At 37.6% G+C, this 57,671-nt stretch carries 55 protein-coding genes (2 of these 55 running past the window's edge); 48 read left to right on the top strand and 7 right to left on the bottom strand.

Features of this window, described 5'->3' with window-relative positions:
• The 14 genes from ileS2 to pyrE form a co-directional block, all read left to right on the top strand.
• Positions 1-1,940, top strand: partial view of an isoleucine--tRNA ligase gene (ileS2, locus tag COE49_RS22015; RefSeq protein ID WP_088230164.1) — the 3' portion only. It extends 826 nt beyond the left edge of the window; 1,940 of the gene's 2,766 nt are visible here — the last part of the coding sequence; its start codon lies off the left edge, out of view; the stop codon is at positions 1,938-1,940.
• 155 nt (positions 1,941-2,095) lie between these two features.
• Positions 2,096-2,425, top strand: a complete 330-nt coding sequence (locus COE49_RS22010) for a TraR/DksA C4-type zinc finger protein (protein WP_088230163.1) — start codon at positions 2,096-2,098, stop codon at positions 2,423-2,425.
• Positions 2,426-2,549: 124 nt separating this feature from the next.
• Positions 2,550-3,008, top strand: a complete 459-nt coding sequence (lspA, locus tag COE49_RS22005) for a lipoprotein signal peptidase LspA (RefSeq protein WP_088230162.1) — start codon at positions 2,550-2,552, stop codon at positions 3,006-3,008.
• A gap of 4 nt (positions 3,009-3,012) precedes the next feature.
• Entirely contained in the window at positions 3,013-3,921 is a 909-nt protein-coding gene (locus COE49_RS22000) for an RluA family pseudouridine synthase (protein WP_088230161.1), read from the top strand.
• A 203-nt stretch (positions 3,922-4,124) separates the two neighbouring features.
• Positions 4,125-4,667, top strand: a complete 543-nt coding sequence (gene pyrR, locus COE49_RS21995; RefSeq protein ID WP_001156491.1) for a bifunctional pyrimidine operon transcriptional regulator/uracil phosphoribosyltransferase — start codon at positions 4,125-4,127, stop codon at positions 4,665-4,667.
• A 146-nt stretch (positions 4,668-4,813) separates the two neighbouring features.
• Positions 4,814-6,106 carry a uracil permease gene (gene uraA, locus COE49_RS21990; RefSeq protein ID WP_140417317.1) on the top strand — a complete coding sequence of 431 codons (1,293 nt, stop codon included), beginning with the start codon at positions 4,814-4,816 and terminating at the stop codon, positions 6,104-6,106.
• A 148-nt stretch (positions 6,107-6,254) separates the two neighbouring features.
• Positions 6,255-7,169, top strand: a complete 915-nt coding sequence (gene pyrB / locus COE49_RS21985) for an aspartate carbamoyltransferase (RefSeq protein ID WP_000018850.1) — start codon at positions 6,255-6,257, stop codon at positions 7,167-7,169.
• Positions 7,153-8,439 carry a dihydroorotase gene (pyrC, locus tag COE49_RS21980; RefSeq protein ID WP_088230159.1) on the top strand — a complete coding sequence of 429 codons (1,287 nt, stop codon included), beginning with the start codon at positions 7,153-7,155 and terminating at the stop codon, positions 8,437-8,439. The genes pyrB and pyrC overlap by 17 nt, the downstream gene beginning before the upstream one ends.
• Positions 8,436-9,533, top strand: a complete 1,098-nt coding sequence (locus tag COE49_RS21975; protein ID WP_088230158.1) for a carbamoyl phosphate synthase small subunit — start codon at positions 8,436-8,438, stop codon at positions 9,531-9,533. Before pyrC ends, COE49_RS21975 begins: the two co-directional genes overlap by 4 nt.
• Positions 9,518-12,736, top strand: a complete 3,219-nt coding sequence (carB, locus tag COE49_RS21970; protein ID WP_088230157.1) for a carbamoyl-phosphate synthase large subunit — start codon at positions 9,518-9,520, stop codon at positions 12,734-12,736. The genes COE49_RS21975 and carB overlap by 16 nt, the downstream gene beginning before the upstream one ends.
• The gene (pyrK, locus tag COE49_RS21965) at positions 12,733-13,512 is read left to right on the top strand and encodes a dihydroorotate oxidase B electron transfer subunit (RefSeq protein ID WP_000983359.1); all 780 of its coding nucleotides are present in this window, start codon (positions 12,733-12,735) and stop codon (positions 13,510-13,512) included. The genes carB and pyrK overlap by 4 nt, the downstream gene beginning before the upstream one ends.
• Entirely contained in the window at positions 13,509-14,438 is a 930-nt protein-coding gene (gene pyrD, locus COE49_RS21960) for a dihydroorotate oxidase B catalytic subunit (protein WP_001081057.1), read from the top strand. Before pyrK ends, pyrD begins: the two co-directional genes overlap by 4 nt.
• Complete coding sequence (pyrF, locus tag COE49_RS21955; protein WP_088230156.1) at positions 14,423-15,139, top strand: orotidine-5'-phosphate decarboxylase; 717 nt, start codon at positions 14,423-14,425, stop codon at positions 15,137-15,139. The genes pyrD and pyrF overlap by 16 nt, the downstream gene beginning before the upstream one ends.
• Positions 15,136-15,768 (top strand): orotate phosphoribosyltransferase, encoded by a 633-nt coding sequence (gene pyrE, locus COE49_RS21950; protein WP_000711449.1) that lies wholly within the window; start codon positions 15,136-15,138, stop codon positions 15,766-15,768. The genes pyrF and pyrE overlap by 4 nt, the downstream gene beginning before the upstream one ends.
• 39 nt (positions 15,769-15,807) lie before the next feature.
• Here pyrE and COE49_RS21945 read toward each other — a convergent pair whose 3' ends face one another.
• The 3 genes from COE49_RS21945 to COE49_RS21935 form a co-directional block, all read right to left on the bottom strand.
• On the bottom strand, positions 15,808-16,485 hold the full coding sequence (locus tag COE49_RS21945; RefSeq protein ID WP_088230155.1) for an HAD family hydrolase: 678 nt from the start codon (positions 16,483-16,485) through the stop codon (positions 15,808-15,810).
• 22 nt (positions 16,486-16,507) lie between these two features.
• The gene (locus COE49_RS21940; protein ID WP_098946102.1) at positions 16,508-16,762 is read right to left on the bottom strand and encodes a YbeF family protein; all 255 of its coding nucleotides are present in this window, start codon (positions 16,760-16,762) and stop codon (positions 16,508-16,510) included.
• Positions 16,763-16,929: 167 nt separating this feature from the next.
• The gene (locus COE49_RS21935) at positions 16,930-18,315 is read right to left on the bottom strand and encodes a hypothetical protein (protein WP_088230153.1); all 1,386 of its coding nucleotides are present in this window, start codon (positions 18,313-18,315) and stop codon (positions 16,930-16,932) included.
• Positions 18,316-18,498: 183 nt separating this feature from the next.
• Between COE49_RS21935 and COE49_RS21930 the strand changes: the two genes are divergently transcribed.
• The gene (locus tag COE49_RS21930) at positions 18,499-18,867 is read left to right on the top strand and encodes a YoqO family protein (protein ID WP_098946105.1); all 369 of its coding nucleotides are present in this window, start codon (positions 18,499-18,501) and stop codon (positions 18,865-18,867) included.
• A gap of 32 nt (positions 18,868-18,899) precedes the next feature.
• Here COE49_RS21930 and COE49_RS21925 read toward each other — a convergent pair whose 3' ends face one another.
• The 3 genes from COE49_RS21925 to COE49_RS21915 all read right to left on the bottom strand — a co-directional run bounded on the left by COE49_RS21925 (position 18,900) and on the right by COE49_RS21915 (position 22,613).
• Positions 18,900-19,424, bottom strand: coding sequence for a DinB family protein (locus tag COE49_RS21925; protein ID WP_088230152.1), 525 nt, complete (start codon positions 19,422-19,424; stop codon positions 18,900-18,902).
• An 84-nt stretch (positions 19,425-19,508) separates the two neighbouring features.
• Complete coding sequence (locus COE49_RS21920; RefSeq protein WP_098946101.1) at positions 19,509-20,579, bottom strand: M24 family metallopeptidase; 1,071 nt, start codon at positions 20,577-20,579, stop codon at positions 19,509-19,511.
• A 324-nt stretch (positions 20,580-20,903) separates the two neighbouring features.
• The gene (locus COE49_RS21915; protein WP_088230150.1) at positions 20,904-22,613 is read right to left on the bottom strand and encodes an Rqc2 family fibronectin-binding protein; all 1,710 of its coding nucleotides are present in this window, start codon (positions 22,611-22,613) and stop codon (positions 20,904-20,906) included.
• 104 nt (positions 22,614-22,717) lie between these two features.
• Between COE49_RS21915 and COE49_RS21910 the strand changes: the two genes are divergently transcribed.
• The 17 genes from COE49_RS21910 to spoVM all read left to right on the top strand — a co-directional run bounded on the left by COE49_RS21910 (position 22,718) and on the right by spoVM (position 40,707).
• Positions 22,718-25,441 (top strand): calcium-translocating P-type ATPase, SERCA-type, encoded by a 2,724-nt coding sequence (locus COE49_RS21910; protein WP_088230149.1) that lies wholly within the window; start codon positions 22,718-22,720, stop codon positions 25,439-25,441.
• A gap of 99 nt (positions 25,442-25,540) precedes the next feature.
• The gene (locus tag COE49_RS21905) at positions 25,541-26,416 is read left to right on the top strand and encodes a YicC/YloC family endoribonuclease (RefSeq protein ID WP_088230148.1); all 876 of its coding nucleotides are present in this window, start codon (positions 25,541-25,543) and stop codon (positions 26,414-26,416) included.
• Positions 26,417-26,484: 68 nt separating this feature from the next.
• Positions 26,485-26,748, top strand: coding sequence for an extracellular matrix/biofilm regulator RemA (gene remA, locus COE49_RS21900; RefSeq protein ID WP_001251456.1), 264 nt, complete (start codon positions 26,485-26,487; stop codon positions 26,746-26,748).
• Between the two features lie 13 nt (positions 26,749-26,761).
• A complete protein-coding gene (gene gmk / locus COE49_RS21895; RefSeq protein WP_001257740.1) occupies positions 26,762-27,379 on the top strand; it encodes a guanylate kinase in 618 nt (205 codons plus the stop codon).
• A 2-nt stretch (positions 27,380-27,381) separates the two neighbouring features.
• Positions 27,382-27,594 carry a DNA-directed RNA polymerase subunit omega gene (gene rpoZ / locus COE49_RS21890; protein WP_088230147.1) on the top strand — a complete coding sequence of 71 codons (213 nt, stop codon included), beginning with the start codon at positions 27,382-27,384 and terminating at the stop codon, positions 27,592-27,594.
• A 171-nt stretch (positions 27,595-27,765) separates the two neighbouring features.
• Positions 27,766-28,971: a bifunctional phosphopantothenoylcysteine decarboxylase/phosphopantothenate--cysteine ligase CoaBC gene (gene coaBC / locus COE49_RS21885; protein ID WP_098253121.1), complete on the top strand. Its 1,206-nt coding sequence runs from the start codon at positions 27,766-27,768 to the stop codon at positions 28,969-28,971.
• Positions 28,968-31,373 (top strand): primosomal protein N', encoded by a 2,406-nt coding sequence (gene priA, locus COE49_RS21880; RefSeq protein ID WP_088230145.1) that lies wholly within the window; start codon positions 28,968-28,970, stop codon positions 31,371-31,373. Before coaBC ends, priA begins: the two co-directional genes overlap by 4 nt.
• Before the next feature lie 11 nt (positions 31,374-31,384).
• Positions 31,385-31,855 (top strand): peptide deformylase, encoded by a 471-nt coding sequence (gene def, locus COE49_RS21875; RefSeq protein ID WP_000279467.1) that lies wholly within the window; start codon positions 31,385-31,387, stop codon positions 31,853-31,855.
• A 22-nt stretch (positions 31,856-31,877) separates the two neighbouring features.
• Positions 31,878-32,822 (top strand): methionyl-tRNA formyltransferase, encoded by a 945-nt coding sequence (fmt, locus tag COE49_RS21870; RefSeq protein WP_098356862.1) that lies wholly within the window; start codon positions 31,878-31,880, stop codon positions 32,820-32,822.
• Positions 32,819-34,153: a 16S rRNA (cytosine(967)-C(5))-methyltransferase RsmB gene (rsmB, locus tag COE49_RS21865; RefSeq protein WP_088230143.1), complete on the top strand. Its 1,335-nt coding sequence runs from the start codon at positions 32,819-32,821 to the stop codon at positions 34,151-34,153. The genes fmt and rsmB overlap by 4 nt, the downstream gene beginning before the upstream one ends.
• A 4-nt stretch (positions 34,154-34,157) precedes the next feature.
• Positions 34,158-35,246, top strand: coding sequence for a dual-specificity RNA methyltransferase RlmN (gene rlmN / locus COE49_RS21860; protein ID WP_088230142.1), 1,089 nt, complete (start codon positions 34,158-34,160; stop codon positions 35,244-35,246).
• A gap of 4 nt (positions 35,247-35,250) precedes the next feature.
• A complete protein-coding gene (locus COE49_RS21855; protein ID WP_088230141.1) occupies positions 35,251-36,003 on the top strand; it encodes a Stp1/IreP family PP2C-type Ser/Thr phosphatase in 753 nt (250 codons plus the stop codon).
• Between the two features lie 8 nt (positions 36,004-36,011).
• Complete coding sequence (gene prkC / locus COE49_RS21850; protein ID WP_088230140.1) at positions 36,012-37,982, top strand: serine/threonine protein kinase PrkC; 1,971 nt, start codon at positions 36,012-36,014, stop codon at positions 37,980-37,982.
• A 270-nt stretch (positions 37,983-38,252) separates the two neighbouring features.
• Positions 38,253-39,134 carry a ribosome small subunit-dependent GTPase A gene (gene rsgA, locus COE49_RS21845; protein ID WP_088230139.1) on the top strand — a complete coding sequence of 294 codons (882 nt, stop codon included), beginning with the start codon at positions 38,253-38,255 and terminating at the stop codon, positions 39,132-39,134.
• Positions 39,135-39,136: 2 nt separating this feature from the next.
• Positions 39,137-39,781 carry a ribulose-phosphate 3-epimerase gene (gene rpe / locus COE49_RS21840; RefSeq protein ID WP_088230138.1) on the top strand — a complete coding sequence of 215 codons (645 nt, stop codon included), beginning with the start codon at positions 39,137-39,139 and terminating at the stop codon, positions 39,779-39,781.
• Between the two features lie 98 nt (positions 39,782-39,879).
• Positions 39,880-40,560 (top strand): thiamine diphosphokinase, encoded by a 681-nt coding sequence (locus COE49_RS21835; RefSeq protein ID WP_140417316.1) that lies wholly within the window; start codon positions 39,880-39,882, stop codon positions 40,558-40,560.
• A gap of 66 nt (positions 40,561-40,626) precedes the next feature.
• On the top strand, positions 40,627-40,707 hold the full coding sequence (gene spoVM / locus COE49_RS21830) for a stage V sporulation protein SpoVM (protein WP_001213599.1): 81 nt from the start codon (positions 40,627-40,629) through the stop codon (positions 40,705-40,707).
• A 73-nt stretch (positions 40,708-40,780) separates the two neighbouring features.
• On the opposite strand, the gene rpmB is transcribed toward spoVM, so the two are convergent.
• A complete protein-coding gene (rpmB, locus tag COE49_RS21825) occupies positions 40,781-40,969 on the bottom strand; it encodes a 50S ribosomal protein L28 (RefSeq protein ID WP_000124776.1) in 189 nt (62 codons plus the stop codon).
• Positions 40,970-41,345: 376 nt separating this feature from the next.
• Between rpmB and COE49_RS21820 the strand changes: the two genes are divergently transcribed.
• The 16 genes from COE49_RS21820 to rimM form a co-directional block, all read left to right on the top strand.
• Complete coding sequence (locus COE49_RS21820) at positions 41,346-41,708, top strand: Asp23/Gls24 family envelope stress response protein (protein WP_000021109.1); 363 nt, start codon at positions 41,346-41,348, stop codon at positions 41,706-41,708.
• 22 nt (positions 41,709-41,730) lie between these two features.
• Positions 41,731-43,407, top strand: a complete 1,677-nt coding sequence (locus COE49_RS21815) for a DAK2 domain-containing protein (protein ID WP_098253118.1) — start codon at positions 41,731-41,733, stop codon at positions 43,405-43,407.
• A gap of 292 nt (positions 43,408-43,699) precedes the next feature.
• Entirely contained in the window at positions 43,700-45,748 is a 2,049-nt protein-coding gene (recG, locus tag COE49_RS21810; RefSeq protein WP_088230136.1) for an ATP-dependent DNA helicase RecG, read from the top strand.
• 88 nt (positions 45,749-45,836) lie between these two features.
• On the top strand, positions 45,837-46,430 hold the full coding sequence (fapR, locus tag COE49_RS21805; protein WP_000747352.1) for a transcription factor FapR: 594 nt from the start codon (positions 45,837-45,839) through the stop codon (positions 46,428-46,430).
• A complete protein-coding gene (plsX, locus tag COE49_RS21800; RefSeq protein ID WP_046956482.1) occupies positions 46,427-47,419 on the top strand; it encodes a phosphate acyltransferase PlsX in 993 nt (330 codons plus the stop codon). Before fapR ends, plsX begins: the two co-directional genes overlap by 4 nt.
• A 14-nt stretch (positions 47,420-47,433) precedes the next feature.
• Complete coding sequence (gene fabD / locus COE49_RS21795; protein ID WP_088230135.1) at positions 47,434-48,378, top strand: ACP S-malonyltransferase; 945 nt, start codon at positions 47,434-47,436, stop codon at positions 48,376-48,378.
• Positions 48,378-49,118: a 3-oxoacyl-[acyl-carrier-protein] reductase gene (fabG, locus tag COE49_RS21790; RefSeq protein ID WP_088230134.1), complete on the top strand. Its 741-nt coding sequence runs from the start codon at positions 48,378-48,380 to the stop codon at positions 49,116-49,118. The genes fabD and fabG overlap by 1 nt, the downstream gene beginning before the upstream one ends.
• 69 nt (positions 49,119-49,187) lie before the next feature.
• Positions 49,188-49,421, top strand: coding sequence for an acyl carrier protein (acpP, locus tag COE49_RS21785; protein ID WP_000786062.1), 234 nt, complete (start codon positions 49,188-49,190; stop codon positions 49,419-49,421).
• A gap of 58 nt (positions 49,422-49,479) precedes the next feature.
• Positions 49,480-50,217 (top strand): ribonuclease III, encoded by a 738-nt coding sequence (rncS, locus tag COE49_RS21780; protein WP_001146870.1) that lies wholly within the window; start codon positions 49,480-49,482, stop codon positions 50,215-50,217.
• A 147-nt stretch (positions 50,218-50,364) separates the two neighbouring features.
• On the top strand, positions 50,365-53,934 hold the full coding sequence (gene smc, locus COE49_RS21775; protein WP_098946100.1) for a chromosome segregation protein SMC: 3,570 nt from the start codon (positions 50,365-50,367) through the stop codon (positions 53,932-53,934).
• A gap of 15 nt (positions 53,935-53,949) precedes the next feature.
• A complete protein-coding gene (gene ftsY, locus COE49_RS21770) occupies positions 53,950-54,939 on the top strand; it encodes a signal recognition particle-docking protein FtsY (RefSeq protein WP_000007653.1) in 990 nt (329 codons plus the stop codon).
• 133 nt (positions 54,940-55,072) lie between these two features.
• On the top strand, positions 55,073-55,405 hold the full coding sequence (locus COE49_RS21765; RefSeq protein ID WP_000891062.1) for a putative DNA-binding protein: 333 nt from the start codon (positions 55,073-55,075) through the stop codon (positions 55,403-55,405).
• 12 nt (positions 55,406-55,417) lie between these two features.
• The gene (gene ffh / locus COE49_RS21760) at positions 55,418-56,767 is read left to right on the top strand and encodes a signal recognition particle protein (RefSeq protein ID WP_000863460.1); all 1,350 of its coding nucleotides are present in this window, start codon (positions 55,418-55,420) and stop codon (positions 56,765-56,767) included.
• A gap of 100 nt (positions 56,768-56,867) precedes the next feature.
• Complete coding sequence (rpsP, locus tag COE49_RS21755; RefSeq protein ID WP_000268750.1) at positions 56,868-57,140, top strand: 30S ribosomal protein S16; 273 nt, start codon at positions 56,868-56,870, stop codon at positions 57,138-57,140.
• A gap of 14 nt (positions 57,141-57,154) precedes the next feature.
• On the top strand, positions 57,155-57,382 hold the full coding sequence (locus COE49_RS21750) for a KH domain-containing protein (RefSeq protein ID WP_000737397.1): 228 nt from the start codon (positions 57,155-57,157) through the stop codon (positions 57,380-57,382).
• A gap of 121 nt (positions 57,383-57,503) precedes the next feature.
• A protein-coding gene (rimM, locus tag COE49_RS21745) for a ribosome maturation factor RimM (protein ID WP_088230132.1) crosses the window boundary here: on the top strand, positions 57,504-57,671 show its beginning. 348 nt of this gene lie beyond the right edge of the window; 168 of the gene's 516 nt are visible here — the first part of the coding sequence; its start codon is at positions 57,504-57,506; its stop codon lies beyond the right edge, outside the window.

The raw sequence follows: 57,671 nt of genomic DNA, 5'->3' as shown, positions 1-57,671 counted from the left end.
AGTGGGAAAATGCTGAAGTTGTGAAAACGGTAAAAGGTAGCGAGCTTGAGTATACAGTTGCAAAACATCCATTCTACGATCGTGATTCATTAGTTATGCTAGGGGAACACGTAACAACAGATGCAGGTACTGGTTGTGTTCATACAGCACCTGGACACGGGGAAGATGACTTTATTGTTGGTAAAAAGTATGGCTTAGAAGTACTTTGCCCAGTTGATGATAAAGGTGTATTAACGAATGAAGCACCTGGATTTGAAGGCTTATTCTATGATAAAGCTAACAAGCCAATTACAGAAAAATTAGAAGAAGTAGGCGCGTTATTGAAACTAACATTCATTACGCATTCATACCCACATGATTGGAGAACGAAAAAACCAATTATTTTCCGTGCGACAGCACAATGGTTTGCATCTATTGAAGCATTCCGTAAAGAGTTATTAGAAGCTGTTGCGGAAACAAAATGGGTACCAGCATGGGGAGAAACTCGTCTTCATAACATGGTTCGTGACCGTGGTGACTGGTGTATTTCTCGTCAGCGTGCATGGGGTGTGCCAATTCCTGTATTCTATGCTGAGAATGGTGATCCAATTATTACGGATGAAACAATTAATCATGTAGCAGATTTATTCCGTGAACACGGTTCTAACGTATGGTTCGAGCGTGAAGCGAAAGATCTATTACCAGAAGGATTTACACATCCAGGTAGCCCAAATGGTGAATTCCGTAAAGAAACAGACATCATGGATGTATGGTTCGATTCAGGTTCTTCTCACCAAGCGGTATTAGAAGAGCGCGAAGACTTACAACGTCCAGCTGATTTATATTTAGAAGGATCTGACCAATATCGTGGTTGGTTCAACTCTTCATTATCAACAGCAGTTGCTGTAACAGGTAAAGCTCCATATAAAGGCGTACTAAGCCATGGATTCGTATTAGATGGTGAAGGACGTAAAATGAGTAAGTCGATTGGAAACATCGTCGTACCGAAGAAAATTATGGATCAATTAGGTGGAGACATTTTACGCTTATGGGTATCTTCTGTTGACTATCAATCTGACGTACGTATTTCAGATGATATTTTAAAACAAGTAGCAGAAGTGTATCGTAAAATCCGTAATACATTCCGTTTCTTATTAGGAAACTTAGATGACTTTAAGCCAAGTGAAAATACAGTAGCGGTAGCTGAACTTCGTGAAGTAGATCGTTACATGTTAGTGAAATTAAATGACTTAATTACAAAAGTAAAAGAAGCATATGAAACATACGACTTCGCTGCTGTATATCATGCAATTCATAACTTCTGTACAATTGATTTAAGTTCATTCTACTTAGACTTTGCAAAAGACATTCTATACATTGAAGGTGCAAATCATGAAGATCGTCGTGCAATTCAAACTGTATTATATGATGTTCTTGTTGCATTGACAAAACTTGTAACACCAATCTTACCGCATACAGCTGATGAAGTATGGCCATACATTCCAGGTGTAACAGAAGAAAGTGTACAATTAACTGATATGCCAGAAACTGCAGAAATAGATGGTGCGGAAGCATTAAAAACAAAATGGGATGCATTTATGACGCTGCGTGATGACGTATTAAAAGCGTTAGAAGTAGCGCGTAATGAAAAAGTAATCGGTAAGTCATTAAATGCAAGCATTACACTATATCCAACTGCAGAAATGAAAGCTATGCTAGAGTCTATTAGTGAAGACTTAAAGCAATTATTCATCGTTTCTGAGTATAAACTTGGTGGTATGATGGAAGAAGCGCCAGTAGATGCACCGAAGTATGAACATACAGCGGTTGTTGTTGCTCAAGCAACTGGTGAAACATGTGAACGTTGTTGGGTAGTTTCAGAAACAATTGGTAAAGATGCTGAACATGAAACATTATGTGAGCGTTGTGCAACAGTTGTTAAAGAAAACTATGTAAAATGATAAGGAATGACTGCACGTAAAGTGCAGTCATTTTTTTGTTTACAGTATATTGAAATAACTTTCACTCTCTTTCCTATGAAGGAAAAATGTGTGTGAGGTAAGCAAATAGATTTCGGACACACTAACTGTACATTACAGCTAGGAGGAATGTACACGTGAATGAAATTTACATGGAAATAAAAGAAGAATTGCAATTGATGAGAAAAGAGTTGCAAGAGAGACTAGCTAAAGAAGTAATGCACAAATACGATATGGAGTTTAGCGGGGAGCTCGGATATGAAATTCAGGAAGAGATAAAGAAAAAAATGCTATTACATGATATAAAAGAGGATTTAAAAGATGTAGAACGTGCATTGTTTAAAATGGAAATAGATATGTATGGTATTTGTGAAGAAACGGGAAGAGCGATTCCTACAAAACAAATGAAAACAATGCCGACTGCTCGTACGATTCATGAATTTTTCTATGAAAAGGTAAATGTATGAATACGCACAACGATATTATATTACCTTTTTTTAATTTATTTTATTCTTCTATAAAGGTTCATTGTGAAAAGATAGCAGCTATGCTAAAATTTTGAGGTACACTGTCTTTATGGGGGAAATGAAAATGATATATTATGTAATAGCGTTATTTGTCATTGCCATCGATCAAATATCGAAGTGGCTAATTGTAAAGAAAATGGAATTGGGTACGAGCATTCCGATTATCGATAATGTATTATACATAACATCACATCGAAATAGAGGAGCTGCCTGGGGTATTTTAGAAAATAAAATGTGGTTTTTCTACATTATTACAGTCGTTTTCGTAGTGTTTATCGTATTTTATATGAAAAAGTACGCGAAGACAGACAAGCTTCTAGGTATTTCATTAGGTCTCATTTTAGGCGGAGCAATTGGTAATTTTATTGATCGTGTATTTAGACAAGAAGTAGTGGATTTCATTCACGTGTATATTTTCTCGTACAACTATCCAGTATTCAATATAGCTGATTCAGCATTATGTATTGGTGTTGTATTAATTATTATTCAAACATTATTAGAAGGCAAGAAAGCGAAGGAGTAATTGAATGAGTGAAGTAGTACAAGTAACAGTTGCAGAAGAGCAAAAAAGTGAGCGAATTGATAAATTCGTTGCAGGGATAAATAATGAGTGGTCACGTTCACAAGTACAGCAATGGATTAAAGATGATGTTGTGACAGTAAACGGAAAAGCAGTAAAAGGGAATTATAAGGTTCGAGAAAATGATGAAATTACAGTAACGATTCCTGAACCAGAAGCATTAGATATTCAACCAGAAGATATGAACTTAGAAATTTATTATGAAGATGCAGATGTACTTGTTGTTAATAAGCCACGTGGCATGGTTGTACATCCAGCACCAGGTCATACAAGTGGTACGCTTGTAAACGGCCTTATGCACCACTGTACAGATTTATCAGGCATTAACGGTGTAATGCGTCCAGGTATCGTGCATCGTATTGATAAAGATACATCTGGCCTATTAATGGTTGCTAAAAATGATATGGCGCACGAATCACTTGTAAATCAACTTGTAGCAAAAACAGTTACAAGACGTTACAAAGCGATTGTGCACGGTGTGATTCCACATGATAAGGGAACTATCGATGCACCAATTGGCCGTGATAAGAAAGAGCGTCAAAGTATGACAGTTGATGAAAATGGTAAGCATGCTGTGACGCACTTCCAAGTGTTAGAACGCTTTAAAGACTTTACACTTGTGGAATGTCGCTTAGAAACGGGACGTACGCACCAAATTCGTGTTCATATGAAATATATTGGCTATCCACTTGCAGGAGATCCAAAGTATGGCCCAAAGAAAACATTAGATATGAATGGACAAGCACTTCATGCAGGTATTTTAGGATTTGACCATCCTCGTACTGGTGAATATATTCAGTTTGAAGCACCAATTCCAGAAGTGTTTGAAGACGCATTAAATATTTTGCGAAAATAGTATTGACAAATCATAAGAAAACTGAGATACTGACAACAGTTAAATAATGATCCTTTAACACAGCCCCGTGAGGTTGAGAAGGTAACGGTTTGAAATACTTAGGGTATGCTGTACCCTTTTTTCAAAAGTCCTCTCGCACACGCTGAGAGGACTTTTTTTATACCATTCCTCTCATGCAAGAAAAAAGCTTGGAGGTGTAGAACATGCAGGAAAAAGCTGTCGTTTTAGATGACCAAATGATTCGCCGCGCTTTAACACGAATTAGTCATGAAATCGTGGAACGAAATAAAGGTGTCGATAATTGTGTTCTTGTCGGAATTAAAACACGTGGAATTTTTATTGCACAACGTTTGGCAGAACGAATTGGTCAAATTGAAGGGAAAGAAATGGAAGTAGGCGAGTTAGATATTACGTTATATCGTGATGATTTAACACTACAATCCAAAAACAAAGAACCACTTGTAAAAGGTTCTGATATTCCTGTAGATATTACGAAGAAAAAAGTTATCCTTGTGGATGATGTATTATATACAGGAAGAACAGTTCGAGCAGCGATGGATGCCCTAATGGATTTAGGTAGACCGTCACAAATTCAATTGGCTGTTCTTGTTGATAGAGGTCATCGTGAACTACCAATTCGCGCTGATTATGTAGGAAAGAACATTCCAACATCAAGTGAAGAGCGTATCGAAGTTGATTTGCAAGAGACAGATCAACAAGATCGAGTAAGCATATACGATAAGTAAAGCCCTTTTAAATGTAGTCCTGTGAGGCTGACAAAGGGTCTTGGCTTTCATATGTCAAATTTGGCATACGAAAGTGTAGGACTCTTTGTGCACAGGCACAAAGAGTTTTTTTATTGCAAAGATTTAAACTGAAGGAGGATGTAACAATGGAACAAAAGCCAGTGTTAGACGTTAATGAAATACCGAAACCGGGAAAATGGTTATTTTTAAGTATACAACATTTGTTCGCGATGTTTGGATCAACAGTGCTTGTTCCGTTTTTAACAGGATTGAATCCGTCAGTAGCATTAATATCAAGTGGATTAGGAACGTTAGCGTTTCTTCTTATAACGAAAGGTCAAGTACCTGCCTATCTAGGATCATCATTCGCCTTTATCGCACCGATTATAACAGCGAAAACGGCAGGTGGACCGGGAGCAGCGATGCTTGGCGGTTTGCTAGCAGGACTTGTGTACATCTTAATCTCACTCGGAATTAAGAAATCAGGATCAGCGTGGATTATGAAATTACTTCCACCAATCGTAGTTGGTCCAGTCGTAATGGTAATCGGTTTAGCTTTAGCACATACAGCAGTGAATATGGCAATGAACGGTGCGGATGGTAAGTACAGCTTTACACACTTTTCAGTAGCGTTAGTAACATTAGCAATTACAATCATTTGCTCCATATTCGGGAGAGGATTCTTCAGTATCATACCAGTTTTACTTGGAATCATCGGAGGTTACATCTTTGCTTACTTCCAAGGGCTAGTCGATTTAAAGCCGGTAGCTGAGGCAAAATGGTTTGTCATACCAGATTTCACAGTACCATTTGTAACATACACACCAGAGTTCTCATGGAAGATTGTGCTCTTAATGGTACCAGTTGCACTCGTAACAATATCAGAGCATATCGGACATCAAATTGTACTTGGAAATGTAATTAAAAGAGATTTAATTGAAAAACCAGGTTTACATCGTTCAATCTTCGGTGATGGAGTAGCAACATTGATCGCATCACTAATCGGTGGACCACCGAATACAACATACGGTGAAAACATCGGTGTGCTAGCAATTACGAGAGCGTACAGTGTATACTTATTCATCGGTTCAGCAGTGTTCGCAATCATGTTCGGATTTATCGGTAAAATTTCTGCACTGATTCATTCGATCCCAACACCAGTTATGGGCGGGGTATCAATCTTACTATTCGGTGTAATCGCATCAAGCGGATTACGCATGATGGTAGATGATAAAACAGATTTAAGTGACAAACGAAACTTAATGATTGCATCAGTAATACTAGTAATCGGCATTGGTGGAGCGGTACTTCACGTAGGAGATTCATTCCAAGTAGAAGGAATGGCGCTTGCAGCGATTGTAGGTGTACTGTTAAATCTACTACTACCAGAAACAAAACAAGAAAAACATACAAAACAATCTAAGCAGATTGCTTCATAAAAATAACCTTTTAATTCAGTCCTGTGAGACAGAAAAGGGTGGCTTCTTCCTTGCACCCTAGTCTTACACGATTAGGGTATTTTTATGCGAAGGTTGTTATAAATATACAAAAGTGGTAACATAAAAATCAGAAAGATGAGGGATGACGATGAGCCATTTGTTAACGATGAGTGAACTATCGGAAGTAGAAATTTCAGAAATCCTAAAAGACGCAGAAGATTTTGCGAATGGAAAAGAGAGCAAAACGACAGAGCAAACTTTTGTTGCAAACTTGTTCTTTGAGAATAGTACGAGAACGAGATTTAGCTTTGAAGTTGCTGAGAAGAGATTAGGACTGGATGTTTTAAACTTTTCAGCTGATGCATCTAGCGTACAAAAAGGAGAAACGTTATACGATACGATAAGAACACTAGAATCAATCGGAACAAAAGCAGTGGTCATCCGCCATGAGCAAGATCGCTACTTCGATGAACTAAAAGATCAGGTGAATATCCCGATTTTAAACGCTGGAGATGGATGTGGAAACCATCCAACGCAGTGCCTACTCGACCTTCTTACAATTAAACAAGAGTTTGGAAGATTTGAAGGTTTGAAGATTGCAATAGTAGGAGATGTTCGACATAGCCGAGTAGCACGTTCTAATGCAGAAGCATTAACGAAGCTCGGTGCAACGATTTACTTTGCAAGTCCAGAAGAGTGGAAAGATGAAGACAACACATTTGGAACATACAAACCATTAGATGAGCTTGTTCCAGAAGTGGATGTAATGATGTTACTTCGTGTGCAACATGAGCGTCATGATCATTATGAAACAGACATTATGAAAGAGTATCATGAGAAACATGGATTAACAGTAGAAAGAGAAAAGCGTATGAAAGAAGGAAGCATTATTATGCATCCAGCTCCTGTAAACCGAGATGTTGAAATTGCAAGTGAACTCGTTGAGTGTGAGCGTTCACGCATATTTAAACAAATGGAAAATGGAGTTTACGTAAGAATGGCTGTACTAAAACGCGCCTTACCAAATGTATTAGGAGGAATGAAACATGAATTACTTGTTTAAAAATGGTCGTTATATGAATGAAGAAGGAAAAATCGTAGCAACAGATCTTCTTGTACAAGACGGTAAAATCGCTAAGGTAGCAGAAAATATTACGGCAGATAATGCTGAAGTAATCGATGTGAACGGAAAGTTAATCGCACCTGGATTAGTAGATGTACACGTACATCTTCGTGAACCAGGTGGTGAACATAAAGAAACAATTGAAACAGGTACACTAGCAGCGGCAAAAGGTGGATTCACTACAATTTGCGCAATGCCAAATACACGCCCAGTACCAGATTGCAGAGAACATATGGAAGACTTGCAAAAACGTATTCAAGAAAAAGCGCATGTCAATGTACTACCATATGGAGCAATTACAGTACGCCAAGCGGGTTCTGAAATGACAGATTTTGAAACATTAAAAGAGCTGGGAGCATTTGCTTTCACTGATGACGGTGTAGGCGTACAAGATGCTAGCATGATGTTAGCTGCTATGAAGCGTGCAGCGAAATTAAATATGGCAGTAGTTGCGCACTGTGAAGAGAACACTCTTATTAATAAAGGGTGTGTACATGAAGGGAAGTTTTCTGAGAAACACGGATTAAACGGTATCCCATCAGTATGTGAATCTGTACATATTGCAAGGGATATACTGCTTGCTGAAGCGGCAGATTGTCACTATCACGTATGTCACGTAAGTACGAAAGGCTCTGTACGCGTAATTCGTGATGCGAAACGCGCTGGAATTAAAGTAACAGCAGAAGTAACACCGCATCACTTAGTGTTATGTGAAGATGATATCCCATCAGCTGATCCTAACTTTAAAATGAACCCACCGCTTCGTGGAAAAGAAGATCATGCAGCGTTAATTGAAGGGTTATTAGATGGAACAATTGATATGATCGCAACAGATCATGCACCGCATACAGCGGAAGAGAAAGCACAAGGAATTGAAAGAGCACCATTCGGAATTACTGGTTTTGAAACAGCATTCCCACTTCTATACACAAACCTTGTGAAAAAAGGAATTATTACATTAGAGCAGTTAATTCAATTCTTAACAGAAAAGCCAGCTGATACATTCGGCTTAGAAGCAGGTCGCCTGAAAGAAGGTAGAACAGCTGATATTACAATCATTGATTTAGAACAAGAAGAAGAGATTGATCCAACAACATTCTTATCAAAAGGAAAAAATACACCATTTGCAGGTTGGAAATGCCAAGGATGGCCGGTAATGACAATCGTTGGTGGTAAGATCGCATGGCAAAAGGAGAGTGCATTAGTATGAAAAGACAACTTATCTTAGAAGATGGAACAGTATTAATTGGAAAAGGTTTCGGAGGAGAAATCGAAAAGTCAGGTGAGGTTGTATTTACAACAGGAATGACTGGATATCAAGAAACATTATCTGATCCATCATATTGCGGTCAAATTGTAACATTCACGTACCCATTAATCGGAAACTACGGCATTAACCGTGACGATTTTGAATCGATTCATCCATCTGTAAATGGTTTAATCGTAAACGAAATTTGTGATCATCCATCAAACTTCCGTAATGAAATTTCGTTAAATGATTACTTAAAAGAAAGAAATATCCCAGGATTAGCAGGAATTGATACGAGAAAATTAACGAGAAAAATTCGTCAATACGGTACATTACGCGGACGTCTATGTAACATGGATGCAGATGTAGAGTACATCGTGAGCCAATTAAAAGCGACAGTATTTACAGATCACGTAAAACGCGTATCAACGAAAGATCCATACCCAAGCCCAGGCCGCGGACATCGCGTTGTACTAGTAGACTTCGGAATGAAACATGGTATCTTACGAGAATTAAATAAACGTGACTGTGATGTAATTGTAGTACCTTACAATACAACAGCAGAAGAAATTTTACGCCTTAGCCCAGATGGAATTATGTTAAGTAACGGACCTGGAGATCCAAAAGATGTACCAGAAGCAATTGAAATGTTAAAAGACATTATCGGTAAAGTTCCTTTATTCGGAATTTGCCTAGGACATCAATTGTTCGCTCTAGCATCTGGTGCGAATACAAGTAAATTAAAATTCGGTCACCGTGGTTTAAACCATCCAGTAAAACATCTTGCAACTGGAAAAGTAGCAATTACATCTCAAAATCATGGTTACGCAGTAGAAGAAGAATCAGTTAAAAATACAGATCTTGAAATTACGCACGTAGCTTTAAATGATGGAACAGTAGAAGGTCTTCGTCATACGAAGTTCCCAGCATTTACAGTACAATACCACCCAGAAGCTTCAGCAGGACCAGAAGATGCAAATGATTTATTCGAAGATTTCTTAGCAATGATTGAAAACTTCAAGAAAGAAGGGGAAGAGTTATGCCAAAACGCCTAGACATTAACACAATTTTAGTAATCGGATCAGGACCAATTGTAATTGGGCAAGCAGCGGAGTTTGACTACTCTGGTACACAAGCTTGTCAATCTCTTAGAGAAGAAGGTTACAAAGTAATCCTTGTTAACTCTAACCCAGCAACAATTATGACAGATACTGCGACAGCAGATAAAGTATATATCGAGCCATTAACATTAGAATTCGTAAGCCGTATTATTCGTAAAGAACGTCCAGATGCAATCTTACCAACATTGGGTGGTCAAACAGGCTTAAATATGGCTGTTGAACTTGCGAAATCAGGCATCCTTGAAGAGTGCGGAGTTGAAATTTTAGGAACAAAGCTATCAGCAATCGAACAAGCGGAGGATCGCGATTTATTCCGTACATTAATGCAGGATTTAAATGAACCAATTCCATCTAGCACGATCATTCATACGTTGGAAGAAGCACATGAATTTGTAAAAGAAATTGGTTATCCAGTTATTGTTCGCCCAGCATTTACAATGGGAGGAACAGGTGGCGGAATCTGTAGTAATGAAGAAGAACTAATTGAAATCGTATCAGGTGGATTAAAACATAGTCCAGTAACACAATGTTTATTAGAAAAGAGCATTGCGGGTTGTAAGGAAATTGAATATGAAGTAATGCGTGATTCGAATGATAACGCGATTGTAGTATGTAACATGGAAAACATCGATCCAGTTGGGGTTCACACAGGTGATTCTATCGTAGTAGCACCGAGCCAAACATTAAGCGACCGTGAATATCAAATGTTACGAAACACTTCATTACGAATTATTCGTGCATTAGGAATTGAAGGTGGATGTAACGTTCAGCTTGCACTTGATCCACATAGCTTCCAATACTATGTAATTGAAGTAAACCCACGTGTAAGTCGTTCATCTGCACTAGCATCTAAAGCAACTGGATATCCAATTGCGAAGCTAGCCGCAAAAATTGCAGTCGGTTTAACATTAGATGAAATTATAAACCCAGTAACACAAAAAACTTACGCGTGCTTTGAGCCAGCATTAGACTATGTTGTTTCAAAAATTCCACGCTGGCCATTTGATAAGTTTGAATCAGCAAACAGAACACTTGGTACACAAATGAAGGCAACTGGTGAAGTTATGTCAATCGGACGTAACTTAGAGCAATCATTATTAAAAGCGGTTCGTTCTTTAGAGCTTGGTATTTATCACTTAGAATTAGACCACTTAAAAGAGCTTGATAAAGAAACAATGAAAAAACGCATTATTAAAGCAGATGATGAGCGACTGTTTATCGTAGCAGAAGCGATTCGTCAAGGTGTAACGAAAGAAGAAATCAACGAATGGTGTGAAATGGACTTCTTCTTCTTACAAAAAATTGAAAACATCGTAAACATGGAACGCGAAGTAAAAGCGAATGTAGGAAATATGGAAGTACTACAAACTGCGAAAGAAATGGGCTTCAGCGATCACTACATTGCAGCTGCTTGGAACAAAACGGAGCGCGAAATCTACGATATGCGTAAAGAAAACAATATAACTCCTGTCTATAAAATGGTAGACACTTGTGCGGCAGAGTTCGAATCTGCAACACCATATTACTACAGCACATACGGTGACGAGAATGAATCGGTTATAACAGATCGTAAGAGTGTGGTTGTACTAGGGTCTGGTCCAATCCGTATCGGTCAAGGTGTTGAGTTTGACTATGCAACAGTTCACTCTGTATGGGCAATAAAAGAAGCTGGATATGAGGCAATCATTGTTAATAACAACCCAGAAACAGTTTCAACAGACTTCAGTATTTCTGACAAATTATACTTTGAACCATTAACGATTGAAGATGTAATGCACATTATCGATTTAGAAAAGCCAGAAGGTGTTATCGTTCAGTTCGGTGGACAAACGGCAATTAACTTAGCGGCGAAATTAGAAGCACACGGTGTGAAAATCTTAGGAACATCACTTGAAGACTTAGACCGTGCAGAAGATCGTGATAAATTCGAAGCCGCTTTAACAAAGCTTGGTATCCCGCAACCAGTTGGTAAAACTGCAACGACTGTAGAACAAGCGGTAGCAATCGCTGAAGAAATTGGTTACCCAGTACTAGTAAGACCGTCTTACGTACTAGGTGGACGTGCGATGGAAATCGTATATCGTCAAGAAGAACTGCTGCACTACATGAAGAATGCAGTTAAAGTTCATGCAGATCATCCAGTATTAATCGACCGTTACATGGTTGGTAAAGAAATTGAAGTAGATGCAATTTCAGACGGTGAGAATGTATTCATTCCAGGTATTATGGAACATATTGAACGCGCTGGAGTTCACTCTGGTGATTCAATCGGAGTATATCCACCACAAAGCTTATCTGAAAACCTGAAAGAACAAATCATTGAACATACAATTGCACTTGGAAAAGGATTAAACATTATTGGATTACTAAATATCCAGTTTGTAGTGTTCAAAGATCAAGTGTATGTAATTGAAGTAAACCCACGTGCGAGCCGTACAGTACCGTTCTTAAGTAAAATTACAGGCGTACCGATGGCGAACGTTGCAACGAAAGTTATTTTAGGTCAAAACCTAGTAGAACAAGGATACGGAACGGGCTATCACCCAGAAGAGAAAGAAGTATATGTAAAAGCTCCGGTATTCTCATTTGCGAAACTACGTTCAGTTGATACAACATTAGGACCTGAAATGAAATCAACAGGGGAAGTAATGGGTAAAGACTTAACGCTTGAAAAAGCATTATACAAAGGTCTAGTGGCTTCTGGAATTAACATTCCAACGCACGGATCAGTAATCATCACAGTAGCGGATAAAGATAAAGAAGAGGCAATGGAAATTGCAAAACGTTTCCATGAAATCGGTTATAACTTATTAGCAACAGCTGGAACAGCACAATCGTTAGCAGAGCAAAATATTCCAGTGCAAGTTGTAAACAAAATTGATTCTGAAGACTACAACTTACTTGATATTATCCGTCAAGGAAAAGCGCAGTTTGTAATCAATACGTTAACAAAAGGTAAACAACCAGCGCGTGATGGTTTCCGCATTCGCCGTGAATCAGTAGAAAATGGTGTGGCTTGCTTAACATCACTTGATACAACGAGAGCAATTTTACGAGTATTAGAATCTATGACATTCTCAGCTCATTCAATGAAAGAAATTACGCAAACAAAGCGTCACGAGGTGGTACATGCATGATGCAAAAGCAAAATATGATCGTCGTTAATCAAAAAGAAATCGCAAAAAACATTTACGAATTAGTGCTTCAAGGAACTTTAGTACAGCAAATGAACGAACCAGGGCAGTTTGTACACATTAAGGTAGCAGAGGGCATTGCGCCCCTTCTGCGCCGCCCAATTAGTATTTGTAATGTAGATCAAGAGAAGAACGAATTTACAATGCTATATCGTGCGGAAGGACAAGGGACAAAAACATTAGCAACTAGAAAACAAGGTGAAATGGTAGATGTACTAGGACCACTAGGACACGGTTTTCCTGTAGAAGAAGCGGAAGCTGGTCAAACAGCTTTACTAGTAGGCGGGGGAATTGGTGTACCACCACTTTATGAACTATCACAGCGCCTCGTTGCAAAAGGTGTACGTGTGATTCACATCTTAGGTTTTCAAACGAAAGATGTAGTTTTCTACGAAGAAAAATTTGCAGAACTTGGTGATACGTACGTTGCGACAGTAGACGGTACACATGGTACAAAAGGATTTGTCACAGATGTAATTGATAATTACGGAATTGATTTTGATATTCTTTATTCATGTGGTCCGTTAGCGATGCTTCGTGCATTAGAAGGACGTTACAAAGAGAAAAAAGCCTATATTTCATTAGAAGAACGTATGGGCTGTGGTATTGGAGCTTGTTTCGCATGTGTATGCCACTTACAAGAAGATCCAAGTGGACATTCTTACAAGAAGGTGTGTAGCGACGGACCAGTATTTCCAATCGGGGAGGTTGTACTATGAACAGATTGCAAGTTGAATTACCAGGATTATCATTAAAAAATCCAATTATACCGGCATCTGGATGCTTTGGATTTGGTCGTGAATATGCACAGTTTTACGATTTAAGTGTACTAGGATCAATCATGATTAAAGCGACGACAGAACAACCACGCTATGGAAATCCAACGCCGCGTGTTGCTGAAACACCGGGCGGCATGTTAAATGCAATCGGACTTCAAAACCCAGGTTTAGAAAAAGTAATGAATTCTGAATTACCATGGTTAGAACAATTTGACCTTCCAATCATTGCGAACGTTGCAGGCTCACAAGCTGAGGATTACGTAGCGGTTGCAAAGGAAATTTCTAAAGCACCTAATGTCCATGCACTAGAATTAAATATTTCTTGTCCGAACGTAAAAACAGGTGGTATCGCCTTTGGTACAAATCCTGAAATTGCTGCTGATTTAACGAAGCGAGTAAAAGAGGTTTCTGAAGTACCTGTATACGTGAAGTTGTCACCGAACGTGGCAAACATTGTGGAAATTGCAAAAGCGATTGAAAATGCAGGTGCAGACGGATTAACGATGATTAATACATTGCTTGGTATGCGTCTAGATTTAAAAACAGCTAAACCAATTTTAGCAAACCGTACAGGCGGATTATCAGGTCCTGCGATTAAGCCGGTAGCAATTCGTATGGTACATGAAGTAAGCCAAGCGGTTAACATTCCAATTATCGGAATGGGTGGTATTGAAACAGCGGAAGATGTAATTGAATTCTTCTACGCTGGCGCAAGCGCAGTTGCAGTAGGTACAGCGAACTTTATCGATCCGTTCGTATGTCCGACAATTATTGAAGAGTTACCAGCATTACTAGATGAATTAGGATTTGATCACATTTCGGAATGTCAAGGAAGGAGCTGGAAGCAAACATGTCACAGTCGTTAATCGTTGCACTAGATTTTCCAGGGAAACAAGATGTAGAACAATTCTTGCGCCACTTTGAAGGGGAAGAGTTATTTGTCAAAGTAGGTATGGAGTTATTTTACAAAGAAGGCCCTGCAATTATTACGTACTTAAAAGAAAAAGGACATAAAATCTTTCTAGATTTAAAACTTCATGATATTCCGAATACAGTAAAAAGCGCTATGCGTAGCTTAGCTAGTCTAGATGTTGATATGGTAAATGTTCATGCTGCTGGGGGAAGCAGCATGATGAAAGCTGCGATTGAGGGATTAGAGGAAGGTAAGCAAGAAGGAAAAGAGAGACCGATTTGTATTGCAGTTACACAACTAACAAGCACTTCGGAAGCTATGATGAAAAAAGAGATCGGCATTGAGAAAACGTTAGAAGAAGCGGTTGCTCATTATGCAAAACTAACGAAAGAAAGCGGACTTGATGGCGTTGTTTGTTCAACGCTTGAAGTTCCAAAATTACGTGAAGTATGCGGAAATGAATTTGTAACAGTAACACCGGGGATTCGTCTTGCAAGTGATGATGTAAATGACCAGGTGCGCGTAGCAACACCGAAACGTGCGAGGGAACTTGGTTCAAGCTATATCGTAGTTGGACGTAGTATTACAAAAGCAGAAAATCCGTTTGAAGCGTATAAAACAGTAAAACAACAGTGGGAAGGTGTAACAGTATGAAAAAAGAAATCGCATCGCATTTATTAGAAATTGGAGCAGTATTTTTACAACCGAATGATCCATTTACTTGGTCTTCAGGTATGAAATCACCAATTTATTGTGATAACCGTTTAACTTTATCTTATCCAAAAGTACGTCAAGCGATTGCAGCTGGATTAGAAGAGTTAATTAAAGAGCACTTCCCAACTGTAGAAGTTATTGCAGGAACAGCAACTGCTGGTATTGCGCACGCTGCATGGGTAAGCGATCGTATGGATTTACCAATGTGCTACGTACGTAGTAAAGCAAAGGGTCACGGTAAAGGGAACCAAATCGAAGGAAAAGCTGAAAAAGGTCAAAAAGTAGTAGTAGTAGAAGACTTAATTTCAACTGGCGGTAGTGCAATTACATGTGTAGAAGCACTTCGCGAAGCTGGCTGTGAAGTATTAGGAATCGTATCAATCTTCACATATGAGCTAGAAGCAGGAAAAGAAAAGCTAGAAGCAGCTAACGTAGCATCATATTCTTTAAGTGATTACAGTGCATTAACTGAAGTTGCAGCAGAAAAAGGTATGATTGGACAAGCTGAAACGAAAAAATTACAAGAGTGGCGCAAAAATCCAGCTAACGAAGCTTGGATCACGGCGTAACACGAAAAAAGACGACTGCGGGGGAACGCGGTCGTCTTTTTATATAATTGCTAAAATTTCATGTAAAGAACGTATAGTGGGTATATCGTATTTTTGCAACGAGTTGTTCCTATTTAACCATATTCCGTGCATTCCAGCTGTTGTACTACTAATTGCATCCGTTTCTAATCGATCGCCAACATAATAGCAATCTTTTATTGCAAGATTCGATTGCAATACGGCCCTTTGAAAGATTACTGGGTCTGGCTTCGATATACCAATTTCACTTGAAGTGAAAATATATTTGAAATATTGTAGGATGTTTAGCGCAGTTAATTTTTCGACTTGCTGTTCATAGTCACCATTACTAATGATACCTAATAAGTGTCCTCCTTGTTGCAAAGTTTGTAATGTATAGTGTACATCTTCAAATGGAGTCCAGTTGTTCTTATATAGTTCTATATATTGCTTGAATCTGTGCTGAGATTCCCAAGGTGATAAGTTTACTCCAAATGCTTTAAATAAATGATACATTCGCACCCATTGTTGTTCTTGAAAAGATAATTCCTTGGATAAAAATTTGTTGAAATATTCTTCGGATAATTCATGCCATAGCTTCATAGCCTCTAATTCGTTTCCTGAAAAAATATCTTTATACTTTTGGAAGAAATGTGAGATACCATTTTTCTCAGCAGTGTCGTAATCAAGTAAAGTTCCATCAATATCAAAGAAAACCATATGACAATCTCCTTGCTAACAACTATTTAGCGTTTTCCACAACCTCATATCCTCTCACAAACAAGAGAGTCATGTAAGAAACAATAAATGAGAAGATGCTGTACATGCCAACCCAAAAGAAAAATTTTGGAGTAAAGGCGATAACACCTATTATTAAAAAACTAGCAAACGTTACAATAGGCATTACGTAATACATTTTCGTCTTGCGTGTTCCAATAACAGAAACGATAAAGATAAGTGATGGACAAATTAATAAGACGAAAATCAATTCATTCATAGTTATGTCCCCTTTTCTAATTGCAGTAATCTGTTTCTCGTAAACGTTTTGGAATAAATACTCTCCTAATATAATTTCGCTAAGTGATAACGAATCCCTTTTGAAAACCAGTAATTCATGATGAATTTTACAATGAAAAAACGTAAGCAAGAGAACACTTGCTTACGTTACAGAATAAACATCGCAACGATAGTGGTGACGATTAAACCGATAACAACCGGTAAAAAGTTTCGGCGTGCAAGTTCAAATGGATCCACTTTGCAAATGGCAGCGGCAGGAATAAGTGCCCAAGGAATTAACGTTCCGCCCCCAGTCCATATGGCAGCGATTTGTCCGAGTGCTGTTAAGGTAGCTGTTCCATGCCCAAGTGCTGTTCCGAAAAGGTTGGCAATCGATCCAGCAAGTGATATACCGGAAAAGCCAGATCCATCTAAACCGGTAATGACACCAACGATAGTTAATGTTCCTGCCGATACATATTGGTTTAAAGGAACGGTTTGAGATAAAGCGATTCCTAAGTCGTTAATAATTCCGTGTGAACCTTTTGGTAAATAGTCTCCAATAATTTTTACAAATCCACTATCTCCTAAATAAAAAAGTGCAGCAATTGGAATAACTGGGCCGAAAATTTTAAATCCAAATTGGAGCCCTTCTATAAAATAATCGGTCGTTTTATTCAGTCCCTTTCCTTTGTAGGCGATGAGAGAAATGATGATAATCATAATAACAGTCGTCCCGCCGATAAGTGCTGTAGCATCGCTTCCTTGTAGTTTAAATTGAATCATGCAAAGGATATCAAGGATATAGATGATAGGGATACATATAGCGAGCCATTTCTTTATGCGAGGAGATAATAAAATAGTAGTTTTAGATGATTCAGTTGATGAAACAGAGTCTTGCAACGATAGTCCAGTATGAAATTCTTTTCGCAAGAAGAAAAAAGCGAAGGAAGTTGTAACAACGCCCATAACGATAACGAGGGGAACACTTGCAGATACGACGCTGGAAACAGGGAGACCAGCAGCATCTGCTGTTAATTTCGGAGCGCCTTGAATAACGAAGTCACCTGATAAGGCGATGCCGTGTCCGAATAAATTCATAGCAATCGCAACCCCAATTGGCGGCAGACCGACGCGTACAGCGACTGGTAATAAAATAGCTCCCATTAAGGCGACAGCTGGAGAAGGCCAAAAGAAGAAAGAAATTGTCATCATTAAAAGACCGATAATCCAGTAGGCGAGTGTAGGTGTTCGAATCATTTTTGTAAATGGTGAAATCATCGTATCATTTATGCCGGTATGAACGAGTAGATTACTCATGGATACGATAATGGAGATGATTAATATAGTTGGTAATAGTTCGGTAATGGCGTAAATGAAACTTTGGAAAATCCCGCTAATGGCAAGAGGGATAGAACTTGTTGCGGTTAATGCTAATAAAAAGATAAAAACGATACAAATAATCGTCGTATCTTTCCTGAGAATAAAGAAGGTAATAATAGTGAGTAAACAAAGAACATAGAGAGCGTGTAATAGCGTTAATTCAACTCCCATAACAGTCACATCCTTTAGGCATTCGTGTAGTGTATTGTATGAAAGCAGTGAAAGTATGTGAGTATAGGGAAAAGAAAAAAAGTGAAATTTCATGTACTGTAATGGTAAGGTGTAAAAATGGATGATACAATACAATTAATCCTAAAAATGGAATTTAAAGAGAGGTATAATGGGGGAGTACGAATGAGAGAGAAAATAGGATATTATGGTGTGCTCGTTTGTTTACTATTATCAGTTATTTCAGGGCAATTTTTTAAAAGTGAATGGGTACCAGTTATATTATGTATAGGAGTATTGATTTTTGCACCTATGTATCGCTGGAATGAATGGAAATCATATAGCCCCAAAAAGAAAATTGTTTTCAGCATCGAGTTTGTTATAATAATTAGCACGATACCGTTTTTGATATTGAGAGGAAATGAGATAATAGATGAAATTGTAATGTTTCAAGGGTGGTTGTTTATTGCGAAATTGCTATATTTAATATGCATTTTAATGTTGGTAGTGGTAGTCACTAAAACAGTAAACGAAAAGCTTTTCGTTAATGAATAAAAGAAAATGCCACCTTATTCGGTGGCATTTTCTCATTTTACTGCATGAGCTTTTTGCATCTTTTTAATTAAACGAATTTGTCCGCGATGATTGATTTCATCTTCAAAAACGTGAAACCATTTAAAGTAGTTGTTAGCTGGTTTGTCATACCAAAAGTCTGTCGTTTTAAATAGCCATTCATCAGGTAAAGATTGAAATGTTTCAATTGTTTTAGAGCGTACTTCTTGTAATGTATGAATGTAAAATTCTATGGAGTTTCCTTTTATTTTTTCTCGTCCAAGATCCCCTAACTCAATAGCAGGCAACCAACGCTCTAATTCAGCATCTGTCGGTTCACGATCTTCAAAGGTATGAATTTGGTAGTAAAATTCAATAGCGGCCATATGGTACAAAAGCATACCAATTGAGTTTGCGTCATCGTCATACAAATAATCAAGTTCTTCAATTGTTAAGCCTTGGGCAGCCTGCATTGTTGTATAGCGAGCGTAATTCATCATGGAAACAAGTTTTGAAAATTCAGGCTGTAAACCATCTATTTTATCAATTACAAAATTCAATTAAAATTCCCCCTCTTTTAAACAAATACTCCAGATAAGGGATTCTATATGTAAAGAAAAAATCCTGTAAAAAATTTGATAATATTAACAAGGAATAACAATTAGCTCTCTATTTGATGTTGTAATAACCTCATATCCGTCTTTTGTAATGACGATATCGTCTTCAATTCTACAACCGCCCCAGTTCGGTATGTAAATACCTGGTTCAACTGTAACAACCATACCTTCTTCTAATGTAGCTTTACTTTCTTGGGATAGGCGAAGAGGTTCATGTATTTCTAAGCCGAGACCGTGCCCTGTAGAGTGACCAAAATATTGACCATATCCACAATCTGTAATGTAGTTTCTTGTTACATCATCGATACTTTTCGCAGTTTCTCCAGGTTTAATTGCTTCAGTCCCGCGTTTTAATGCTTCGCGTACAACATTGTATATTTTTTTGAACTCTTCTGATGGTTCACCGATTGCTACAGTACGTGTTATATCGGAACAATATCCGTCGTAAAGTGCACCGAAATCTAATGTGACAATGTCACCTTGCTCGATTATTTTATTTGATGCAACGCCATGAGGAAGAGAAGAACGAACACCAGAAGCTACAATAATTTGAAATGATGAGGACGTAGCACCTTTTTTTCGCATGAAAAATTCTAATTCATCTCGGACATCATTTTCACTTATTCCTGGTTTTAGAAACGTAAGGATGTGGTGAAATGCTTCATCCGCGATATGAGCTGCGACTTTCATTGTTTCTATTTCAGGCGTGTCTTTAATAAGACGAATATTTTCAATGATTTCGCACACTTGAATCATTTCCGCATGTACGTATTTTTGTAAGTTTTTATATTGTTGCAATGTCATGTTATTTTCTTCAATTCCAAGTTTTTGAATATTTAATTTCGATACTTGATTTGCAATTTCTTTTTCTAAATTTCCTTTATGCATTATAATTTCAGCATCTTTTATTTGTGATTTCGCTTGATCTACATAGCGAAAATCAGTTATAAAAACAGCTTTATTCTTAGAGATTAAGACGACGCCAGCACTACCTGTAAAGCCTGTTGCATATTGGCGATTTTCTTTTTTTGTAATAAGTAATCCGTCAATTTCATAGTTTTGTAGCTGATTTTGGATTTTATTAATTTTTAAAGTCATGTTAATTCCCCCTATTCACAGTATTGAATAAAGCAAATAGCGTGCCAAAATATATATTGTAGAGAAAATAAAAAGTAGCCAGCTATTTGTGAGAGGCGGGATACTTATAACATCCAGGTTGCTTTAATAATTAGTAGGGGATAAAAAAACATTGATTTTTGGGGCACTGTATTTATATACTGTAAAAAAATTTATACAGATGTAGATTGACACTGTCAATTTTTTTGAAAATATATAAAATGACAAGAAAGATGCTATGAATTAGTGAATGGGTATAGGAACGAATAAAAAATGCGTTGCATATAAGCAACGCATTTTTTGCATTTACGCTTTTAATTTCATTACAGTGTCAGCGTCAGGTGTTACATATACGGTTTGCTGATTGTCGTACGTAACAAAACCAAGTTTTGCACCACTCGGTTTTTTCACATGGCGTATTTTTGTGAAATCAACAGGTACAGAGCTAGACTCTTTTGCTTTACTGTAATAAGCGGCAATTTTTGCAGCTTCTAGTAAAGTTTCTTCAGCAGGTTCTAAAGAACGAATGACAACGTGAGAGCCAGGTATGTCTTTCGTATGTAACCAAATTTCATCGCGACGGGCGAATTTCGTTGTTAAATAATCATTTTGTTTATTGTTTTTACCAACGAAAATCTCTGTACCATCACTTGCTAAATATTTATCTAATACTGGTTTTGTAGGCTTTTTCTTTGCGTTTTTCGTTTTACGATTACGCATATACCCTTCTTCAGCTAATTCTTCGCGAATTTCTTCAATATCTTTTGAAGAAGCAGCTTCCATTTGTTGCAGTAAACTATCAAAATAAAGAATTTCTTCATTTGTTTTTTCGATTTGTTCTTCTACAACAACAACTGAATTTTTCGCTTTTTGGTACTTTTGGAAATAGCGTTGTGCATTTTCAGATGGCGTTTTTAAAGGGTCTAATGTGATCTTTACAGTTCCGCCATTTTCATCGTAATAGTTAACGACTTCAATATCTTTATCACCTTTTTTTAAAGCGTACATATTGGCTGTAAGTAGCTCTCCAAATAGTTGATATTTATCTGCTTTTCCGGCATCTTGTAATGTTTTTTCTAGTTTTATAAGCTTTTTCTCATTTTTATTTTTTTCGTTTTGCATAAAGCGTTCTAAATCATGCGCCTGTTGTTTTACACGATCGCGCTCTGCTTTACCGAAGAAGAAGCGATCTAACAATTCACTTACAGATGAGAATGTTTTCTCTTCTCCTGCTAAGTGCGCAAGAGGGAAAAGATAAAAGAATTCTTTCCCGTTTGCAGTAATCATTGCTGGTGTATATGTATGAGTTAGTAATGGTTTTTGTATGGAGAAAAATGCTTCAGATAAAGCTTTTTCATTTACCATACCTGCTTTGTTTACTACTTCTTTTGCGAATAACGGTGAGATTCCCGTAAAAGTGCCGACGAGCTGTTTATCCATGTTTCCAGATAGAAAGTCTAGAGGTCTAATAAATTCATCATCCGTTTCAATCTGAAGTGGGTTAATTTTGTGTTGTGCGGGCGGTGCAATATATTCAGCTCCGGCATATACAGTTCGATGTCGGTTTACTGCTAAAGAAACGTGTTTTAAGCTATCTAAAATATTATTTGTTTTTGTGTCTACTAAAATGATGTTACTATGTCGACCCATGATTTCAATTACTAATGTTTTTAGCGATTCATCACCAATTTCATTTCTGCTGCGTACTGTGATTTGAATAATACGTTCTAAATCAATTTGTTCAATTTTTTCAATGAAACCACCTTCTAGATGCTTGCGGAGAAGCATACAAAACATTGGCGGAAGTGCAGGTGAATCGTAATTTTGATTTGTTAAGTGTAAACGTGCATATGTCGGATGAGCGGAAAGAATCAGTTTTTGATTTTTTCCGTTTGCTCGAATATGTAATAAAATTTCGTATTTTGAAGGTTGATATATTTTTGAAATTCTTCCCGTGTAAAGAGAATTTGCAATTTCATGTGTAATCGCTCTTGTAAATAATCCATCGAATGCCATAAAAAACACTCCTTTCTAACTAAAAGTTAATTATAGCATTTTTTTGGACGAGGCTGAATAAGCTTTCAATAGAGTATGTCTGGAATCAGGAGGTCGATAGCAGGATGAACTGGTATGGAATGCGGGCACATGAAGTAGAAGAAAGAACGAATACCAATGTAAAGGTTGGACTTACGGAGAAAGAAGCAGAGGGCCGAATCAAAAAATTTGGTACAAATGAATTAGATGAAGCGAAAAGGCCTTCGGCACTCATGGTATTTTTAGCGCAATTTAAAGATTTTATGGTACTTGTTTTGTTTGGTGCAACAATAGTTTCTGCTTACTTAGGTGAATATATTGATTCTATTGCCATTGTTGCCATTGTTATTATCAATGGAATTCTAGGTTTTTTTCAAGAGAGAAAGGCCGAAAAATCATTGGAAGCTCTAAAGGAGCTAGCCGCCCCGCAAGTTACTGTGATGCGGAATGGAAAGTGGGTAAAGGCGCCATCTAAAGCGCTTGTTTTAGGTGATGTTATTAAATTTTCCAGTGGAGATCGTATTGGGGCTGATGTACGTCTCGTTGAGGCATCGAGTTTATATATTGAAGAATCTGCTTTGACAGGAGAGTCAGTACCAGTGCAAAAAAAGGTAGAAGCATTGCAAGGGCAAGATGTTGCAATTGGAGATCAAAAAAATATGGCTTTTATGGGTACGATGATTACGAGAGGATCTGGAACAGGGGTCGTTGTAGCAACTGGTATGAATACAGCGATGGGCCAAATTGCAAATATGTTGCAAAATGCAGAGCAAATGGAAACACCATTGCAAAGAAGATTAGAGCAACTCGGAAAAATATTAATTATTGTGGCTCTTATTTTGACAGCGCTCGTTGTATTAGCTGGTGTGTATCAAGGGAATGAAGTATATCATATGTTTTTAGCTGGCGTGTCGTTAGCTGTTGCTGCTATTCCAGAAGGATTACCGGCAATCGTTACGGTTGCTTTATCGCTTGGTGTACAGCGCATGATAAAAAAGAGAGCAATAGTAAGGAAGTTACCAGCTGTAGAAACGTTAGGTTGCGCTTCTGTCATATGCTCTGATAAAACAGGAACAATGACGCAAAACAAAATGATGGTAACACATATGTGGTCAGGTGGAGAGTTATGGAAAGTGACGGGGCAAGGATACGAACCTAATGGATCTTTTATGAAAGGTGAAAAAGAAGTTAATCCAGCTAAGACAAAATCACTTTATCAATTACTTACATTTGGTTCACTATGTAACAATGCAAATATTATTCAAAAGAAAAAGGCGTATGTATTAGATGGAGATCCAACAGAAGGAGCGCTTGTAGCTGCAGCGATGAAAGCGGGGATAACGCGTGAAGCATTGAAAGGGAAATTTGAAATTATTCGTGAATTTCCCTTTGATTCGACCCGAAAAATGATGAGTGTAATTGTGCGAGATCGAGAGGGGAAAAAATTTGTTGTGACAAAAGGAGCGCCAGACGTCCTTTTGCAAATGAGTCAAACGATCTTATGGGCGGATAGGCAGCAACCATTAAGTGAGTTGTATAGAAAAGAAGTACAGGCGGCTATTCATAGTTTAGGCAGTCAAGCACTTCGAACAATTGCAGTTGCATTTAAGCCATTAAAAGCAACTGACTCTATTGAACACGAAAGAGACGTTGAAAAAGATTTTATGTTAGTCGGGATACAAGGAATGATTGATCCGCCAAGACCAGAGGTAGAACAGGCGGTAAAAGAGTGTAAAGAAGCTGGTATTCGAACAGTGATGATTACAGGAGATCATAAAGTGACAGCAATGGCAATTGCAGAACAGTTAGGAGTTTTACCAACTGGTGGACGCGTTGTTGAAGGGGTAGAACTTGCGAATATGGATGTAGAGGAATTAGAAAATGTTGTAGAAGATACGTATGTATTTGCTCGTGTATCACCTGAACATAAATTAAAAATTGTTAAGGCGCTGCAAAATAAAGGACATATAGTAGCAATGACAGGTGATGGGGTGAACGATGCCCCAGCCATAAAAACAGCAGATATCGGGATAGCGATGGGAATTACAGGGACAGATGTTGCGAAAGAAGCATCTTCACTCGTTCTGCTAGACGATAATTTTGCTACGATAAAATCAGCAATTAAAGAAGGTCGAAATATATACGAGAACATACGTAAGTTTATTCGATACTTACTAGCATCAAATGTTGGAGAAATCTTAGTTATGTTATTTGCAATGTTACTTGCGTTACCATTGCCGATGGTTCCAATTCAAATTTTATGGGTGAATTTAGTTACTGATGGTTTACCAGCGATGGCATTAGGTCTGGATAAAGCTGAAGGAGATGTGATGAAGAGGGCGCCGCGCCATCCGAAAGAAGGCGTATTCGCTAGAGGGCTAGCGTGGAAAATTATAAGCCGTGGATTTCTCATCGGAGCAGTAACGTTAGTGGCGTTTATTATTGCGTATAATCAACATCCAAATGAACTAAAGTATGCACAAACCGTGGCATTTGCGACGTTGGTACTTGCGCAGCTTATTCATGTATTTGATTGCCGAAGTGAACATTCTGTTTTCCACCGCAATCCGTTTGGAAATGTGTATTTAGTAGGGGCGGTTATCATTTCATTACTGTTAATGCTCGTTGTTATATATTATCCACCATTACAACCGATTTTTAGCACGATGCCAATACAAGCAAGAGATTGGTTGTTAATTGGAGGTTTGTCATCCATTCCAACTTTCTTACTAGTAGGCTCTTTATTAACAGGGAGAAAAGGGAAAAAGGAAAAGCCAATATTATATAAGAAGGGATTAAACTTGAAATAGTCAATGTTATGAAAATGTGATATAATTTACAGAAGGTAGTAGAGCCTTGTCTCTATTACCTTTTTCATTGAGTTATTTCATGGCTTGGATGTGATAAAAATGATTTCTAGTATGACAGGGTTTGGAAGATCGAAAGTAGAAAGTGATGCTTTTCAAATTACAGTAGAAATGAAATCGGTGAACCACCGTTTTCTAGAGATGAGTATTCGACTTCCGAAGCAAATGATGGTATTTGAAGACAAAATTCGTAAAATAATTGCAGAACAAGTTCGCCGCGGACGTATTGAAGTGTCTATTAGTATAACGGGTGAAGGGCTTGTTGAAAGAAAATTAAGTGTGAATTGGTCGCTTCTTGAGCAGTACCAATCGATTATGGAAGATATAAAAGGAAAATTTCAATTACAAGATTCTATTACACTTGAGCGATTGATGGCAATGCCAGAAGTGACTGAAATTGAGGAAATAGAAAATGTAAATGAACAATTTGAGAACAGTTTATATGAGGCTGTTCGCCAAGCTGCTCATATGTTGAAAACGATGAGGGATGGCGAAGGAGAACGATTACATAAAGATATAGCGTATCGTTTGCAAGAGATTCACAATTGTGTAAATGCAATTATTCCACATGCACCCATTGTTACACAAAAATATCGTGAACGATTAGAGAATCGCTTAAAAGAATTACATAATCAGGATCTGGATGAACAAAGATTGCTAACAGAAGTCGCAATCTTTGCAGAGCGTTGTGATATTCATGAGGAATTAGTTCGCTTGCAAAGTCATTTAGATCAATTTCGTGAAACACTGCAGATTGAAGAGCCTGTTGGAAGGAAAATGGACTTCATCGTGCAAGAGATGCATAGAGAAATTAATACGATTGGTTCTAAGGCAAATGACTTAACAATTTCAAAATATGTGGTAGAAATGAAAAATAACCTTGAAAAAATTCGTGAACAAGTACAAAATATTGAGTAGCTTTCAAAAAAATATATAAAGTTATACGTGGTGGAGAAATCGGATAGACTTACTAGGAGGCGCAAACTATGGCCATGCGGTTTTTAAATATTGGATACGGAAATATTGTATCTGCTCATCGAATTATTGCTATTGTAAGTCCGGAGTCAGCTCCTATTAAACGAACAGTACAGGAAGCACGTGAACATAATGCTTTACTTGATGCTACGTATGGGAGAAAAACAAGGGCGGTTATTGTTATGGATGATGGGCATGTTGTATTAAGTCCAATTCAGCCAGAGACGATTGCACATCGTTTGAATAATAAAGAAGATTTAAGTGAGGAAGGGTAGGTTTTACATATTTATGAGAAGTAGAAGAGGATTGCTCATCGTTCTTTCAGGACCTTCTGGGGTTGGAAAAGGAACGGTTCGAAAAGAGCTGTTTAGCCATGAGGATACACGTTTTCAATACTCTATTTCAGTAACGACACGTAAACCACGTGAAGGTGAAGTAGACGGTGTGGATTATTTCTTTAAAGAAAGAGAAGAATTCGAGGAAATGATTCGTAATGAAAAATTACTTGAATGGGCTGAGTTCGTAGGTAATTATTACGGAACACCGATTGACTATGTTGAAAAAACATTACAAGAAGGAAAAGATGTATTCTTAGAAATTGAAGTGCAAGGAGCAATTCAAGTTAAGAAAGCTTTCCCAGAAGGTGTATTTATTTTCTTAGCACCTCCAAGTTTATCTGAGCTAAAGAACCGAATTGTCGGTCGTGGTACAGAAACTGAAGATGTTATTGAAAATCGTTTAACTGTAGCGAAAGAGGAAATCGAAATGATGGATGCTTACGACTATGTAGTAGAAAACGACCAAGTTGAATTAGCTTGTGAAAGAATTAAAGCAATTGTGGTTGGCGAACATTGCCGCCGCGAAAGAGTAGCAAAATATTATAAAGAAATGACGGAGGGTCTATAATTATGTTAAATCCATCAATTGATTCATTATTAACAAAAATCGATTCTAAATATACACTTGTAACAGTAGCTGCAAAGCGTGCGCGTGAAATGCAACTTGCTAATAATTGTGTTATTGAACAACCTGTTTCTCATAAATGTGTAGGTAAAGCATTAGAAGAAATCGATGCAGAAGTGTTAAAATACGTACCAAGTGAAGATAAAGTAGCTGAATAAGACTTTGCCTTCGACAATTAAAAACATAGACTATATAATTTTCTATGTAACGGTAACAACCTATTTACAAGTAGGTTGTTATTTTTTTACGATAGGATGAAATATTGGTACTGACGAGCTGAAAATTCTATTTCGGTATTATAAGTTTGAAAAAGAAAGAGGACGAGTCATATGCTAAAAGGGAAAAAGATACTTCTATGTGTAACAGGAGGCATCGCGGTTTTTAAAGCGGCTGCGTTAACGAGTAAATTGACACAAGCTGGTGCTATTGTAAAAGTAATGATGAGTGAGTCGGCAATGAAGTTTGTTACGCCTCTTACATTTCAAGCCCTTTCTCGCCATGATGTATATACAGATACATTTGATGAGAAAGACTCAGCTGTTATTGCGCATATCGATTTAGCAGATTGGGCAGATGTAGTGCTTGTTGCACCTGCTACAGCCAATTGTATTGGAAAGTTAGCTAGCGGTATTGCGGATGACATGATTACAACTACTTTGTTAGCTACTATAGCTCCAGTGTGGATTGCACCTGCTATGAATGTGCATATGTATGAAAATAAAATTGTTCAAAAAAATATGATGACGTTAAAAACGTTAGGATATACATTTATTGAGCCTGGGGAAGGCTTTTTAGCGTGTGGTTATGTAGCGAAAGGAAGATTAGAAGAACCTGAAGCAATTATTGCACGGTTAGAGGAGGCTTTCTCGGAACAAAAGCCATTGCAAGGAAAAAGAATATTAATAACTGCTGGCCCGACACGCGAAAAGATTGATCCCGTTCGCTTTATGACGAATTTTTCTTCTGGGAAAATGGGATATGCAATCGCAGAGGAGGCAGCAAAATTAGGGGCGGATGTCATCCTGGTTTCAGGACCGACAGCACTAAATCCTCCATTACATGTAACAACGATACAAGTGGAATCTGCACAAGATATGTTAGAAGCGGTTCTTCAACTTTATCAAAATGTAGATGTTGTTATCAAAACAGCAGCAGTTGCAGATTATCGTCCGAAATATGTTCATGATAATAAAATGAAAAAGAAAAATGGTGATGCTGTAATTGAATTAGAGAGAACAGTAGATATTTTAAAAACGTTAGGTGAGATGAAGGACAAACAGTTACTTATCGGTTTTGCGGCTGAAACAACAAACGTAGAGGAATACGCAACGAAAAAATTACGTGAGAAAAATGCAACTATGATTGTTGCGAATGATGTAAAGGCGCAAGGAGCTGGATTTGGTACAGATACGAATATTGTAACAATGTATAGAAAAGATGGAGAAGTTATTGAGTTGCCACTTTTAACAAAGAAAGAGGTTGCTCGTGAAATATTAAAGCAAATCGAAATGATGTTGGAAGATGATCGTTTATGAAATTTGCAAGTGTAATTGTTGATGTACCGGCTCGTCAGACAGATCGCCCATTTGATTATATTATCCCTAAAAAATGGGAAGATATTGTCCAGACAGGAATGCGTGTAGTTGTTCCGTTCGGCCCAAGGAAATTGCAAGGATTTATTATTGAGATTAAAGATTCGGTTGATGTAGAAAGTACAAAATTAAAGACAATCCATGAAATATTAGATGTAACACCGGTTTTAAATGAGGAATTATTAAAGCTTGGATATTGGCTTACAAGTGAAACGTTATGTTATATGATTTCAGCTTTTCAAGTTATGCTTCCAACGGCGATAAAAGCAACGTATAAAAAGCGTCTACAACTTCGCAAACAAGAAGAAGTAGCACCTGAACTACTGTTTTTATTTCAGGACAAAGAAGCGATAGACTGGGAAGCTATCGAGGCGCAGCCACATCTATACCGCACGATTCAACAAGAAATTAAAAATGGCACGATTGAAGTCGTTTATCAAGTGAAGGATAAAGTACAGAAGAAGAAACAAAGAGTAGTTCAGCCGGAGTTGCCAGAAGATAAATTGGAATTGGCAGCATTTGAACTGAAAAGTAAAAAACAACAAGATGTACTCTATTATTTTGTGGAAAATTATAAAAGTGTACCATTGAAAGTGATAACAGAAGAATTACAAATAACAGATGCTCCAATAAAAGCACTTGTTAAAAAGGGGCTAATCTCAGAAAAGTATGTGGAAGTATACCGAAATCCGTATGACGATGATGATTTTGAACAAACGAACCCATTTCCACTTACTGAGGAACAAAAACAAGTCATTACACCGATTTTATCATCAATTACAAATGAAACTTACAATCCATTTTTACTATATGGTGTTACAGGAAGTGGAAAGACAGAGGTATACTTACAATCTATAGCGGCAGTGCTCAAAAAAGGAAAAGAAGCTATTGTACTTGTTCCTGAAATTGCGCTAACGCCTCAAATGGTAGATCGTTTTAAAGGTAGATTTGGCTCGCAAGTTGCGGTTCTTCATAGTGCGCTGTCTGTTGGAGAAAAGTATGATGAATGGCGTAAGATTTTAAGAAAAGAAGTAAAAGTCGTAGTTGGTGCGCGTTCAGCTGTCTTTGCTCCTTTTGAAAATTTAGGAATTATTATTATCGATGAAGAGCATGAATCGAGTTATAAGCAAGAAGATAATCCGCGATATCATGCAAGAGATGTAGCTGTGTGGAGAGGACAATATCATAAATGTCCTATCGTTCTTGGTAGTGCAACACCTACGCTTGAATCGTTTGCAAGAGCCAAAAAGGGTGTTTATGAACTGCTAACGATGGAAAAACGTATGAATGAACAAGCTTTACCAACTGTAGAGATTGTTGATATGCGTGAGGAACTTCGTGATGGGAACCGATCAATGTTTTCCAAGGCATTGCATGAAAAAATAGCAGATCGATTAGAGAAGAAAGAACAAATGGTACTCTTTTTAAATAGAAGAGGTCATTCTACATTTGTTATGTGTCGTGATTGCGGTTATGTTGTACAATGTCCGCATTGTGATATTTCGCTGACATATCATAAAATGAACCATCGTTTAAAATGTCATTATTGCAGTTACGAAGAGAATATGCCATCTGCGTGCCCGGCTTGTCAAAGTACATATATTCGTTTCTTTGGTACAGGTACACAAAAGGTAGAAGAAGAAATTACAAAACTATTTCCAGAGGCACGAGTCATTCGAATGGATGTAGATACGACAAGCCGTAAAGGAATGCATGAAAAATTATTAAAGGCGTTTGGGGAAGAAAAAGCAGATATATTACTCGGAACACAAATGATTGCGAAAGGATTAGACTTTCCGAAAGTGACGCTCGTTGGAGTTTTAACTGCAGATACGATGCTTCACTTACCCGATTTTCGGGCAAGTGAAAAGACATATCAGTTATTGACGCAAGTGAGTGGGCGAGCAGGTAGACATGAATTGCCAGGGGAAGTTGTAATTCAAACGTATACGCCAGAACATTACAGTATAGAGTTAGCGAAGAACCAACAATATGATGTGTTCTTTGACCAAGAAATGCAAATGAGACGAACGAGACAATATCCACCTTATTACTACGTTGTACTTGTAACTGTATCTCATCCGGAATTATTAAAGGCAGTGCAAGTGACGGAAAAAATTGTCGGTCAATTGCGCATGCATTGCACACAGCAGACAATGGTATTAGGACCAGTTGCTTCAGCAATTCCAAGGATAAAAGATAGATATCGTTATCAATGCATGATAAAATACAAACGGGAACCAAACTTAAAGAACGTGCTCAAAATGGTAAATGAACATTATCAAGCAGAAATGCAAAAAGAGCTACAAATCTCAATTGATTTTAATCCAACAATGTTAATGTAGCGGAGGGAAATATGGCAGTTTTAGAAATAGTAAAGCATCCAAATGAAGTGTTAGAAACACCATGTGAACGAGTAATTAACTTTGATAAAAAGTTGGTGAAATTGTTAAAAGATATGCATGAAACAATGTTAATTGCGGATGGAGTTGGTTTAGCTGCGCCTCAAGTAGGTGTAAGCTTACAAGTAGCCGTAGTTGATATTGGCGATGATACGGGAAAAATCGAGTTAATCAATCCAGCCATCCTAGAAAAACGTGGTGAACAAGTAGGTCCCGAAGGCTGTTTAAGCTTCCCGGGACTTTATGGTGAAGTGGAGCGTGCCGATTATATTAAAGTAAGAGCGCAAAATCGTCGTGGTAAAGTATTTTTATTAGAGGCGGAAGGTTTTTTAGCGCGTGCCATTCAGCATGAAATCGATCATTTACACGGTGTATTATTTACATCTAAAGTGACGAGATATTACGAAGAAAACGAATTAGAATAGGCATTAAAGGAGCGGTTTTTGAATGATAAAAGTTGTATTTATGGGAACACCGGACTTTTCAGTGCCGGTGCTTCGTCGTCTTATCGAAGATGGTTATGATGTAGTAGGTGTTGTGACACAACCCGATCGTCCGGTAGGCAGAAAAAAGGTATTAACACCTACACCTGTTAAAGTTGAAGCAGAAAAACATGGTATCCCGGTGTTACAACCGTTAAGAATTCGTGAAAAAGACGAATATGAAAAAGTATTGGCGCTAGAGCCCGATTTAATTGTAACAGCTGCGTTCGGTCAAATTGTACCAAATGAAATTTTAGAGTCACCAAAGTATGGATGTATTAACGTCCATGCCTCTTTACTTCCAGAACTTCGTGGTGGTGCACCAATTCATTATGCAATTATGGAAGGTAAGGAAAAAACAGGTATTACAATTATGTACATGGTAGAAAAATTGGATGCTGGTGATATCTTAACGCAAGTGGAAGTGGAAATTGACGAGCGTGAAACGACAGGCTCATTATTTGATAAGTTAAGTGAAGCTGGGGCACACCTTCTATCTAAAACAGTACCGTTATTAATTCAAGGTAAGTTAGAGCCAATTAAACAAAACGAAGAAGAAGTAACATTTGCATATAATATAAAACGTGAGCAAGAAAAAATCGATTGGACAAAAACAGGTGAGGAAGTATACAATCACATTCGCGGATTGAATCCGTGGCCAGTTGCTTATACGACTTTAGCGGGACAAGTTGTTAAAGTATGGTGGGGAGAAAAAGTACCCGTAGTCGAAGCTGCTGAAGCAGGTACGATTGTTGCGATCGAAGAAGACGGTTTTGTTGTAGCAACTAGTAATGAAACGGGTGTTAAAATTACTGAGTTGCAACCTTCTGGTAAAAAGCGTATGAGTTGTTCGCAATTTTTACGTGGTACAAAACCTGAAATTGGAACGAAGTTAGGAGAAAATGAATGAGACAAAATGTTCGTGAGTTAGCTCTTGATGGTTTAATTCAAGTAGAAAAAAGTGGTGCATACAGTAACTTACTTTTAAATAATATAATTGAAAAAAGTACAATTGATAGAAAAGATATTGGTTTGTTAACTGAAATTGTATATGGAACGATTCAACGTCGTGACACATTAGATTATTATTTACAACCTTTTTTAAAAAAGAAGGTTGAGGCTTGGGTAAGAGTATTGCTTCGCTTATCTTTATATCAAATGATTTATTTAGACCGAGTGCCAGAAAGAGCGGCTATTCATGAAGCGGTTGAGATTGCAAAGCGCCGTGGGCATAAAGGAATTGCTGGTATGGTGAACGGTGTATTACGTTCGATTCAAAGGGAAGGTGTACCTTCTGTAGATGAAATCAAGGATCCAGTAGAACGTCTTGCAATTGCAACAAGTCATCCAGTTTGGCTTGTACAAGAGTGGACTTCAGAATATGGTTTAGAAACTGCAGAGAAAATGTGTGAAGTAAACATGTTACCACCTGTACCAACAGCGCGTGTAAATGTTGATAAAATAACAGTAGCAGAAGCAATTGAGTTATTGGCAAGTGAAGGTATAGAAGCAAAACGTGGTGATTTGTCAGATGATGCAATTCAAATTGAAAGAGGGAATGTAGCGCACACAGATGCGTTCAAAAAAGGTTTTCTTTCTATTCAAGATGAAAGCTCTATGCTTGTAGCACGTGCTTTAGAACCGAATGAGGGAGATGTAGTTCTAGATAGTTGTGCTGCTCCGGGCGGAAAAACAACGCATATCGCAGAGCGACTAAAAGGAACTGGTAAGGTCATGTCTCTTGATTTACATGCACACAAAGTGCGTTTAATTAAACAACAAGCAGATCGCCTTGGTTTAGAGAATGTAGAAACAAAGGCATTAGATGCTAGAAAAGTGCAAGAGCATTTTGCAAATGAAACGTTTGATAAAATATTAGTAGATGCACCATGTTCTGGATTTGGTGTAATTAGACGTAAACCTGATATTAAGTTAGGTAAAGATAAAGGCGATAGTGAAAGATTATCGACGATTCAACTTGCCATACTAGAAAAAATAGCACCGTTATTAAAACAAGGTGGTCGCCTTGTTTATAGTACGTGTACAATTGAAAAAATAGAAAATGAACAAGTAATAGCGCGATTTTTACAAGAGAATCCTGAATTTGAGTGGGATACTACGATAAAAGAGCGTATGCCAGAAAAGTTAAGTCCGTATATTGATGAAGGTCAAGTACAAATTTTACCGCATTATTTTGCAACAGATGGCTTTTATATTGCTTGTTTAAGGAAGAAGGTGTAGCATCATGGAAACGACTGTAAGAAAACAAAAGAAAAATGTAGAAACGAAAAAACCATCAATTTACTCATTACAAATTCATGAAATGCAAGATTGGTTAAAGGAACAAGGTGAACCAAAGTTCCGTGCTGGACAAATTTTTGACTGGTTATATAAAAAACGTGTAAAAAATTATGAGGATATGTCAAACCTTTCTAAAGGATTGCGTGATAAATTGTCGAATTCCTTTGATATTACTACATTAAACACGTTAGTAAAACAAACGTCTTCGGATGGGACAATTAAATTCTTATTCCAGTTATATGATGGATATTCTATTGAAACGGTACTAATGCGACATGAATATGGAAATTCCATTTGCGTAACAACGCAAGTTGGTTGTCGTATTGGATGTACGTTCTGTGCTTCTACACTTGGTGGGTTAAAACGAAACTTAGAAGCTGGAGAAATCGTAGCGCAAGTAGTAGAGGTGCAACGTGCGCTTGATGAAACATCAGAACGTGTAAGTTCTCTTGTTGTTATGGGAATTGGAGAACCATTTGATAACTACGATAATTTAATGAGCTTTTTACGCATCACTAACCATGAAAAAGGTCTTCATATCGGTGCGAGACATATGACAGTTTCGACGAGTGGAATTATCCCGAAAATTTATAAGTTTGCTGAAGAAGATTTACAAATTAATTTTGCGATTTCATTGCATGCTCCAAATTCAGAATTACGTTCAAAATTAATGCCGATTAACCGTGCTTATAAGCTACCTGATTTAATGGAAGCTATTAAATACTATGTAAATAGAACAGGGCGTCGTATTACATTTGAATATGGATTATTTGGAGGAGAAAACGACCAAGTTGAGCACGCTGAAGAACTTGCTGCGCTCTTAAAAGGTGTAAAATGTCATGTGAACTTAATTCCGGTAAACTACGTACCTGAACGCGATTATGTACGAACACCACGTGAGCAAATTTTCTTATTTGAAAAGACGCTAAAAGATCGTGGAGTGAATGTAACGATTCGCCGTGAACAAGGTCATGATATTGATGCTGCCTGCGGTCAGTTGCGTGCGAAGGAGCGTAAAGAAGAGACGAGGTGACGAGATGAAAGCCGTGTTTCTATCAGATAAAGGAAAAGTTCGTCAACATAATGAAGATAGTGCAGGAGTTTTTCACAATTTAGATGGAAATATTTTAGCGGTAGTAGCAGATGGAATGGGGGGGCATCGAGCTGGTGATGTAGCTAGCTCGATGGCTATTCAATTATTCCATGATTATTGGAAGCAAACGCATAATATGAATAAGCCGAAAAAAGTAGAAGAGTGGTTACATACAAGTGTTGGAATTATTAATGAACGTATACATGAATACTCTAAGCAACATGTAGAATGTAATGGCATGGGAACAACACTTATAATAGCAATTTGTACACCAACCTTTGTGACAATAGGTCATATAGGAGATAGTCGCTGCTATATGGTATCAGAGGGTGAAATGGCGCTTGTAACGGAAGATCATTCCCTTGTAAACGAACTTGTGAAACATGGTGAAATTTCAAAGGAAGATGCAGAATATCACCCGAAAAAGAATGTTTTGTTACGGGCATTAGGGACAGAAGAGAAAGTCGGATTAGATGTTAAAACATTGGTGCTAGAAGAAGATGATCAGTTACTTCTTTGCTCTGATGGATTATCTAATAAAGTTTCTATTGCTGATATGAAACAAATTTTACAGTTAAATGAACAGATTGAAAGTAAGGGACAACGTCTCATTCAATTGGCAAATGATCGTGGCGGGGAAGATAACATCACCCTTGTTCTTATTGATTATGTGGATTCGACAAACGAAAGTAGGTGAAGTGCAACGTGCTGATTGGAAAACGCTTAAATGACCGTTATAAGCTGCTAAAAATGATTGGTGGCGGAGGAATGGCCAATGTATATTTAGCTCATGATGACATACTCGGCCGAGATGTAGCGGTAAAAATATTAAGACTCGATTATTCAAATAATGAAGAGTTTATTAAACGTTTCCATCGAGAAGCGCAATCTGTTACAACGTTGTCGCATCCAAATATTGTGAATATGTATGATGTTGGAGAAGAGGATGGTATATATTATCTTGTAATGGAATATGTACCCGGACGAACATTGAAGCAATACATAATTGATCGAGGGATGTTACCGATAGGAGAAGCTCTTGATATAATGGAGCAGTTAACGTCCGCCATGGCACACGCCCATCATTTTGAGATTGTGCATCGAGATATAAAGCCGCACAATATTTTAATTCGAGCTGATGGAGTAGTGAAAGTAACAGATTTTGGAATTGCGACAGCTACAAGTGCAACAACAATTACACATACAAATTCGGTACTCGGTTCGGTGCATTACTTATCACCAGAACAGGCACGCGGTGGGATAGCGAATAAACAATCAGATATTTATTCTCTTGGTATTGTTATGTTTGAATTGCTAACAGGAAGACAACCGTTTTCTGGTGAATCTGCTGTGGCTATAGCTTTAAAACATTTACAAAATGAAATTCCGTCTCCCAAAAGATGGAATGAAAATATTCCGCAAAGTGTTGAGAATATTATATTAAAGGCGACTGCGAAAGATCCGTTCCATCGATATCAATCTGCCAATGCGATGAAACGGGATATTGAAACGGCGCTATATCCAGAGAGGATAAATGAGCAACCATTTTACATACCAGAAGATATGGAAGCGACAAAAGCGATTCCAATTATTCAACAAGAACAGTTATTTGAAAATGTAACTGATGAAACAATTGTTTTAAAAGGGAGTAAAGTGGACGAACAAGTAAGAGAAGAAGCTGAATTAAGCAAGAAGAAAAGACGAAGTAGCAAATGGCTCAAAGGTTTAATTACAACATTTTTACTTTTAGCAATTGGAATAACATTGGCGCTTACTGTTATTCCGGGATTCTTTATTCCGAAAGATGTAAAAGTCCCTGATGTGGCTGGTATGAAGTATACGACAGCTGTAAATACATTAGTTGAAAAAGGTTTTGAAGTGACGGAACCCAATATTGTATATACAGATGATGTTGAAGCAGGTGATGTGATAAAAACAGACCCTGTAGCAGGCAGAGTTGTGAAAGAAAGCTCTAAAATTACTATCTATCAATCAGGTGGAAAAAAGAAAAGTAAGATGAGTGATTTCACAGGAAAAGATTTTGAGAGTATAAGGGCTGAGTTAGAAGAAAAATATAAAAAAGTTACAATAAATTATATTGAAAATGATCGACCAAAAGGTGAAATCGTAGAGCAAATCCCGACGCCTGACCAAATGGTAGTAGAGGCAGAGCAAGAACTGAAAATTTGGGTGAGTAAAGGTCCTTATCAAATTAGACCAGGTGATTTTTCAGGATGGACTGAAAATAGCGTAAATGGTTATTTGAATGAGCGAAAACTAACCCCAGATATAAAACGAGAGTATTCAGATACTGTCGATAAAGGGCTTGTAATTTCACAATTTCCAAAACCGGGAACACCGTTAAAAGAAGGAGATAAAGTGACGATTATCATTTCAGAGGGGCCTAAGCCGAAAGTAACGAAAACAGTGAAAGTCGATAATATTTCTATCCCTTATGAGTCTCCTATACTAGGTGAAAAGAAACCGCAAACAATAGAAATTTATAAAGAAGATATGCAACAAAAAATGGATCGACCAATTGAAACTAGAACGATTACAGAGTCGGCAACAATTTCTTTAGAATTTATCATCCAAGAAGGTACAAAGGGACACTATAAAATCGTAAGAGATGGAGTTACGATTATTGACAATGACGTACCATATCCAACTCAATAATAGTGAACGCTATCGCTTTCTATAAAGAAATATGAGGTACTACTCTTGCCTGTTATGCTATCTACAAAGTGGATGGTATAGCAGGCAAAAATATATGATTCAAAAAGTTATAAAGGTGATACTGTTATAAATAATATCTCGAATTTGATGGTAGATTAAATATAGTAACCTTGGTGTAGATTTGATGGGTTTTGAAATGATTATTTAAAGAACTCTAGTCCATTCAATATTAATGACAGCTTCACTTTATACAAAATAAAGGAGAATTATATGCCAGAAGGAAAAATTATAAAAGCTCTAAGTGGGTTTTATTATGTGCAGCATGAAGAAGGGATTACACAATGTCGCGGGCGTGGTGTATTTAGAAAAAATAAAATTACGCCACTTGTAGGAGACCAAGTCGTCTTTCAAGCAGATAACCCAACAGAAGGCTATGTGCTTGAAGTATTTGATCGGAAAAATGAACTTGTTAGGCCCCCTATTGCTAATGTTGATCAAGCAATTCTCGTTTTTTCTGCAGTAGAACCAGATTTTAATCCGGGACTGTTAGATCGATTTTTAGTGCTGATTGAATATCATAACATTAAGCCGATTATTTGCATTAGTAAGATGGATTTAGTGGATGAAAAAATGAGAGAGACTGTTGAATCTTATGCAAATGACTATCGTGAGATGGGATATGATGTATTATTTACTTCTATAAATACATCGGAAAGTATTGATATTTTAAAACCATTCTTAGAAGGTTGTGTTTCCGTCGTTGCGGGACAATCTGGTGTTGGAAAATCTTCTATGCTTAACGTTTTACGTCCAGAATTAGAACTGAAAACGAATGATATTTCCTCACATTTAGGACGCGGGAAACATACGACAAGACATGTAGAATTAATTGCGATTGGAAGCGGACTAGTTGCAGATACACCTGGTTTTAGTTCACTCGATTTCATAGATATAGAGGTAGAAGATCTTACATATTGTTTTCCGGAGTTGAAAGAAGCGAGTCAATACTGTAAATTTAGAGGGTGTACACATCTTTCTGAACCGAAATGTGCTGTGAAGGCTGCGGTTGAAGAGGGGAAGATTACAGAATATCGTTATAAGAATTACAAACAATTCGTAGAAGAAATTAGAGAGAGAAAGCCGAGGTATTAGTCATGATTAAAATTGCGCCATCGATTTTATCAGCAGATTTTTCCAAATTAGGGGAAGAGATTAAAGATGTAGAGAAGGGTGGAGCTGATTATATTCACGTCGATGTAATGGATGGACATTTCGTACCAAATATTACAATTGGACCGTTAATTGTAGAAGCGATCCGACCAATTACATCATTACCGTTAGATGTACATTTAATGATTGAAAATCCAGATAACTATATCCCTACTTTCGCAAAAGCGGGAGCGGATATTATTACTGTTCATGTAGAGGCGTGCCCTCATTTACATCGTACAATTCAGTTAATTAAATCTCATGGCATTAAAGCGGGAGTTGTATTAAATCCGCATACGCCAGTTTCAACGATTGAGCATGTGTTAGAAGATATAGATATGGTATTACTTATGACAGTAAACCCTGGGTTTGGTGGACAAAAGTTTATCCATTCTGTATTACCGAAGATTAAACAAGTTGCAGAAATGGTTAATGAGCGAAATCTAGAAGTGGAAATTGAAGTTGATGGTGGTGTCAACGCTGAAACAGCAAGACTTTGTGTTGAAGCAGGAGCGAATGTTCTTGTAGCAGGATCAGCAGTATACAATCAAAAAGACCGCGGTGAAGCAATTCGTGTCATTCGTGGATAATGAATGAACGAATCTTTATCCTAGTGAAACGTTTAGTTCAGTAAGTGTTCACTATTTACACAGGATAGAGAAAAATACGTAAAAAGGCAATCTACCGAATGGCAGATTGCCTTTTTACAATAGAAGGGAAAGGAAACATGATTATTCATATTTTAGCGGGAGGTCCTGCAGAATATTGCGCAGATTTTTCTCGATATGAAAGTGAGCAAGTAGTGTGGGCAGCGGTTGATAGAGGAGTGTACCGTTTATTAAAAAGAGGAATTACTCCAGCCGTTGCGTTTGGAGATTATGATTCAGTTACGGAAGAGGAATTAGTATGGATGGGGCAGCAAACGAATGAATTACATATTGTGCCGCGAGAAAAAGATCAAACGGATTTAGAAATAGCGATTAACTGGGCGTTAGAGCAGAATCCGGCACTCATTCGTATTTTTGGTGCTACTGGTGGAAGACTTGATCACGGTTTAGCCAATATACAAATGCTCTTAAAAGGTTTAGAAGTAGAAATAGAAATGTGTATTGTAGACAATAAAAATGAAATAACTGTTAAAAGAGTGGGTACACATATAATTGAAGAAAATAAAAATTTCCCTTATATATCTTTTGTGCCTGTTACTGAAATAGTGGAAGGGATTACATTGCATGGTTTTAAGTACCCTCTTACAGATAAAACAATAGAGTGGGGATCAACGCTTTGTATTAGTAATGAACTCGTTGAGGAAAAAGGTACTTTTTCATTCACTTCTGGCATATTAATGGTGATAAGAAGCACTGATTGAAGAAACAATTTTGCTCCTTACATCATATAGTGAACAAGTGGAGTAATGGGGATTAGGAGGGAAACCATGAGATTTTATACAATTAAGTTACCTAAATTTCTTGGTGGAATTGTTCGTGCAATGTTAAATACCTTCAAAAAAGATTAAAAAAAGCACCTATTACCGGTGCTTTTTCCATTGGTATAGTAAAAAAAGAGCCTAGCGGCTCTTTTTTTTATTATTAAACACGTTCGATTTTGCCAGATTTTAATGCTCTAGCAGAAACGTAAACACGTTGAACTTTTCCGTCGATGCGTACGCGAACTTTTTGAAGGTTAGCGCCCCATTTACGTTTTGTAGCGTTCATTGCGTGAGAACGAGAGTTACCAGAACGAGCTTTTCTTCCAGTGATAGCACAAACACGAGCCATTTATATTTCCCTCCCTTGATACCTTACCATACGTAATTTTTCAATGTTAGTCTTTTTTGCGATGCTAAAAACACTACTATAATTTAACACAACTAAAAAGAGAATGCAACACTGTAGAAAAAAGAAATCAAGAAAAATTACTTGACACTATATGTCAATGAAGAAAAGTTCAAATCAAGAAAAATTGCTTGACATATTATAGTGGTACATGTTGTATAATAACAATGGACTATTTTGCTCATCATAATAAAGTTTAATTTAAAACATAAAATATGAGAGTGAAAAGAAAGAACGATGGAATTTTCTTTAAAAAGATTATATGATAGTAACTAAAGTAGTCTAGCTCACTTTCACCATTTATGAAGGGGGAAACGAGATGTCAATTGAAATTAAAACGAAGTACGGTCAAATTGATATTAGTACAGATGTAATTGCAACGATTGCTGGAGGTGCCGCGGTAGATTGCTACGGTATCGTAGGTATGGCATCAAAAAATCAGTTAAAAGATGGATTAACAGACATTTTACGAAAAGAAAATTTCACTAGAGGTGTTATTGTTCGTAAAGATGAAGATGAAGTACATATTGATATGTATATTATTGTGAGCTATGGTACGAAAATTTCAGAAGTAGCACATAACGTGCAGACGAAAGTGAAATATACATTAGACCAAACTGTAGGACTAGCAGTAGATTCTGTAAACATCTACGTACAAGGAGTTAAAGTAATAAACTTGTAATGTGCATTAAGGAGGAAAATCTGTGTCAATTCAAAAAATTGATGGAAAACGTTTGTCACAAATGATCATGCAAGGAGCGAATAATTTAACAAATAATGTTCAGCTTGTTGATGCATTAAACGTATTTCCAGTTCCAGATGGCGATACCGGTACAAACATGAACTTATCTATGACTTCAGGCGCACGTGAAGTAAAAGCAAATCCTTCACAGCATGCTGGTAAAGTCGGCGTAAGTTTAGCCAAAGGATTATTAATGGGAGCTCGTGGTAACTCTGGAGTTATTTTATCTCAGTTGTTCCGTGGTTTTTCAAAATCCATTGAACAAAAAGAAGAATTAACAACGGTTGATTTTGCTGCAGCTTTAGAAGCTGGAGTAGAGGCAGCTTACAAAGCGGTTATGAAACCGATTGAAGGAACGATTTTAACGGTTGCAAGAGAGACGGGTAAATATGCAGTAACAGTTGCGAAAAAACAGCGCGACTTTGTTTTGTTTATGGAAGACGTTGTGAAAGAAGCGAATGCATCGTTAAATCGTACGCCAGATTTATTACCTGTATTAAAACAAGTTGGCGTTGTAGATAGCGGTGGTAAAGGTCTTGTTGTTGTATACGAAGGATTTTTAGCTGACTTAAAAGGAGAAACAATTTCTTCTGATGCGCCGGCGCAACCATCTATGAATGAAATGGTACGCGCAGAACATCACCGTAGTGTACAAAGCCAATTGAGTACAGAAGATATTAAGTATGGATATTGTACGGAGTTCATGGTGAAATTAGAGGCTGAAAAAGTGAAAGAACATAATTTCTCTGAGCAAAAATTCCGTGAAGATATTAGTGTGTATGGTGATTCCCTGCTTGTTGTATCTGATGATGAAATTGTAAAAGTTCATATTCATGCAGAGCATCCAGGAGACGCTATGAACTACGGGCAACGTTACGGTAGTTTAATCAAGATTAAAGTAGAGAATATGCGTGAACAGCATACTGCTTTATTAGATGAACCTACTATGATGCCTGAGCAACCAGTTCAATCGAAAGAAAAGCAACCATATGGTATCGTAACTGTAGCTATGGGATCTGGTATTAAAACTTTATTTGAAAGCATTGGCGCGACGAAAGTTATCGAAGGTGGCCAAACGATGAATCCAAGTACGGAGGATATCGTGAAGGCGATTGAAGAAGCGAACGCTGAAAAAATCATTATTTTACCGAACAACGGGAATATCGTGATGGCAGCAGAACAAGCAGCGTCAGTTGTGGATCAAGAAGTGATTGTAGTTCGTTCGAAAACAGTTCCTCAAGGTATGGCTGCAATGTTGGCATTTAATCCGGTTGGAACGTTAGAAGAGAATGAAGAAAACATGAAAGAAGCTTTATCTCATGTGAAAACAGGTCAAATTACGTATGCTGTTCGCGATACAGAAATTGACGGTGTAGCAATTCAAAAAGATGATTTCATGTGCATTGCAGATGGGAAAATTGTATCGACAAATGCTGAAAAAGTAGGAGCTGCGAAGCAATTACTAGAAGCACTTATTGATGAAGATTCTGAAATCGTAACGATTCTACAAGGTGAAGATGCAACTGACGAAGAAGTAGCTGAGTTAGTTGAATTTGTAGAAGAGAATTTTGAAGATGCAGAAGTAGAAGTACATGCTGGAAACCAACCAGTGTACTCTTTCATCTTCTCTGTAGAATAAGAAAAGATTCGTTTTGAAAATAAATGGATTCTTTACTTGCTAATGAATACGAAGTAGTAATATGAAGTTTATTACTAGTTTCTATTCAAAAGGCTAGCATATTGAAGATGAAAAAGAGCCTTGCTGCTAATAGTGAGGCTCTTTTCTTTCGTGTTGTTTATTAAGGGGTTTGAGTAGTTTCTCTTAGAATGCCTATGATAGAATATATAGGGTGAAAGAGAGCGATTACAGATGTTAATGAATACGCAGGTAGAGTGCAACAAACAAAATAATGTGACGGAGTGTGAGAATCTTGAATGAAGTTGTACAAGTTCCTGTTACAGATGTAAAGGGAATCGGAGGAGAAACATCTGAATTACTACATGAGATGGGAATTTATACAGTTTCTCATCTATTAGAACATTTTCCGTACCGTTATGAAGACTATGCGATGAAAGATCTTGCTGAAGTAAAGCATGATGAGCGTGTAACAGTCGAGGGGAAAGTTCATAGTGCTCCTTTACTGCAATATTACGGGAAAAAGAAGTCACGCCTTACAGTTCGTGTCCTTGTCGGTCGTTATTTAATTACTGCTGTGTGTTTTAATAGACCGTACTATAAGCAAAAGTTACAGCTAGATGAGACAGTAACGATTACTGGTAAATGGGATCAGCATCGTCAAACGATTGCGGTATCAGAGCTTCATTTTGGACCGGTAGTACGTCAACAAGAAGTAGAGCCTGTATACTCAGTAAAAGGGAAACTTACAGTGAAACAGATGCGTCGTTTTATCGCCCAAGCGTTAAAGGAGTATGGAGACTGTATAGTCGAAGTGTTACCTGACGGTTTGCTAAGCCGATATAAATTATTACCACGCTATGAAGCGCTAAGGGCCCTGCACTTTCCAGTAGGGCAGGAAGATTTAAAACAAGCGCGCCGCCGTTTTGTATATGAAGAGTTTTTCTTATTTCAACTGAAAATGCAAACGTTACGGAAAATGGAGAGGGAAAATTCAAAAGGAACAAAGAAAGAAATTCCTTCCGCAGAATTACAAGAGTTTATCGACACACTTCCGTTTCCGTTAACTGGTGCGCAGCGCCGAGTTGTAGATGAAATTATGAAAGATATGACATCTCCTTATCGGATGAATCGTTTGCTGCAAGGTGACGTAGGTTCAGGGAAAACGGTCGTTGCTGCAATTGGTCTTTATGCAGCGAAACTAGCACATTATCAAGGTGCTTTAATGGTTCCAACAGAAATTTTAGCAGAACAACATTATCAATCGCTCGCGGAGACGTTTTCTCATTTTGGTATGAAGGTTGAATTGTTAACGAGTTCTGTTAAAGGTGTGAGACGTCGAGAGATTTTGGCGAAATTAGAACAAGGGGAAATAGATATCCTTGTTGGAACACACGCTTTAATTCAAGATGAAGTAATATTTCATAGGTTAGGTCTCGTTATTACTGATGAACAACATCGATTTGGTGTAGCGCAGCGCCGGGTTTTACGGGAGAAAGGTGAAAGTCCAGATGTATTATTTATGACAGCAACCCCAATTCCGCGTACGTTAGCAATAACTGCATTTGGAGAGATGGATGTATCTATAATCGATGAGATGCCAGCGGGTAGAAAGGTAATTGAAACATACTGGGCAAAACATGATATGTTAGATCGAGTTCTCGGTTTTGTAGAGAAAGAGATAAAAAAGGGAAGACAAGCATATGTTATTTGTCCTCTTATTGAAGAGTCTGAGAAACTTGATGTTCAAAATGCTATCGACTTACATAGTATGCTAACTCATCATTATCAAGGAAAATGCCAAGTTGGGTTAATGCATGGAAGATTATCATCTCAGGAAAAAGAAGAGATAATGGGGCAATTTAGTGAAAATAAAGTGCAAATTCTTGTATCAACAACAGTTGTTGAAGTAGGTGTGAACGTACCGAATGCGACTGTTATGGTCATTTATGATGCTGAGCGTTTCGGTTTGTCGCAGCTCCATCAGCTGAGGGGGCGTGTTGGACGTGGTAGTGAACAATCTTATTGTTTATTAATCGCAGATCCAAAATCGGAAACTGGAAAAGAAAGAATGCGCATTATGACTGAAACAAATGATGGATTTGTATTGTCAGAAAAAGATTTAGAATTACGAGGTCCTGGGGATTTCTTCGGGAGTAAGCAAAGTGGTTTACCAGAATTTAAGGTTGCTGATATGGTACATGATTATCGGGCGTTAGAAACAGCAAGACAAGATGCGGCGATACTAGTAGATTCAGAAGCGTTTTGGCACAACGATCAGTATGCTGCCCTGCGTACGTATCTTGATGGGACAGGTGTGTTCCAGGGAGAGAAGCTCGATTAAAGGGAGTCAACGAAAATTTTTGTTGCATTCTACTTTTAATGATTATATACTACTGTTAGTACCTAGTCATAAAAATGGATGGTGCGGTATGAAAAAAAGAAGAAGTAAAAAAGAAAGACAAGAATTATTACAACAAACAATAGAAACGAATCCTTTTATAACGGATGAAGATTTAGCTGAAAAATTTCAGGTGAGCATACAAACGGTTCGTCTGGATCGAATGGAATTATCTATTCCTGAATTAAGAGAGAGAATTAAACATGTAGCTACAAAACAACATGAAGAAGATGTGAAATCTTTACCGTTAGAAGAGGTTGTCGGCGAAATTATCGATATAGAATTAGATAGACATGCAATTTCTATCTTTGAAGTTAAGGTAGAACATGTATTTAAAAGAAATCAAATTGCCCGTGGGCATCATTTGTTTGCACAAGCAAACTCACTAGCTGTTGCGGTTATTGATGAAGAATTAGCTTTAACTGCAAAGTCTACCATTCGATACATTCGTCCTGTAAAATTAGGAGAGCGTGTTGTTGCAAAAGCGCGCGTTGAAGATGTAGAGAATGATAAAGGACGGACGGTTGTCAAAGTGCGCAGCTTTGTTGGAGAAGAACTTGTTTTTACAGGCACTTTTGAAATGTATCGATCTAGTAATTATAGTGAGGAAGGTAACAACTTATGAAAATCGCAATAGATGCAATGGGCGGCGATCATGCTCCAAAGGCTGTCGTACTAGGAGCAATGAAAGCTATTAAGGAATATTCTGATTTACATATTACATTAGTAGGGAAAGAAGAGGAAATTCGTCAATACTTAACGAGTGAAGAGCGAATTACGATTCTTCATACAGATGAAAAAATCGAATCGACAGATGAACCAGTAAGAGCGGTTCGTCGAAAAAAGCAAGCTTCAATGGTACTAGCAGCACAGCAAGTGAAAGACGGCGTAGCAGATGCTTGTATATCAGCTGGTAGTACAGGAGCTTTAATGGCGGCTGGATTGTTTGTTGTCGGTCGTATGGAAGGAATTGAGCGACCAGCTTTATCACCTACAATGCCAACTGTTGATGGAGAAGGTTTTGTTATGTTAGATGTTGGAGCGAACGTTGATGCAAAACCAATTCATTTATATCAATATGCAGTAATGGGATCTGTATACGCTGAGAAAGTAAGAGGAATTAAAAATCCTCGCGTTGGACTTTTAAACGTTGGAACAGAGGATGGTAAAGGGAACGAGCTTTCAAAACAAGTCTTTGCAATGCTTAAGGATGCCCCAATTCATTTCGTTGGGAACGTTGAATCAAGAGATTTATTGCAAGGCGTAGCAGATGTTGTAGTGTGCGATGGTTTTACAGGTAATGTAGCACTGAAGTCACTAGAAGGAACAGCTCTTGCATTATTCTCTATGTTAAAAGAGCAGTTAATGAGTTCGTTTACAAGCAAATTAGCAGCAGCGGTATTAAAACCAAAACTTATGGTATTAAAAGATAAAATGGATTATTCGGAGTATGGCGGGGCGGCATTATTTGGATTGAAAGCTCCTGTCATTAAGGCTCATGGTTCTTCTAACGACCAATCGATATTCAGTGCGATTCGTCAAACGAGGGAAATGGTAGCGAAAGAAGTTATTCCTACAATTTCAAGTGTAATGGAGAAAGAGCCACTCCAATAAGAGGAGGGTTTGAAATGGGAAAACTAGCATTTCTTTTTCCGGGCCAAGGTTCACAGGCAGTTGGAATGGGTAGACAGTTAGCGGATAATAATAAAGAGGTTGCGAAAGTTTTTGAAAAAGCAGATGAGGTGTTACAGGATTCACTTTCAGAAGTGATTTTTGAAGGGCCGCAGGAAAAGCTAACATTAACGACAAATGCGCAGCCGGCATTATTAACAACAAGTTATGCAATTTTGACAGCTTTGAAAGAGTACGGTATTACACCTGATTTTGTAGCAGGACACAGTTTAGGTGAATATAGCGCTCTTGTGGCAGCTGGTGCATTAACTTTTGAAGATGCTGTATATGCTGTAAGGAAACGCGGGGAATATATGGAAGAGGCTGTTCCAGGCGGGGAAGGTGCAATGGCAGCTATTTTAGGTGCTGATCCAGATATGTTGAAACGAGTTACTGAAGAAGTAACAAGTGAAGGATATGCGGTGCAAATCGCTAATATGAATAGCACGAAGCAAATTGTGATTTCTGGAACGAAGCAAGGTGTAGAGATTGCTTCTCAAAGAGCGAAAGAAAATGGCGCGAAGAGAGCAATTCCGCTTAAAGTAAGTGGACCGTTCCACTCTTCACTTATGAAACCTGCAGCTGAGAAATTCCAAAGTGTTTTAAATGAAATTACAATTCAAGATACGAATATTCCGGTTATCGCGAATGTTACAGCGGACGTTATTACACGTGGTGCAGATATTCAAGAAAAGCTAATCGAACAGCTTTATTCGCCTGTCTTATGGTATCCATCCGTGGAATACATGGTGAATCAAGGGGTAGATACATTTATTGAAATTGGACCTGGGAAAGTACTTGCTGGACTTATGAAGTCGATTGATTCATCAGTGAAAGCATATGCGATATACGATGAAGAGACATTAAAAGATACCATTTCAAATTTGAGAGGAGAAAACTGATGTTAAAAGGAAAAGTAGCATTAGTAACCGGTGCGTCACGCGGGATTGGTCGTGCGATTGCGATTGATTTAGCGAAACAAGGGGCAAATGTAGTAGTAAATTATGCTGGTAATGAGCAAAAGGCAAATGAAGTAGTTGATGAAATAAAGAAATTAGGTTCAGATGCTATTGCAGTAAGAGCGGATGTTGCAAATGTAGATGATGTTACAAATATGGTAAAACAAACGGTAGATACATTTGGACAAGTAGATATTCTTGTGAATAATGCTGGTGTAACGAAAGATAATTTATTAATGCGTATGAAAGAAGAAGAATGGGATACAGTTATTAATACAAACTTAAAAGGTGTATTTTTATGTACGAAGGCAGTATCTCGATATATGATGCGTCAACGTCATGGACGTATTATTAATATCGCTTCTGTTGTTGGGGTAACAGGGAATCCAGGACAAGCAAACTATGTTGCTGCTAAAGCAGGTGTAATTGGATTAACAAAAACATCAGCAAAAGAGTTAGCGAGCCGAAATATTACAGTAAATGCAATTGCTCCTGGGTTTATTGCGACTGATATGACGGATGTACTGGATGAAAATATAAAAGCAGAAATGTTGAAATTAATTCCTGCAGCTCAGTTTGGTGAAGCGCAAGATATCGCAAATACTGTAACATTTTTCGCTTCTGATCAAAGCAAATATGTTACAGGTCAAACGTTAAATGTTGACGGCGGAATGGTAATGTAATAAAAGAATCGATTTCAACTAGTTTTTTTTGCAAATATTTAATATAATATTTGAGGGGAGGTGAATGGAATGGCAGATGTTTTAGAGCGTGTAACAAAAATCATCGTTGATCGTTTAGGTGTAGAAGAAACTGAAGTAGTACCAGCTGCGAGCTTTAAAGAAGATTTAGGCGCAGACTCCCTAGATGTAGTAGAACTTGTAATGCAATTGGAAGATGAATTCGAAATGGAAATTTCTGATGAAGATGCTGAAAAGATTGCTACTGTTGGCGATGCTGTGACTTACATAGAGAGTCATCTATAATGCTTAAGTGAAGTCCCGTTTTTTAGCGGGGCTTCTCGGCTTATATCTGGAGGGACCTATGCCGTACCGAAAACATAGAGAAAAAAAATACGAAACAAAATATCGTGAAGCGTTTAAAGTATTTCAAGAAGAGATAGGTATTACGTTTACAGATGAAAAATTACTGATTCAAGCATTTACGCATTCATCGTATGTGAATGAGCATCGAAAAAAACCGCACGAGGACAATGAGCGTCTTGAATTTCTTGGTGATGCTGTATTGGAACTCACTGTATCACAGTATCTGTTTCAAAAATATCCGACAATGAGCGAAGGAGAGTTAACGAAACTACGTGCAGCTATTGTATGTGAGCCATCTCTTGTTCGTTTTGCAAACGAGTTGTCATTTGGTAGCCTTGTTTTATTAGGAAAAGGTGAGGAAATGACGGGTGGACGTGAACGACCAGCTTTATTAGCGGATGTCTTTGAAGCGTTTATTGGGGCCCTTTACCTTGATCAAGGGCTAGAAACAGTTTGGGGATTCTTAAAAGAAGTTGTATATCCGAAAATTAATGAAGGTGCTTTTTCTCATGTGATGGATTATAAGAGTCAATTACAAGAATTGATTCAGCGTGATGGTAGTGGCAATATTGAATATCAAATTCTGCAAGAAAAAGGACCAGCCCACAATCGAGAATTTGTGTCACGTGTTACGTTAAATAACGTGGCATTAGGTCTTGGTAGTGGAAAGTCGAAAAAAGAAGCAGAGCAACAAGCTGCTGCAGAAGCGTTGAAAAAGTTAAAAGAACAACTATAAGGAATCCCCCTTTGAATGAGGGGGATTCCTTATGCATAGAATGAAACTTTCTTTTTGTTTGTAAATAAAAGGGAGGGAAATCCGTATAATGGCTCGTTTGCATGCAAACAGCGTTTATAACAACGGAGAATAGGAGGAAGGCCTTTCGTGTTTTTAAAAAGATTAGAAATAGCAGGATTTAAATCTTTTGCTGAGCGTGTATCTGTTGATTTTGTTCCTGGTGTAACTTCTGTAGTAGGCCCTAATGGGAGTGGGAAAAGTAATATTACGGATGCAATTCGCTGGGTACTTGGTGAACAATCTGCGAAATCATTACGTGGTGCAAAGATGGAGGATATTATTTTTGCGGGCAGTGATACGAGAAGAGCAGTTAATGTTGCTGAAGTAACATTAACTTTAAATAATGAAGATCAACGTTTGCCGATTGAATATAATGAGGTGTGTGTAACGCGCCGTGTATCTCGTTCAGGTGATAGTGATTTCTATATTAATAAACAATCATGTAGATTAAAAGATATTATTGATTTGTTTATGGACTCTGGTATGGGAAGAGAAGCTTTTTCGATTATTAGCCAGGGGAAAGTTGAAGAGATTTTAAGTAGTAAATCAGAAGAGCGTCGTGGTGTATTTGAAGAAGCTGCGGGTGTGCTGAAATACAAACTTCGTAAAAAGAAAGCTGAAGGGAAATTAGCAGAAACGCAAGAAAATTTAAATCGTGTACAAGATATAATTCACGAATTAAGTAGTCAAGTAGAACCTTTAGAAAGACAAGCTTCTATTGCGAAAGATTATCTTGAGAAAAAAGAAGAATTAGAGAAAGTAGAAGCAGCGCTTATTGTACATGAAATTGAAGAATTACATGAGAAATGGGAAGCGCTTCGAAATCAGTTTGGGCATAATAAAAACGAAGAAGCTAAAATGTCAACGAATTTACAAAAAGGTGAAGAAGAGCTTGAGGAATTACGGGGGCAATTACAAGCGGTAGATGAGTCTGTAGATTCCTTACAAGAAGTACTTCTTCTTTCTAGTAAAGAGCTAGAAAAACTAGAAGGACAGCGTGAGTTATTAAAAGAGAGAAAGCAAAATGCAACGACGCATTGTGCACAGCTTGAACAGTTAATTGTTGAATTAACAGAAAAAGCTAAAAGTTATGATGGTGAAATTGAGTCGAGTACAGAAGTGTTGATGCAATTTGCAAATCAAGTAAAAGAGTTAGAGAGAAAATTGCATGATAATGAGCTATTGCTTGCAACTTTCGCTGACAATTTAGAGGAGAAAATTGAGAATTTAAAAGGTGATTATATTGAACTTTTAAATCAACAAGCTAGTCATCGTAATGAGTTATCTATGATTGAAGAACAATCTAAACAGCAAAGCTCTAAAAATGAACGTCTTGATGAAGAAAATGCGAAATATGTAGAAATGCGTATGGAAATTACAGCGAAAAAGACGAAACTTGTAGAGAATTATGAACAAGTGAAAGAAAAAGTAGCTGGTCTTCTTTCGGACATACAGAAGACAGAAGTGGCGCTTGGGAAATGTAAGACGCAGTATAGTGAAAATGAAACGAAACTATATCAAGCGTATCAATTTGTACAACAGGCACGTTCTCGAAAAGAAATGTTAGAAGAGATGCAAGAAGACTACTCTGGTTTCTATCAAGGAGTACGTGAAGTATTGAAAGCTAGAGAAAATAGATTGCAAGGTGTCGAGGGAGCTGTCGCAGAACTACTGACTGTACCGAAAGAATATGAAATCGCAATGGAAATTGCCTTAGGTGCAGCTATGCAACATATCGTAGTACAAACTGAAGAACATGCTCGTAATGCAATTGCGTTTTTAAAGCAAAATAAACATGGACGAGCAACGTTTTTACCGCAAGCTGTTATTAAGAGTAGATCGTTATCATTTGAGCAATTACGTATCGTAAATCAACACCCATCGTTTGTAGGTGTGGCGGCAGAACTTGTTCAGTACAACAATAAATATGAAAATGTAGTTTCAAATTTATTAGGTACGGTTATTGTTGCGAAAGACTTACGTGGAGCAAATGAACTAGCGAAACAACTACAATACCGTTATCGCATTGTAACAATCGAAGGTGATGTAGTGAACCCTGGTGGTTCTATGACGGGTGGAGCGGTAAAACAAGCGAAATCTTCTTTATTAGGACGTCAACGTGAACTGGAAGAGTGGACTAACAAGTTAACTGATATGGAAGAAAAAACAACGAAGTTAGAAAACTTTGTTAAAGCAGTAAAACAAGAAATTCAAGAAAAAGAATTAAAAATACGAGAACTAAGACAAAGTGTAGAAGCAGAGCGTGTAGATGAGCAGAGATTAAGAGAAGAAATTAACCGTTTAGAATTAGAAGAACATCGTATTAACGATCGCTTATCTATTTATGATTTAGAGATTGAAGGCTTCTTACAAGATCGAGTAAAAATGCAAGGGCGTAAAGAGGAGTTAGAAGGGATTTTAACGAATCTTCAAGCTGATATCACGGAGTTAGATAGTAAAATTGTCGCTTTAACAAAACAAAAAAGTGAGCAGCATTCTTCGAAAGAAAAAGTTCAAAAAGAAATGACTGAGTTAAAAGTGTTGGCGGCTGAAAAGCAACAACGCTTATCTAATCAAAAAGAAAAAGTTGAACGATTGACGAAGGAAAAAGACGAAACGGATGCAACACTTGTAAAAACGAAAGAGGATTTAGCATTCTTAAAACAAGAAATGACATCGAATTCAAGTGGTGAAGAGCAAATTACGAATATGATTGAGAAGAAAGCATATGATCGTAATCAAACTTCAGAGTTAATACGTTCTCGTCGTGAACAACGTGTATCATTACAAGAAAGAGCTGAACATTTAGAGCGTAGTCTGAAAGAAACGATAGGTAAACATAAATATATTCTTGAGATGCTGAAAGATCAAGAAGTGAAAATAAATCGACTTGATGTAGAGCTAGAAAATAGATTGCAACATTTACGTGAAACCTATACGATTTCATTCGAAGCAGCGAAACTCAAATATACAATGGCAATGCCAGCGGAAGATGCACGTAAGAAAGTAAAATTAATCAAATTATCCATAGAAGAATTAGGCACAGTAAACTTAGGTGCAATTGATGAGTATGAGCGTGTAGCAGAGCGTCATACGTTCTTATTAGAGCAGAGAGGCGATCTAGAAGAAGCGAAAACGACATTGCACCAACTTATTACCGAAATGGATGAAGAAATGAAAAAACGCTTTTCTACCACATTCGAAGGGATTCGAATGGAGTTTCAATCGGTATTCTCTGAATTATTTGGAGGCGGTAGAGCGGATTTAGTCATGACGAATCCAGAAGACTTATTAAATACGGGTATTGATATTGTAGCGCAACCGCCAGGGAAGAAACTGCAAAACTTAGGTTTACTTTCAGGTGGAGAGCGTGCTTTAACAGCAATTGCGCTTTTATTTGGTATTTTAAAAGTACGCCCAGTACCATTCTGTGTACTAGATGAGGTAGAGGCGGCTCTTGATGAGGCGAATGTTGTCCGCTTTGCCCAGTATTTAAAGAAGTTTAGTGATGAGACGCAGTTTATTGTAATCACACATAGAAAAGGTACAATGGAAGAGTCTGACGTATTGTACGGTGTAACAATGCAAGAATCAGGGGTATCTAAACTTGTTTCGGTTCGTTTAGGTGATGGAGAAGAACTAGTTGCAAGCAAATAGGAAGGATGGGACAGTATGAGCTTTTTTAAAAAATTAAAAGAGAAAATTTCAAAACAAACAGATACAGTAACAGAGAAGTTTAAACAAGGATTAGAAAAAACAAGAAATTCATTTGCTGATAAAGTAAATGATTTAGTGTATCGTTATCGCAAAATAGACGAAGATTTCTTTGAGGAATTAGAAGAGATCTTAATTAGTGCAGATGTCGGCGTTTCGACAGTAATGGAATTAATTGATCAGTTGAAAGAAGAAGTGCAACGTCGTAACATTCAAGATCCGAAAGAAGTACAGGCTGTCATTTCAGAAAAGTTAGTAGGAATTTACAAAGGTGACAGCGACTTTAGTAATGAAGTTAATATACAAGAGGATCAATTAACGGTTGTTTTATTTGTTGGTGTTAACGGTGTAGGGAAAACGACTACAATTGGTAAGTTAGCTCATAAATTTAAATCAGAAGGTAAGTCCGTCTTATTAGCGGCAGGAGACACATTCCGTGCTGGAGCGATTGAACAATTAGAAGTATGGGGCGATCGCGTTGGTGTAGAAGTGATTAAACAAGGATCAGGATCTGATCCAGCAGCAGTTATGTATGACGCTGTACAAGCAGCGAAAGCACGTAAAGTGGACGTATTACTATGTGATACAGCAGGACGCTTACAAAATAAAGTGAACTTAATGAAAGAGTTAGAGAAAGTGAAGCGTGTAATTGAGCGTGAAGTACCAGGGGCTCCTCATGAAGTATTACTTGTTATTGATGCGACAACTGGACAAAATGGTTTAAGCCAAGCAAAAACATTCCGCGAAGCAACGAATGTTACTGGTATTGTTTTAACGAAGTTAGATGGCACTGCTAAAGGTGGTATCGTATTAGCGATTCGTAACGAAATGGATGTACCGGTGAAATTCGTTGGATTAGGAGAGCAGATGGATGATCTGCAACAGTTCGATCCGGAACAATATGTGTATGGTTTATTTGCGAACTTAGTAGAAACAGAAGAAGTATAAGCGAAAGAAGCGGTATTTTCCGCTTCTTTTTCTATAAAAATATGTGATGTTAAGAAAAAAACTTGACACTCTTTTGTACTCCATGTAAACTAATTCATGTAAAGGGAAATCACTTAACAAAGGATGATCCAACATGCTCGAAAAAACAACGAGAATGAACTATTTATTTGATTTTTATCAATCGTTGTTAACGCAAAAACAAAGAAGTTATATGTCGCTTTATTATCTAGATGATTTATCTCTTGGTGAAATTGCGGAAGAATTTGATGTAAGTCGCCAAGCCGTGTATGATAACATTAAACGGACTGAAGCGATGCTTGAAGAATATGAAGAAAAATTAGTATTACTTCAAAAGTTTCAAGAGCGACAGCGACTTGTTGCAAAGCTAAAACAGCTAATCAGCGAAGAAGAGCATGTGAATGAAGAAATGAAACAAGTTGTTGAAGCTATCGAAAAATTAGATTAGGAGGGCGGCAATATGGCATTTGAAGGATTAGCCGACCGACTTCAACAGACAATGCAAAAAATCCGCGGCAAAGGAAAAGTTTCTGAAGCCGATGTGAAAGAAATGATGAGAGAAGTTCGTCTTGCTCTTTTAGAAGCGGACGTTAACTTTAAAGTAGTAAAAGATTTTGTAAAGCGTGTGTCTGAACGTGCTGTCGGACAAGATGTAATGAAAAGTTTGACACCTGGACAACAAGTAATTAAAGTGGTACAGGAAGAACTTACAGAACTTATGGGCGGAGAGCAAAGCAAAATTGCTGTTGCTAATAAGCCGCCAACTGTTATAATGATGGTTGGTCTGCAAGGTGCGGGTAAAACAACGACGACAGGTAAGCTTGCGAATTTGCTACGTAAAAAGCATAATCGTAAACCGATGCTTGTTGCAGCGGATATTTACCGTCCAGCAGCTATTAAACAGCTTGAAACATTAGGGAAGCAATTGGACATGCCTGTATTCTCTTTAGGAGATCAAGTAAGTCCTGTTGAAATTGCGAAACAAGCGATTGCAAAAGCAAAAGAAGATCATCACGATTATGTTTTAATCGATACAGCAGGTCGTCTGCATATTGATGAAGAACTAATGGATGAATTAGCGAAAGTGAAAGAAGTTGCGAAACCGGATGAAATTTTCCTTGTTGTCGATGCGATGACGGGACAAGACGCGGTAAATGTTGCACAAAGTTTCCATGAACAGTTAGGTTTAACAGGTGTTGTATTAACGAAATTAGATGGTGATACGCGCGGTGGTGCTGCATTATCTATTAAGGCGGTAACAAATACACCAATTAAATTTGCTGGTATGGGTGAAAAACTAGATGCAATTGAAGCGTTCCATCCAGAACGTATGGCATCCCGTATTTTAGGGATGGGAGACGTCTTAACATTAATTGAAAAAGCGCAAGCTACAGTTGATGAAGAGAAAGCAAAAGAACTTGAGCAAAAAATGCGTACGCTTTCGTTTACACTTGACGATTTCCTAGAACAACTTGGACAAGTGCGTCAACTTGGACCGCTTGACGAATTGTTAGGAATGCTTCCTGGTGCAAATAAAATTAAAGGGCTGAAAAATGCGCAAGTTGATGAAAAGCAAATTGGGCATATTGAAGCGATTATTCGTTCTATGACTAAATTAGAGCGAGAACAACCGGAAATAATCAATGCTAGTCGTAAAAAACGCATTGCCAAAGGTAGCGGTACAACGGTACAAGAAATCAATCGTTTAATCAAGCAATTTGATGATATGAAAAAGATGATGAAAACGATGACGGGAATGCAAAAAGGTAAGAAAAAAGGACTAGGTGGATTGAAGTTTCCATTCATGTAAGGAAAAAAGATGGCTCTGTTAAGAAAAAATACTTTACAAAGCAATAGTCTTTTTGCTAATATAATTATCTGTGTGAAATAAATTCGGAGGTGCTTTATAAATGGCAGTTAAAATTCGTTTAAAACGTATGGGAGCTAAAAAAACTCCTTTCTATCGTGTAGTTGTTGCAGATTCTCGTTCTCCTCGTGACGGACGTTTCATTGAGGAAATCGGTACTTACAATCCGGTTGCTCAACCAGCTGAAGTTAAGATCAACGAAGAAGCAGCATTAAAATGGTTAGGAAATGGTGCTAAACCATCTGATACAGTTCGTAACTTATTCTCTAACCAAGGTATCATGGAGAAATTCCACTTATCTAAACAAGGTAAGTAATTGAGGCAATGACTATGAAGAAGTTAGTCGAGACGATTGTCAAGCCTCTTGTCGATCATCCTGAAGATGTAAAAGTTACACAGGAACTTTACAACGGAGAGATAAAGTATCGATTAACTGTACATCCTGAGGATGTTGGAAAAGTCATTGGAAAGCAAGGGAAGGTTGCGAAAGCGATTCGAATGCTCTTGTATTCAGTGGGACATCATAATGATGAGAAAGTAACACTGGAAATTCAATAAACGTAAAAAGGGCGAGGAGTTAATTCCTCTCCCTTTTTTAACATTTAAAGAGAAGTTGCATGTTCCATATGTGAAATGGAGATGCTTAATTTATATAGAAACCAGGGGTGACATACTGTTTATGACAAAATGGTTTAATGTAGGGAAAATTGTAAATACTCATGGCGTAAGAGGAGAAATTCGTGTGATTTCTCGTACTGATTTTCCAGAAGAGCGATATAAAGTAGGAAACACTTTATACATATCGAATGAGAAAAGTACAGACTACCTTCCGGTAAAAGTAACTTCT

The organism is Bacillus sp. AFS029637 (genome assembly GCF_002584985.1).
Lineage (GTDB): Bacteria > Bacillota > Bacilli > Bacillales > Bacillaceae_G > Bacillus_A.
The sequence above is the reverse complement of the archived record's forward strand: the minus strand, read 5'-3'. Positions and strand labels throughout refer to the sequence as shown.

Coding starts and splice junctions, on each gene's coding strand:
- uraA (WP_140417317.1), top strand. CDS start 4,814: ATGGAACAAAAGCCAGTGTTAGACGTTAATGAAATACCGAAACCGGGA.
- fabG (WP_088230134.1), top strand. CDS start 48,378: ATGTTAAAAGGAAAAGTAGCATTAGTAACCGGTGCGTCACGCGGGATT.
- ftsY (WP_000007653.1), top strand. CDS start 53,950: ATGAGCTTTTTTAAAAAATTAAAAGAGAAAATTTCAAAACAAACAGAT.
- rpoZ (WP_088230147.1), top strand. CDS start 27,382: ATGTTAAATCCATCAATTGATTCATTATTAACAAAAATCGATTCTAAA.
- rpmB (WP_000124776.1), bottom strand. CDS start 40,969: ATGGCTCGTGTTTGTGCTATCACTGGAAGAAAAGCTCGTTCTGGTAAC.
- lspA (WP_088230162.1), top strand. CDS start 2,550: ATGATATATTATGTAATAGCGTTATTTGTCATTGCCATCGATCAAATA.
- spoVM (WP_001213599.1), top strand. CDS start 40,627: ATGAGATTTTATACAATTAAGTTACCTAAATTTCTTGGTGGAATTGTT.
- COE49_RS21905 (WP_088230148.1), top strand. CDS start 25,541: ATGATTTCTAGTATGACAGGGTTTGGAAGATCGAAAGTAGAAAGTGAT.
- pyrB (WP_000018850.1), top strand. CDS start 6,255: ATGAGCCATTTGTTAACGATGAGTGAACTATCGGAAGTAGAAATTTCA.
- pyrR (WP_001156491.1), top strand. CDS start 4,125: ATGCAGGAAAAAGCTGTCGTTTTAGATGACCAAATGATTCGCCGCGCT.
- def (WP_000279467.1), top strand. CDS start 31,385: ATGGCAGTTTTAGAAATAGTAAAGCATCCAAATGAAGTGTTAGAAACA.
- rsmB (WP_088230143.1), top strand. CDS start 32,819: ATGAGACAAAATGTTCGTGAGTTAGCTCTTGATGGTTTAATTCAAGTA.
- COE49_RS21945 (WP_088230155.1), bottom strand. CDS start 16,485: ATGGTTTTCTTTGATATTGATGGAACTTTACTTGATTACGACACTGCT.
- COE49_RS21930 (WP_098946105.1), top strand. CDS start 18,499: ATGAGAGAGAAAATAGGATATTATGGTGTGCTCGTTTGTTTACTATTA.
- pyrK (WP_000983359.1), top strand. CDS start 12,733: ATGATGCAAAAGCAAAATATGATCGTCGTTAATCAAAAAGAAATCGCA.
- rlmN (WP_088230142.1), top strand. CDS start 34,158: ATGGAAACGACTGTAAGAAAACAAAAGAAAAATGTAGAAACGAAAAAA.
- COE49_RS22000 (WP_088230161.1), top strand. CDS start 3,013: ATGAGTGAAGTAGTACAAGTAACAGTTGCAGAAGAGCAAAAAAGTGAG.
- remA (WP_001251456.1), top strand. CDS start 26,485: ATGGCCATGCGGTTTTTAAATATTGGATACGGAAATATTGTATCTGCT.
- priA (WP_088230145.1), top strand. CDS start 28,968: ATGAAATTTGCAAGTGTAATTGTTGATGTACCGGCTCGTCAGACAGAT.
- coaBC (WP_098253121.1), top strand. CDS start 27,766: ATGCTAAAAGGGAAAAAGATACTTCTATGTGTAACAGGAGGCATCGCG.
- rsgA (WP_088230139.1), top strand. CDS start 38,253: ATGCCAGAAGGAAAAATTATAAAAGCTCTAAGTGGGTTTTATTATGTG.
- COE49_RS21820 (WP_000021109.1), top strand. CDS start 41,346: ATGTCAATTGAAATTAAAACGAAGTACGGTCAAATTGATATTAGTACA.
- fabD (WP_088230135.1), top strand. CDS start 47,434: ATGGGAAAACTAGCATTTCTTTTTCCGGGCCAAGGTTCACAGGCAGTT.
- COE49_RS21855 (WP_088230141.1), top strand. CDS start 35,251: ATGAAAGCCGTGTTTCTATCAGATAAAGGAAAAGTTCGTCAACATAAT.
- pyrC (WP_088230159.1), top strand. CDS start 7,153: ATGAATTACTTGTTTAAAAATGGTCGTTATATGAATGAAGAAGGAAAA.
- carB (WP_088230157.1), top strand. CDS start 9,518: ATGCCAAAACGCCTAGACATTAACACAATTTTAGTAATCGGATCAGGA.
- plsX (WP_046956482.1), top strand. CDS start 46,427: ATGAAAATCGCAATAGATGCAATGGGCGGCGATCATGCTCCAAAGGCT.
- ffh (WP_000863460.1), top strand. CDS start 55,418: ATGGCATTTGAAGGATTAGCCGACCGACTTCAACAGACAATGCAAAAA.
- pyrD (WP_001081057.1), top strand. CDS start 13,509: ATGAACAGATTGCAAGTTGAATTACCAGGATTATCATTAAAAAATCCA.
- fmt (WP_098356862.1), top strand. CDS start 31,878: ATGATAAAAGTTGTATTTATGGGAACACCGGACTTTTCAGTGCCGGTG.
- COE49_RS21935 (WP_088230153.1), bottom strand. CDS start 18,315: ATGGGAGTTGAATTAACGCTATTACACGCTCTCTATGTTCTTTGTTTA.
- rpsP (WP_000268750.1), top strand. CDS start 56,868: ATGGCAGTTAAAATTCGTTTAAAACGTATGGGAGCTAAAAAAACTCCT.
- COE49_RS21940 (WP_098946102.1), bottom strand. CDS start 16,762: ATGAATGAATTGATTTTCGTCTTATTAATTTGTCCATCACTTATCTTT.
- pyrF (WP_088230156.1), top strand. CDS start 14,423: ATGTCACAGTCGTTAATCGTTGCACTAGATTTTCCAGGGAAACAAGAT.
- pyrE (WP_000711449.1), top strand. CDS start 15,136: ATGAAAAAAGAAATCGCATCGCATTTATTAGAAATTGGAGCAGTATTT.
- rpe (WP_088230138.1), top strand. CDS start 39,137: ATGATTAAAATTGCGCCATCGATTTTATCAGCAGATTTTTCCAAATTA.
- fapR (WP_000747352.1), top strand. CDS start 45,837: ATGAAAAAAAGAAGAAGTAAAAAAGAAAGACAAGAATTATTACAACAA.
- COE49_RS21765 (WP_000891062.1), top strand. CDS start 55,073: ATGCTCGAAAAAACAACGAGAATGAACTATTTATTTGATTTTTATCAA.
- COE49_RS21975 (WP_088230158.1), top strand. CDS start 8,436: ATGAAAAGACAACTTATCTTAGAAGATGGAACAGTATTAATTGGAAAA.
- rncS (WP_001146870.1), top strand. CDS start 49,480: ATGCCGTACCGAAAACATAGAGAAAAAAAATACGAAACAAAATATCGT.
- COE49_RS21910 (WP_088230149.1), top strand. CDS start 22,718: ATGAACTGGTATGGAATGCGGGCACATGAAGTAGAAGAAAGAACGAAT.
- COE49_RS21750 (WP_000737397.1), top strand. CDS start 57,155: ATGAAGAAGTTAGTCGAGACGATTGTCAAGCCTCTTGTCGATCATCCT.
- gmk (WP_001257740.1), top strand. CDS start 26,762: ATGAGAAGTAGAAGAGGATTGCTCATCGTTCTTTCAGGACCTTCTGGG.
- COE49_RS21920 (WP_098946101.1), bottom strand. CDS start 20,579: ATGACTTTAAAAATTAATAAAATCCAAAATCAGCTACAAAACTATGAA.
- acpP (WP_000786062.1), top strand. CDS start 49,188: ATGGCAGATGTTTTAGAGCGTGTAACAAAAATCATCGTTGATCGTTTA.
- COE49_RS21835 (WP_140417316.1), top strand. CDS start 39,880: ATGGCAGATTGCCTTTTTACAATAGAAGGGAAAGGAAACATGATTATT.
- COE49_RS21915 (WP_088230150.1), bottom strand. CDS start 22,613: ATGGCATTCGATGGATTATTTACAAGAGCGATTACACATGAAATTGCA.